Here is a 57087-nt window from a genome sequence, read left to right as displayed (position 1 = left end):
GGCACTCGGCGCGGTTGAGGTTCACCCAGTCGCGGTAGCGGGCCGGCTGCTCGTCGGCGAGCGTGCGCACGGTGACCGTGAACACCCGGTCCTCCCGGCGCAGCGTCAGCTCGACCTCCTCGCCGGCCTGGTTGACCAGGCGCTCGTTGGGGGTGGCGGCCGTTCCGATGGGCGCGCCGTTGATGGCGAGGACCGCGTCGCCCGTACGTACGTCGAGACCGAGCCGGTTCAGCGGCGAGGTCGCCTGGGGATCCCACGGGTCACCGGTCACGATGGAGCGGATGTGGTAGACGCCGTCGCGGTAGTCCCAGTCAACGCCCAGCTTGCCCTGGCTGTAGTCGGGGCCTGGGCGGTATTCGCCGCCGCTCTCGAAGGCGTGGCTCGTGGCGAGCTCTCCGTGCAGCTCCCACAGCAGGTCGGAGAACTCGCCGCGGGTCGTGACCCGCTCCACCAGGGGCCGGTAGCGGTCGTAGACGGCCGGCCAGTCGACGCCCGCCATGTCCTCGGTCCAGAAGTTCTCCAGCTGCAGCCGCCACGCCTCGCGGAACATCTGCCGCCACTCCGCCTCCGGGCAGACCGACACCTTGATCCGTGACAGGTCGATCCAGCCGCTCTCGCGCCCCGGCGCCTCCTCGTCGCCGGGCGCCTCGCCCGCCTTGACCACGCGCAGCCTGGAGTCCGCGCGGTAGAGCAGCGTCTTGTGGTCGCGGCCCAGCTCGAAGTCGGTGACGCCGTCGGCGAAATGCTCGTTCTTGCCCGTGGTGAAGTCGTACAGGTGCAGGGAGTTCTCGCCCTCGAGCGGGCTGGTCAGGATCAGCACCTTGCCCTTGAGCCCGGCCACCCGCTCGTAGCGCCCCTCGGGCAGCGGGAACGCGGTGACGCGCCGGGACAGCCCGTCCAGGTCCACGCGCAGCGGCTCCTCCTCCTCGTCGGAGTCGTCCTCGTCCTTCTCCCCCAGAGGCCGCTGGACCGGCACGAACGGGTCAGGCACGTCCGCGCGCAGCGCCACCGCGTACGGGCGGGTGCCGAGCGGGAAGCCCAGGTCGAACTGGAGCTGGTCGTAGACGGGCGAGAAGGTCCGCTGGCCGATGAAGTAGAGGTAGCGGCCCTCCGGGTCGAACGCCGGCATCGAGTCCTTCAGCACCGGCTCGGTGGCCTGCACCGTCCGCCCCGACTCGGGGTGGTACAGCTTGATCGCGCTGGAGCGCGGGCTGAGCGGGCTTGTGTAGGCCAGCCACCGCCCGTCGTGCGACCAGGCCGGGTCCTCCGGCGCGCCGTGCGGGTTGGCCTCGACCAGGTCCGACCGGCCGGTGGCCAGGTCGAGCAGGTGCAGCTCGTGGCGGTGGTTGACGACGGCCACCCGGTCGTGCGCCGGGTCGGGGACGAGGGCGTTGACCCGGCCCAGCCTGGCCACCTCCGTGCCGCCCCCGCCCTCGTGGCCCTCGAGGATGACCAGGCGCTCCTCGTCGCCGTCGTCGCTGGCCGCCGCGATGAGCCGGGCGCCGTCGTTGAGCCAGGTCAGGAACCGGTAGCGGACGCCGTCGGGCGAGCCGTACTGCTGCACGGGCCCCTCCCAGTCGGCCATCGCGTACGCCTTGCCGCGCGCGGTGACGGCCAGCGCGCTGCCGTCGGGGCTGAGCGTGGCGCTGTCGAGGTAATCGGCGGGATCGACGAACCTGCGGTTGCGCTGGGTCCTGGAGCTGGCCAGCGACACGTCGAGCCGGCGCGCCGGCTCACCGGGCTCGAGCAGGTAGAGGTCGGCGCCCGCGTGGTAGACCAGCCGGTGCCCGTCGCCGGACAGGTTGCGCGCGTAGTAGTCGTCGTGGTGGGTGTGCTTGCGCAGGTCCTGGCCGTCGGGGGTGCAGGAGTAGACGTTGCCGACGCCTTCGTGGTCGGAGATGAAGCACACCCGGCCGCCGCTCCAGCAGGGCGAGGCCAGGTTTCCCGGCAGCCTGATCAGCCGGCGGAACTCGCCGTCGCCGCGCGGGTCGATCCACAGGTCGCCGACCGTGCCGCCGCGGTAGCGCTTCCACCGCGCGGGGTCGGCGGTGTTGCGGCCGAGCACGATCATGCCTTCTGGGCCGTACGCGATCGAGTTGGCCGGTCCGTACGGGAGCCGCTCCGGGACGCCGCCCGGCGCGACGCGGTGCAGCCATTTGCGGCCCTCGAACGGCTGGGCGGCGTCGCTGGCGTAGAGGATGCGCCCTTCGGGGTCCCAGCCGGTGACCGTGCAGCGGGCGCCGTGGAAGGTGACCCGGCGGGCCGCGCCGCCGCCGGACGGCATGACGTACACCTCTTCCGGGCCCTCCTCGCGCCCGACGAACGCGAGCCGGTCGCCGCGCGGCGAGATGCGTGGATAGCCCGCCTCGGCGAGCCCGGCGGTCAGCCGGAAGGCCCGTCCGCCCTGGGCGGACACCATCCACAGGTCGTCCTCGGCGGCGAAGACGACCACGTCCTGGAAGACAGCGGGGAAGCGCAGGTAGGCCGACATGAGGGCAGCTCCACGATCGAATCGACAGCCGGGAGCGCGAGGCCCCCGGCTGTCAGATCATGTCACTCGGGTCAGACGAGTCACCGCTGCCGCCCAGCCGTCCGGCCGGGCAGGCGGGAGGGGTCATTCCTCGTCCGTGGACGTCTTCCGTGGCGTCTCCCTCTTGGTCTCCTTGGCCTGCCTGCTGGTCTTGATGGCCTGCTTCTTGGACTTGCCGGACTTCGCGGCGGGTTTCTTCTTCGTGTCTGCCATGGGAATCCCCCCTGTACGGACGTGTGCCCCCGAATGGTGCACTGTGCCTCTTAATACCCATCTATCGCTGAAACCCGACATACCGCCTATCGGGTGCTCCGGTCTCCGGCGGGCGTGGACCACCACACCCCTTCGCCGTGCGACAGCCCCGGCAGCCGCCGCTCGAACTCGTGCACCGAGGCCGCCGGGATCTCGCCCTCCAGCATCCAGGTGTCGTCGCGGTGCCGGGCGTCGCGTACCTCGCCGCCCAGCGCCGCGAGCCCGGCGGTGACCGCGCTGAACGCCTCCAGCGGCACCTCCAGCTCGAAGCGGTGGCACGGCTCGTACACGGTCGTGCCCGCCAGGCGCAGCGCGCGCATGAGCACGATCGGCGTGCGGCCGCGGAAGTCGGCCGCGACCGTGACGGGAGAGTCGTATCCGGTCCTGGTCAGCGTGACCACGACATCGGTGACCGGCCAGCCGTGCGGGCCCTCGCGCAGCGCCAGGCGCACGCTCTCCTCGATCGCCCGGTGGAACGCCAGCGGCAGCGACCCGAGATCGACCTCCAGCCGGTAGCCGACGCCGGAGCCTTTCGAGCCCGGTTCGACGCGCAGGCCGACAGTGGCCACGAACTCGTTGCGGCCGTGGCGCTGGATCTCCTGGACGGCCTCCGCGGCGCCCGACGGGCGTTCGAAGTAGACGGGACGGCTCGGCTCGAAGACCGCCTCGACGCCGAAGTCCCTGGCCAGGGTCTCGCCGATGACCTCCTTCTGCACCTCACCGTAGAGCAGGACCGAGGTCTCGCCGCCGGCCAGCGTGCGGGTGCCGATGAGCGGATCCTGCTCGGCCAGCGCGAGCAGGGCGGCGTGCAGGCGAGGCTCCTGGCCGGGCACCCGGGGCCGTACGACGGTCTCCAGGCTGGGCGGGGTGAAATGGGCCTGATGAACACCCGGCGGCTCGCCCACATGGTCGCCGACGCGGATCTCGGGTACGCCCCAGACCTTCACGATGTCCCCCGCCAGCGCGTGGCGCCGTTCGGGCGCGCCCGCGACGGCCAGGGCGGTCAGCCGCCCGTCGTAGGTCTCTGTCCCCCGGTGGAAGGTCAGGTGCTCGCGCGCGCGGAGCGCTCCCCCGCGTACCCGCAGGTAGGCGACCTTCTCGCCGGACGGCGCCCGCTCGATCGCGAACACCGACGCCCGCGCCGCCTCCCCCGGGTCCGCGTCGGGCCGGCGCACGGCCGGCAGCAGGTGGATGCCGTCGAGCAGCTCGGCGACGCCCTGCCCGGTCAGCGCCGAGCCGAACAGCACCGGATACGCCTCCCCGGCGGCGCACTGCCGCGCCAGCGCCGCGCGCACCTCGCCGAAGTCGGGCGCCTTGCCCTCGACGAGCAGCTCCAGCAGCCCGTCATCCCGCTCGGCGAGCACCTCGGCCGCCTCCTGCGGGGAGGCGATCTCGGCGGTGGTGGCCGCCTTGGAGCCGATGCGCCGCACGGTGTTCAGGGCGACGCTGTACGGCGAGAGCCGCCGCCGGATGTCGGCCAGCAGCTCCCGCTCCCTTGCGCCGGCCCGGTCGATCTTGTTCACGAAGATCAGCGTGGGCAGGCGCAGCTTGCGCAGGGTCTTCATCAGGACCCGGGTGTGCGGCTGAACGCCCTCGACGGCCGACAGCACCAGCACGGCGCCGTCGAGCACGCCGAGCGCGCGCTCCACTTCGGCCACGAAGTCGCTGTGGCCGGGTGTGTCGACCAGGTTGACCCGCAGGTCGCCGATACGGAATGAGGCGACGGCCGCGCGGATGGTGATGCCGCGACGGCGCTCGATCTCGCCGCTGTCGGTCTGTGTGCTGCCCTCGTCGACGCTGCCGAGCCGGTCGATGACGCCGGTCTCGAACAGCAGTCGCTCAGTGAGGCTGGTCTTGCCCGCGTCTACGTGCGCGAGGATGCCGATGTTGAGGATGTGCATGAGTGGTGGAGCCCTCGGGAACTCTCGTGCCAATGGGGCGCTGGGAGATTCCGAGGCACCGCATCTCATGCTCCTGTCGTCGGCGGGCGGATGCGCCGCCCATGGTGCCACCGCTCACCGGGCGGGGGCCAACGATTTTCACAGGGCCTGGGCCAGGGCCGCGCCGCAGTAGGCCGCGCCGAGCCCGGCCACCACGCTGGCGGCGGCGTTGGCCACCGCGTGGAAGCGCGCGCCCTCCTCCATCAGCCGCACCGTCTCGTACCCGAACGTCGAGTACGTCGTCAGCGCCCCGCAGAACCCGGTGCCCGCCAGCGCCATGAACCCGCCTCCCGCGGGCAGCGCGGCCAGGAAGCCGAGCAGCGCCGACCCGCACACGTTCACCGCCAGCGTCCCCCACGGGAACACCGTGTCGTGCCGCGCCTGCACCGCCCGGTCCGCCAGATAGCGCAGCGGCGCCCCGGCCGCCGCGCCCAGAACGATCAGCAGCACCGTCATCGCACGCCCCCCGCGACGGCCGGCAGCGCCCTCATCGCACCCCCGCGGGTATCCCGGCGATCCGCCTGGTCAGCCACATGCCCGCGGCCACGGCCACGAGCGCCGCGGCCATCGTGGCCGCCAGGTAGACCAGGCCCGTCAGCGGCGCGCCCGCCGCGACCGCCCGCTGGACGTCCACCGCGTACGTCGAGAAGGTCGTGTACCCGCCCAGCACCCCCACGCCCAGGAACGGCCGCACGAGCCGGTGTGCCTGCCGCACCTCCGTGATCATCACCATCAGCACCCCGATCAGCAGGCAGCCCGACACGTTGACCAGGAAGGTCGCCCACGGGAAGTCCGCCGGCCCGGCGGGCAGCGCCGACTGCAGGCCGTAGCGCGCCAGGGCGCCCAGCGCGCCACCCGCCGCGATCGCCGCGAGCACGGGCCAGTGCAGCTCGGTACGCTGCGCCGGGATATGGAGATCGACGTCCGGATCGATCGGACGATCAGTCACACAACCCTCCCCGTGTCAAAACATTCGATGCCGGGAATTTCTCTAGACAACCTTGGATGCGCGGAGGCCTGCTTGAGCACGAAGGACGCCATTGCCCTTCTAGCGGGAGCCATCATCGTCGTTTCCCTCGTCGGCACTACCAAGACCCATCCGGCCACCGCGGCGAGCCCGCTCGGCAACGCCAGCGGCACGCTGCCCGGCCTGGCACCCATCATCTCCGACGCCGACAAGGCCAGAGCACGCGCCCTCATCAAGCGTCTGCGCGTGAAGGGCTTAGGCCCCAACACCGGATACGAACGCACCCGGTACGGCGAGAACTGGGCCGACAGCGCGATCGGCGTGCCGTACGCGCGCAACGGCTGCCGCACCCGCGACGACCTGCTGGCCCGCGACGGCCAGAACGTGAAGTACCGGGCCGGCTCCAGCTGCGAGGTCGTCTCCATGGAGCTGACCGACCCCTACACCGGCAGGACCATCTACTGGCGCAAGGCCGATGCCGACGAGGTGCAGGTCGATCATGTGGTGCCGCTGAACTACGCCTGGCGCATGGGCGCGCCGCGCTGGCCGATGTCCAAGCGGCTGGACTTCGCCAACGACCCGCTGAACCTGCTGCCCGTGGACGGGGAGGCGAACGAGCAGAAGGACGCCTCGGGGCCGGCGAGCTGGCTGCCGCCGCAGCGGCTCATCCGCTGCGCGTACGTCACCCGCTTCGCGCAGGTCGCGCTCAAGTACGACGTGCCCGTCCGGACGGCCGACAAGAAGATGATGATCGACCAGTGTCGTTAGCGGGGGTCGATCCAGGTGAAGCCGTGCTCGAACGTGAGCTTCGCCATGATCTGCTGCCCGGCCGTGTTCGGGTGGAAGTAGTCCCATTTGCTGACGTGGTCGAGCGTGAAGGGGAACGAGAACACGGCCCCGCCGTCGGTGTGGCAGGCGGCGCCGAAGGCGGCGCACGCCTCGGCCGCCTCGTGGTTGTAGGCCATCACCCGCGCCCGCACCCGGTCACGGCGCTGGACGTCGGCCTGCTTGGCCGAGTCGGGCCTGGCGAGCATGGTCTGGCAGATGTGGCCCACCGTCCAGAACGTCCGCGCGAGCGCGCTGGCCTTGCCGACCTTCCACAGCCGCCGCAGGTCGGGGATGCTGGCGATGAACACCCTGACCGCGGGAAGCCCGGCGCGCAGCTCGGCCAGCGCCGTGTCCAGCCGCTGCCGGTAGGTCGCGACGGGCGTCATGGCCTGCTCGGTGCGGGTGCACGCGTCCTGGGCGCCCACGAGGATCGTCACGTAGTCGGCCTTGGCCTCGACCGCCTTGCGGACCTGACCCAGCAGGTCGGCGCTGGTCGATCCGGGGGCGGCGAAGTTGAGGTTGTGCTTCTGGAGCGTTCCAGACATCTTGGACAGGCGCAGGTAGTGGCTGGCCACCTGCTGGTAGTCGCCGGTCGACCAGGAGCGCGCGGTGCAGGAGATGTAGAGGCCGCAGGCGTTGAAGCCGGTGGAGATCGAGTCGCCGAGCGCAGCCATGACCGCGGGCACGGCTTCACCCGTCGCGGCCTGCGCCGGACCGGTGGACGAGACGAGAATCACTGCGGTGAGCGCGGAGCCCAGGCGACGGATCATGGACCCAAGGTAGGAAGTGGATCAACGACCGGCTATGGCGTTCCGGCAAGGTCTGTGATTTCAGGACCGACTTCATATCGCCGCTTGACAGGCCGGACGCGATCAGGTCGGGGCGAATTCGGGTCTAGCCCCCACGTTTTTTCGGGTTGTTGTCCGTAACCTCGCATTCACGGGGGTCCGAGTCGAACGTGTTCAGTTCCCGCATAGAGTGTCTTGGGTGAGTGTCGCGCTCGGAACAACCCGCCCGCTGCCGGTTCGCACCACCCCCGTAGGTGACCCGGGCGACCTGCTGGCATCTCTGCCCAGGACGGCGCCCTACGCCTGGGTCAGGAACGGTGAGGGCCTCGTCGGCTGGGGACAGGCCGCACGGGTGGCCGTGCCCCCTGGTCCCGGCAGGTTCGCCTGGGCCCGCCAGTGGCTGGCCACGGTGTTCGGCGACGCCCACGTGGACGACGCCGTGCGCACGCCCGGCTCCGGCCCGGTCGCCTTCGGCAGCTTCACCTTCGACGAGGACGCCCACGGCTCCGTCCTGGTCGTCCCGCGCGCCGTGCTGGCCCGACGCGGCGGCCACGCCTGGCTCACCACGATCGGCGACGCGCCGCTGGAGACGTTCTCCCCCGTCCGCGACCCCGGCCGCATCCGCTACGGCGACGGCAGCCTGACCGCGCCGGAGTGGGAGGAGGTCGTGGCCAGGGCCGCCAAGCGCATCCGTGAAGGCGAGCTGGAGAAGGTCGTGCTGGCCCGCGACCTGGTCGCCACCGCCGAGCGGCCCATCGACGTGCGGCTGCTGCTCACGCGGCTGGCCCGGCGCTATCCCGAGTGCTACACGTTCTCCGTCGCCGGGCTCGTCGGGGCGACGCCCGAGCTGCTGATCCGGCGTACGGGCCAGGAGATCGAGTCGCTCGTGCTGGCCGGCACCACCGCCCGCGGCACCGGCCCGGCCGACGACTTCGCGCGCGGGGCCGCGCTGCTCGCCTCGGCCAAGGACCGCCACGAGCACGAGTGCGCGATCGCCTCGGTCCGCCAGACCCTCGCCCCGCTCTGCTCCCTGCTGGAGACGCCCGACGAGCCGGAGCTGCTGGTGCTGCCCAACGTGCAGCACCTGGCCAGCCATGTCAGCGGGCGGCTGGCCGACGGGGCTTCCGTCCTGGACGTGGTCGCGGCCATGCACCCCACGGCCGCCGTCGGCGGCACCCCGACCCGCACCGCGATCGAGGTCATCCGGGAGCTGGAGGGCATGGACCGGGCCGGGTACGCCGGACCCGTCGGGTGGATCGACGCCCACGGCGACGGCGAGTGGGGCATCGCGCTGCGCTCGGGGCTCATCCAGGGCCGCCGCGCCCGCCTGTTCGCGGGCGGCGGCATCATGGGCGACTCCGACCCGGCCGCCGAGCTGGCCGAGGCCCAGGCCAAGTTCCGCGTCATGCAGTACGCCCTGGAGGGATGATCAGGCGGGAACGTGGATGTCGTCACCCACGTCCACGCGGGCCCGGCCGGCCGTCAGCGTGGCCACCCAGTCGGCGAACGGCGCCACCTCGTCCTCGCCCACCGCGACGGCGAAGGTGACCTCGCCCGCGTACGTCACCTCGCGCACCGGGTGGCGGGAGGCCCGCAGGTCGTTCTCCACCCGCCCGGCCTGGTCGTGCGCCACCGCGACGCGTACGAGCTTGGCCGGCACCATCCGCACCGGCTCGGCCCGGTCGAGGGTCTCGGTCACGGCGGAGCCGTACGCGCGCACCAGGCCGCCCGCCCCCAGCAGGGTGCCGCCGAAGTAGCGGGTCACCACGGCGACCACGTCGCTGAACCCCCTGCCCACCAGGGCCTGCACCATCGGCGTGCCCGCGGTGCCGCCGGGCTCGCCGTCGTCGTCGCCCTTCTGGATCCGCTGCCCGATGACGTAGGCGGTGCAGTTGTGGGTCGCGCCGGGATGCTTCTGCCGCCGCTCGCCGATGAACGCGACCGCCTCCTCGACGCTGCGCGCGGGCGCCAGGGCGCAGATGAAGCGCGAGCGCTTGGCCTCCGTCTCGTGCTCGACGACGGTGGCGAGGGTGAGGTACGGCGCGGGCACATTCGACAGCGTATTCGGCTGCGGCGGCGGCGAGGGCACCGCCCGCATCCTGTGAGGCCCGCCTGCGGCGTGGCATGCTCGTAGTCACGCGCGAAGGAGGTACGCCCGTTGCCCAGACAAGGCGAGAGCAGGTTGCTGGCCATCAGCGACCTGCACGTCGGCTATGCCGAGAACCGGGCCATCGTGCAGGAGCTGAAACCGGTCACCCCCGGCGACTGGCTGCTGGTCGCGGGCGACGTCGGCGAGCGGCTGGCCGACATCGCCTGGGCGCTGGGGCTGCTGGCGGGCCGGTTCGAACGGGTCGTGTGGGTGCCGGGCAACCACGAGCTGTGGACCCCGCCGGACGACTCGCCGGACCTGCGCGGCGCCGCCCGCTACGAGCACCTGGTCGGCATGTGCAGGGACCTCGGCGTGCTCACCCCGGAGGACGACTACCCCGTGTGGGAGGGGGCGGGCGGGCCGGTCCGGATCGTGCCGCTCTTCCTGCTCTACGACTACACGTTCCGGCCGCCCGGCCACCACACCAAGGAGAGCGCGCTCGCGTACGCCCACAGCACCGGGATCGTCTGCACCGACGAGTACCTCCTGCACCCCGACCCGTACCCGAGCCGTGAGGCGTGGTGCCGGGCCAGGCTGGAGGCGACCGAGCGGCGGCTGGCCGGGCTCGACGACGTGCCGCTGGTCTTCGTGAACCACTATCCCCTGGTACGCGAGCCGACCGACATCCTGCGCTATCCGGAGTTCGCCCAGTGGTGCGGCACGACGGCCACCGGAGACTGGCACATCCGCCACCGGACCGCCGCCGTGATCTACGGCCACCTCCACATCCCGCGCGTCACCTGGTACGACGGCGTGCGTTTCGAGGAGGTGTCGCTCGGCTACCCCAGGGAGTGGCGTCCCCGGCCGGGCGGCCCCAAGCTGCTGCGCGAGGTCCTTCAGTAGCCCCTGGTGACCTTCACGCCCCGGCCGATCTTGCGCGGCACCCCGATGCCGTCGATCAGGTTGCCGCTGGAGGCGACGGACATCGACTCGCCTTCCCCGTCGCCCTTGGTGAGCAGGATGCCCGTCTCACGCTTGGTGCCGTGCCCGAGGATGGTGTTGCCGGTGATCGCCGCGTGGCCGATGCCGTAGTTGACCGCGTCCAGCGCGAGGTAGACGAAGTTCACGTCAGGCGGCAGCGGCCCGGCCGTGGTCAACGTGCGCTCCGGCGGCGCCGAGCCCTCCCGCCGGGCCTTGCCCAGCTCCTTGCGTAGCGCCACCAGCGCGTCCGGCGGCGGCAGGAACTTGTGGATCCGGTTGGCGGTGATCGTCGTGTTCGCCTCGCCCTGGAGGTCGCAGCGGATGCCGTAGTACGTCTGGTTCGCCGTGCTCTCGGCGCCGAAGTCCTCGATGTAGTTGTTCTGGATCGAGGTGCCGAAGCAGCGGTGGGCGTCGATGGCGTTCTTCGGCGTCGCGTACAGGTGCAGGTCGCTGAGCGTCCAGCCGGCCGCGTTGTCGCTCTGGATGGCGTGCGTGCCGCTGAAGCCGATCCAGGAGCGCTGCAGCGTCCAGTCGGTGACCGAGTTGCCGGGGTCGACGACCCGCAGCCCCGCCTCGGCGGCGCCCTCGATGTAGACGTCGCTGATGACGCTGTTGACCATGGTGTTCTTCAGCAGCGTGCCGTTCTGCGACGGGTTGCTGATGCGGATGCCGTCGGAGGGCGTGCCGTAGATGTCCACGTCGTACACGCGGGTGTTCCACGAGCGCAGCAGCAGCCCCACGGTGCCGCTGTTGTGGTCCCGGTTGCCGTCGATCGTGAGCTTCTCGACGCGGATCGTGTCGCCGCTGTACTCGGTGTTCTTCACCCACCCCTCGGAGGCGAGCACCGCGGGCAGGTTGGCGCCGTCGGCCTGCCTGAGCACCGCCCCGGCCTTGGCGTCGCCCCGGTACGTACGCCGGTCCGGCAGGCTGATCGTGGCGTTGATCAGGCACGGGCCCTTGATGACGACCTCGTCGCCCTCCTTGGAGGAGTCGATCGCGGCCTGCAGCGTCTGGGCGTCGGCGGCGGTGTCGGCGCAGACCGCCTCGACCCTCGCGGCCGCGGCGGGCGCCGTCGGCATGAGGATGGCGGCCCCCGTCACGGCCATGGCGAGAGCGGCCCCGCCGGCGAGCAGGCGGGTCGGTGAATGACGCACTGTCGGTCCTTCCGTCAGAACGATGTCACCGGAGACGCGGCACCCCCGAGCGTCCCCGTGATGATCATTCTCGCCGGGTGGAGGGCGGTTGTTGATCTCTTTTCGGGCGCGAAAACCGCAAACACTTCTTCGCGAAGAACTCTTTGCGAAGAAGTGTTTGCGGTTTAGGCTTCCCGTCATGACGCCATCCCCTGAGAACGTGGTCGTCCTCGACGCCAAGGGCCTGCGGGCACTCGCCCATCCCGTACGGGTGCAGCTCGTGGACCTGCTGCGCAAGCACGGCCCGTCCACCGCCACCCGCCTGGCCGAACGCCTGGGGGTGAACTCGGGGACGGCCAGCTATCACCTGCGCAGGCTCGCCGCCGCCGGGTTCGTCGAGGAGGACGCCGAGCGCGGCAACGCGCGGGAGCGCTGGTGGCGCTCGATCCACCGGACGACGCGCCTCATCGACGAGGGCGGGCTGTCGGAGCGCGAGCCCGAGGCGGTGCTGGCGTACATGCAGTCCATCGCCGCCCTGTACAACCTGCGCACCCAGCAGGCGCTCAACGAGATGCAGACCATGCCCGAGCCGTGGCGGCGCGTCCTCGACCTCAGCTCCTACGCGTTCCGCCTCACCCTGGAGGAGGCGGGGCAGCTGCGCGAGGACCTCAGCGAGCTCGTCGCACGCTACCGGCGTGACGGCGAGGAGGCGCCGCCGGACGCGGTCCGGGTCTACCTGATGCCGCAGGTGCTGCCCGAGCTCGACGACCCGGAGGAGCCGTGATGGAGCCGCGCCGGTCCTTACGGCCGATGGCCGGGGTGCTCGCGGCCATGACCGTCTCGACGACCGCGACTCGCGTGTCGGCCATCGCGCTGCCCTGGTTCGTGCTGACGAGCACCGGGAGCGCCGCGTTGACGGGGGTGGTGGCGTTCGCGGAGATGGCCCCGTATGTGCTGGTCAAGGCGCTGACCGGGCCGCTCGTCGACCGGGCTGGGCCACGCCGGATCTCGTGGGTCGCCGACGTCGTGAGCGCCTCTGCGGCCGCCGCGGTGGTCCTGCTGCACGCGGCCCACCTGCTGCCGCTGGGCGTCCTCATCGCGCTGGTCGCGGTGATCGGCGCGGCCCGCGGGCCCGGGGACCTGGCCAAGGAGATCATGGTCCCGGAGGCCGCCGAGCGTGGGCGGGTGCCGCTGGAGCGGGCCACCGGGCTGATGGGCGTGATGGACCGGCTGGCCTCGACGGTGGGTCCCGGGCTGGGCGGCGCGATGGTGGCGCTGCTCGGCCCGCTGGCCAGCCTGGTCATCAGCGCGGTCTGTTTCGCGCTCGGCTCGGCGGTCGTGGCCGCGGCGCTGCCGCGCGGCATGGGGCACCGCTCCCCCGCGCCGGAAGAGCGGCAGGAGGGGTACTGGCGACGGTTCGGCCAGGGCTCCGCGTTCCTGCGCGGCGAGCCGCTGCTGCTCGCGATCGTCGTCATGGTGGGCGTCACGAACCTGCTGGACGCGGCCTTCAGCCAGGTGCTCGCGCCCGTGTGGGCGAAGGAGTCCGGCCACGGACCCGCCGTCCTCGGGCTGAACAGCAGCGTGATGGGGCTGACCGCGATCGGGGGCAGCCTGGTGGCCGCCATGGTGGCGCACCGGATGCGGCGCAGGCCGGTGTTCTTCGTGGCGTTCCTGATCGCCGGACTGCCGCGCTTCCTCATCCTGGCCACGGACGCGCCGGTGTGGGCGTTGGTGTCCGTGTTCGCGGTGTGCGGGTTCGCCGGCGGTTTTCTCAACCCGATCCTGGGCGCGATCTCGTACGAGCGGGTGCCCCGCCACCTGCTGGGCCGGGTGAACGCCCTGAAGGACTCGCTGGCCTGGGCCGGCATCCCGCTGGGCGGGCTGCTGGGCGGGGCCGCCGTGACGGCGGTGGGCCTGGCGCCCGTCCTGCTGGTGTCCGGTGTCGCCTACGCGCTCACCACGAGTCTGACCGGGCTGCGTCGCGAATGGCGGGAGATGGACCGGCTGCGCGGGCAGGGTCCCCCGGCCGTACCGGCGCCGGAGCAGAGCACCGGTACGGTGGGTGACCGGCTCAGCGGTTGATCATGCCCTGGGCCAGGTCGGCGGCCGTGGCCGTGTGGGAGCGGTGCCCGGCGGGGCCGTAGCCGCCGCCCCCGCCCGTCTCGCAGCGCAGCACGTCCCCGGCCGTGACCGGCAGGGCGTTCACCTTGAGCAGCTCGCGGGCGTCCGGGGTGCCCGGGTTGAGGGTGACGCGCGGCGGCGCGCCCGGCTCGCCGCCGGCCAGGCCCCAGGCCGGGGTGACCGAGCGCTCGAACCACAGCGACAGCGAGGTGTCCCCGCAGAACTCGTACTCGCGCACCGCCCCGTTACCGCCCCGCCACTGCCCCGCGCCGCCGGTGCCCGGGCGGACCTCGTAGCGGCGCACGCGCACCGGGAACAGGGTCTCCAGCACCTCGATGGGCATGTCCCGCAGAGCGCCGTTGACGTTGTTGATCAGGCAGTCCTCGCCGTCGCCGCCCTCCCAGGCGCCCCAGCCGCCGACCGTGGCCTCCTGGGAGACGTACAGCTTGCCGGTACGCGGGTCCGTGCCGGTGAACTGCACGATCATCGAGTCCCCGTACGAGGCCGCGGCCGCCTTGTCCGGCAGCACGGGCGCCAGCGCCTTGACCACCAGGTCGATGAGGAGCCCCAGGTGCGAGTAGTAGTACTGGCAGGCGGCGGGCGACTCGGCGGCCAGCATCGAGCCGGGCCGCGTCTCCACCGACAGCGGCCGGAACGAGCCCCCGTTGAGCGGCACGTCACCCGAGACCAGCAGCTTGTAGCCGACGCGGACGGCGGCCACGGCCTGGGCCGCGCCGCAATTGACCGGGCCGGTCGCCTGGTCGGCGCAGTCGGTCAGGTCGACGTGCATCGACTCGCCCGACACCGCGACCGTGACGTTGACGGGAAGGGGGGTGTCCAGGTCGATGCCGTCGTTGTCGAGGTAGCCGGACGCCTCGTAGACGCCGTCGGGGATGGCCGCGATGGCCGCGCGCTCCAGGCGCTCGGTCTGGGCGAAGATCTCGTCGCGGGCCGCCAGCACCGTCTCCAGGCCCCACCGGGAGACGATCTCCTTCAGCCGCCGCTGGCCGGTCATGGCGCAGCTCACCTGGGCGCGCAGGTCGCCGAGCGTGGCGTGCGGGAAGCGTACGTTGCGGGCGATCAGCTCGTGCAGGTCGCGGCAGGGCTCGCCGCCCGCGTACGCCTTCACCGGGCCCATCCGCAGGCCCTCCTGGAAGATCGACGTCGAGTCCATGGAGCCGCCGGGGTCCTTGGAGCCGACGTCCAGCCAGTGGGCCCGCGACGCCGCGAACCCCGCCAGCTCCCCCTCCACGAAGATCGGCCCGTAGACGGTGACGTCGTTGAGGTGGGTGCCGCCGATGTAGGAGTCGTTGAGCACCCACACGTCGCCCTCCTGCCAGACCTCCCGCCCGTACAGGCGTTCGGTCTCGCGGGTGCACACCTCAAGGTTGCCGAGGAAGATCGGCAGGCCGGACGACTGGCCCAGCACGTTGTGGTCACGGTCGAGCAGCGCGACCGCGCAGTCCTTGGCCTCGTAGATGACGGGGGTGTAGGAGCTGCGGATGAGGGTGGTGTTCATGTCCTCCGCCGCCTGGAGCAGGGCGCAGCGGATGATCTCGGTGGTGACGGGGTCGATCACTGGGGGCCCACCTTCACGATGAGGAAGCCGTTGGGGTCCACGGTGGCCACGCAGCCGGGCGGGATGACCGTGGTCGCGGTCTCCTCGACCACGATCGCGGGGCCGGTCAGCTCGCCGTCGAGGGCAGCGCGCCGCAGTACGGGCGTGCGGTGCACGGCCCCGTCGAAGATCACGTCCCGTACGTGCCCGGCCTGCTCCTCGGGGACCTCCGGCACGGCGGCGGCGGTACGCGGGAACGAGCCGAACCCGGTGCTGCGCAGCATGACGAACTCCACCGGCGCCTCCGGGGTGGCGTGCCCGTAGCGGCTGGTGTGCGCCTCGGCGTAGCGGGCCGCGATCGTCTCGAGGAAGCCGGGGCCGGCGGGCTCGGCCGCGTCGCGAAGGGGGATGGTGAGCGTGTAGTCCTGTCCCTCGTAGCGCATGTCCACGGCGTGCTCGACCCGGCGCCGCTCCTCCGGCACGCCCTGGGCGGAGAGCGCCGCGAGGGCCTCATCCCCCAAAGTCGCGAAATTTCGAGCCATGTCGGGGCCGTCGAGCACGTCCTGCGGCCGGAAGTACGGATGCGTCAGATCCCGGCGCACGTCGGCCTCCAGCATCCCCCACGCCGAGAACGCCCCGGGGAAGCGCGGCACCACCACCTCGGAGATCCCCAGCTCCCGCGCGATGAACGCGGCGTGCATCGGCCCCGCGCCCCCGAACGCCACCAGCGCGAACTCCCGGGGCTCGATCCCGTGCTCCACGGTCAGCGTGCGGATCGCCTGCGCCATCTTGGCGTTGGCCACGTCGCAGATCCCCTCGGCGAGCAGCAGCGGATCGAGGTCGAGCTCGCCGGCCAGCGTGGCGATCGCCGTACCCGCCGCCTCCACGTCCAGCGTCATCAGCCCGCCCGCGAACCACGCCGGGTCCACCCGCCCGAGCACCACGTTCGCGTCGGTCACCGTGGCCCGCGTGCCGCCCCTGCCGTAACAGGCCGGTCCTGGCACGGCGCCTGCGGACTCGGGCCCCACGCGCAGCGCGCCCGCCTCGGCGTAGGCGAGCGAACCGCCGCCCGCGCCGATGGTGTGCAGGTTCACGATCGGCATGAGCACCGGGTAGCCCTCGATGCGGGCCTCGGCGCTGACGTCGGGCCGCCCGTTCACCACGAGCGACACGTCGAACGACGTGCCGCCCATGTCGACGCAGATGGCATTGCCTCTGTCGAGCATCCTGCCCGCCGCGACCCCGCCCATCGTGCCGCCCACCGGTCCGGACAGCAGCGTCTGCAACGGTCTGCGCATCGCGTACGAGGCGTTGACCAGCCCGCCCGACGACTGCATCACGTGCACCGGCACCGCCAGGCCCCGCTCGGCGAAGCGCCGCTCGATCCTGGCCAGGTAGCGCCGCACGACAGGCCCGGTGTACGCCTCCAGCACCGCCGACGAGGTCCGCTCGTACTCCCGCCACTCCCGCGCCACCTCGTGCGAGAGCACGACCAGCACGTCCTCGCCCAGCTCCGCGCGCAGGATCTCGCCCGCCCGCAGCTCGTGCGCCGGGTTCGCGTAGGAGAACAGCAGGCACACGGCCACCGCGTCGAACCCCTCCGCACGCGCCCGCCGCGCCGCCGCCCGCACCGCCTCCTCGTCAAGGGGAACGAGCTCCTGCCCCCGGTAGTCCAGCCGGCCGCCCGCCTCCATCACGTCCTGGCGCGGCACGAGCGGCACGGGTTTGCGGTAACGGAGGTCGAACATGCGGTCGCGGTTGCCCCTGGCGATCTGGTAGACGTCCCTGCCGCCCTGGCTCGCCAGCAGCAGCACCCGGGCGCCCTTGCGCTCGAGCAGCGCGTTGAGCCCCTGCGTGGTGCCGTGCACGAAGAACGAGATCTCCGCGGGGTCGTCCACGACCCGGCCGAGCGCGGCGAACACGCCTTCGGCCAGGTCTCCCGGAGTGGTGGGCGCCTTCGAGGCGGTGACGGCCCCGCTCCGCTCGTCGTAGCACACGACGTCGGTGAAGGTGCCGCCGATGTCCATGGCGACGCGATAACTCATGCGCTGCACCGTACGCGGTCCCGGGACCTTCCCGCATGTGCGGCCCGCACAGGGAGAGGCTCCCTCCAGTGCATCCTGCAACCCCCGGGGCCCGTCGTCTGCGGGCTCAGCGGAGGAGGACGCGGCAGGCGAGCTGGAGGGCCAGGCGGGTGGCGGCATGCCGCACGGGCGGGCCGCACGATCTGTGCGGCCCGCCCTGCGGCTCGCCTCAATGGCGTAATAACGGTCCCGGCGGCACCGCCGCGGGCGCGTACATCAAGGCCGCGCCATGATTCGGCCCGATCTGCCGCACGGTGACCCCCCAGTGCAGATACACGTAGAGGGATTTGTGCCTTTTTGCGCCCCCAGCCCACCGCCAGAAATCGTCAAATTCTGGCCAAGAAGTTCACTCCCGCCGCAGTTCGTGCGCCAGCTCCTCCAGCTCCGCCCCGCCCGCCATGAGGGAGGTCAGCTCCTGCGGGGTGATGTCGGCCCTGCCGTACTCGCCCAGGCTGGCGCCCCGGTTGAGCAGCAGGAACCGGTCCCCCACCGGGTAGGCGTGGTGGGGGTTGTGGGTGATGAAGACGACGCCGAGCCCGCGGTCGCGGGCCCTGGCGATGTAGCGCAGCACGACGCCGGCCTGCTTGACGCCGAGCGCGGAGGTGGGCTCGTCGAGGATGAGGACGCGGGCGCCGAAGTGGACGGCCCTGGCGATGGCCACCGACTGCCGTTCGCCGCCGGACAGCGTGCCGACCGGCTGGTCCACGTCGCGGATGTCGATGCCCATGGCCCGCAGCTCCTCGCGCGCCACGCGGCGCGCCTGGGCCACGTCGAAGGCGAGGCCCTTCCGGGGTTCGGAGCCGAGGAAGAAGTTACGCCAGACCGACATGAGCGGGATCATCGCCAGGTCCTGGTAGACGGTGGCGATGCCGCGGTCGAGCGCGTCGCGGGGGCTGGCGAAGCGCACCTCCTGCCCGTCCACCAGGAACGTGCCCGCGTCGTGCTGGTGCACCCCGGCGAGGATCTTGATGAGCGTGGACTTGCCCGCGCCGTTGTCGCCGAGCACGCACGTCACCTCGCCGGCGCGCACGCCCATCGACACGTCGCGCAGCGCCAGCACCGAGCCGAACGTCTTGCCGATGCCCCTGGTCTCGAGGATCAATGCCTCACCTCCTCGGCGTACCGCCTGACCAGGCGGTTGGCCAGCGTCGCCAGCAGCAGCATCGCGCCCAGGAAGAACTTGAACCAGTCGGCGTTCCAGCCCAGGAAGACGATGCCCTTGTCGGCCATGCCGAAGATGACCGCGCCGATGGCCGCCCCGACGGCGGAGCCGTACCCGCCGGTGAGCAGGCAGCCGCCGATGACGGCGGCGATGATGTAGATGAACTCCTGCCCGATGCCGATGTTGGCCTGGACGGACGTGTAGCGCAGCGCCAGGATCGAGCCGACCAGCCAGGCGGCGAACGCCGTGGTCATGAAGAGCGCGATCTTCGTACGGGCGGCGGGCACGCCGACCGCGCGGGCGGCCTGCTCGTTGCCGCCCACCGCGAAGATCCAGTTGCCGGCCTTGGAGCGCATGAGCACCCAGGTGGCCGCGGCGGTCGCCAGGACCCACCACAGGATCGCCACCCGGAACGAGGTCCCGCCGATCTCGACGGTCCCCGCGAAGACCGCGTTCGCGCCCTCGAACCCGGCGGCCCGGCGCAGGCCGCTGACCTGCACCGTCCCGGTGATGGCCTTGGTGACGCCGAGGTTGATTCCCTGGAGCATGAGGAACGTGCCCAGCGTGACGATGAAGCTGGGCAGCCTGGTCCTGGTGACGACCAGGCCGTTGGCGAACCCGATGCCCAGCGCCACCACCAGCCCGACCAGCATGGCCGTCCACACGTCGAACCCGAAGCGGGTGGCCAGCGTGACGAGGATCAGCCCGCTCGTGCCGGTCAGCACGCCCGCCGACAGGTCGAACTCGCCGCCGATCATCAGCAGCGCGACCGCCACGGCCATGATGCCGAGCGTGGCGGCCGGGTCGAGCCAGTTCGCGATGCCGGCCGGCGACCGGAACACCGGCGACTGGGAGGCGAAGAACACGAACACCACGACCAGGCCGACCACCGCGCCCAGCTCGGGCCTGATCAGCAGGCGGCGGGCCAGGCCGACGTCGGCGACCCGCTCGTCGGCCGCGATCGTCATCGCGTGCCCGCCTCGGCCAGCTTGGCCACCTGGTCGGCGTTGTCCTTGGTCACGAAGCCCGGGCCGGTGTTGACGGGCAGCCCGCCGCCGACGGTGTTGAGGTTGTTCTTGTACAGGTTGAGGAACGTGATCGGCAGGTAGCCCTGCAGGTACTGCTGCTGGTCCACGGCGAACAGGATCTCCCCGTCCTTGATCGCGGACACCACGTCGGCCGACAGGTCGAACGTGGCCAGCTTGGCCTGCGAGCCCGCGTCCTTGACGGCGTCCCTGGCGGCGACCGCGACGGCCGGGTTGAGCGCGAGCACGCCGTTGACCTGCTTGTCCGACTGGAGCTTGGCGGTGACCTTGGAGGTGACGTCGGCCAGGTTGCTCACGTCCACCTGCAGCCGCTCGACCGTGCCGCCCAGCGTCTGCTCGGCGCCCTTGCAGCGCTGGTCGAGGCCGACGTTGCCGGCCTCATGGATGACGCACAGCAGCTTGGTGACGCCGGCGGCCTTGAGTTGCTCGCCCGCGCCGCGCCCGGCCACCTCCTCCGACTGGCCGACGTGGGTGATGGCGCCGAACGCCTTGGAGGAGTCGGCGCCCGAGTTGATGGTGATGACCGGGATCTTGGCGGTGACGGCCTTGCCGATGGCCTCCTTCAGCGCGTCGGGGTTGGCCATGGAGACCACGATGCCGTCCACCTTCTCGGAGACGGCCTGGTCGATGAGCTGCGACTGTTTGGCGGGGTCGCCGTCGCCCTGGTAGGTGACCTTCACGCCGTACTGCTTGCCCGCGGCCTCGGCGCCGTTCTTGACCACGTCCCAGAAGGAGTCGCCCGGGGAGGCATGGGTGATGACGGCGTAGGTGGCGCTCGCGGGCGCCGCCGCGGCTGCGGAGCTCGCCGGGGCGCTCTGCGCCGCCTGTCCTCCCGAGGAGGAGCAGCCGGCGACGGTGAGCGCGCCCAGCAGGGCCAGCACGATCGGGGTACGTCTCATAGGACACCTCCAAGACCAACGGGCTCGCCCCGGTTGTACCCCAATATCATCTCTATGTATAGACATGCTGACTATTGCCCGTAGAACGGAACCATACGTTCCGATAGTATGGGGGCATGACGAGCGCACCCATGAGTGGCCGCAAGGCGCAGGCGGCCCGCAACGACGAATTGATCCTGCAGGCGGCGCGGGCGGTCTTCACCGCCGATCCCGGCGCGCCCATCGCCGCCGTGGCCGAGAAGGCGGGCGTCGGGATCAGCGCACTCTACCGCCGCTACCCCAGCAAGGAGGCGCTGCTGCAGAAGCTGTGCGGCGACGGACTCAAGCTCTACATCGAGGTCGCCGAGCGGGCTCTGGCCGACGACGGCGACCCCTGGGAGGCGTTCGCCGGCTACATGTGCGGCATCGTCGATGCCGACACCAATTCACTGACGATCAAGCTGGCGGGCACCTTCACGCCGACCGAGGAGCTGGGCCGCGACGCGGTCAGGGCCTCGGAGCTGGCCACCGAGGTCCACCACCGCGCCGTGGCGGCCGGCGTGCTGCGGCCGGACGTGACGGTGGCGGACATCGCGCTGCTGTTCGAGCAGATGGCCTCGATCAAGCTGGGCGGCGAGGAGCGCACCTCCCAGCTGCGCCACCGTTACCTGGCGCTGGTGATGGACTCGCTGCGGGTCCCACCGGTCCACCGGGACCTGCCGGGGCCCGCTCCGGTGGACGAGGAGTTGTCGGTCCGCTGGTACCCGTCCTAGTCCTCGCCGGCCTTCCAGTGGAACAGGTACGACATCGCGAAGCCGAGCAGCCCGGTCACCCCGGCCGACACGGTCATCGCCATGCCGAGCGCGGACACGACGCCGGAGACCAGACCGGGGCTGCCGGCGACCAGTCCGGCCGCCTGGACCAGCACGACGACGACGCCGAGGACGAGGAAGACCACGAGACCGATCTTGAACAGGATCATGGTGAGACTCTTCATGGCGTGAGCTCCTCTCAGATCGGCAGCGCGCCGGTCGCCACCAGCACGCCGATGACCAGGGTCGGGATGACGAACCAGATGATCAGCCGCCCGAACGTCCTGGCCGGGTCCACCTGGGCGATGCCGCTGGCGATGTAGATCGGGGCGGCCCCGGGCGGGGACGCGCCCTCGGTGGAGGCGAAGATCATGATGGCGGTGGCCGCGGCGGCGGGGGCGATCCCGGCCGCGGTCAGCGCGCTGAAGGCGACCCCGCCGACGGCGGCGATGGTGGCGCTGCCGGTCAGGGGCGCGGCGATGACGACGATCAGCAGGCCCACCAGGGTCGCGATGACGGCGGCCGGGGCGTCCAGGCCCTTCATGATGGCGGTCAGCTGGTCGACGAGGCCCAGCTCGCCCAGGCTGGCGGCGGCCGCGAAGGCGAAGAAGAGCGTCGCGCCGATGACCGCGTACCTGGGGGCCATGTCGCCGAGCAGCTCGCTCCAGGCGCGCCCGGTGCGCGGCAGCCGCTTCCACGCCACGGCGAAGGTGGCCAGCACGGTCAGCACGGGGATCCACACGACGATGCTGACGTCGTCGGCCGCCTCGCCGACGCGCGACTCCATCAGCTTGACGCCGAAGTCGAGCGTCATCAGCACGGGGATCAGGATGCCCGCGTACACCAGGAGCGAGGTCCACCCGGCCCGGAGGGCCGCGTGCAGGGGGACGAGGTCGGAGGCGTCGGTGGCGGCGATGCGGTGCCGCCGCACCCACACGAACACCACGACGAACCGGTACGCCACCGTCCACAGGCCGCCGACGAGGGCGGGCACGAAGAGCTGGTCGGCGGTCAGCACTGGGGCGACGGCGGCCGAGCCGAGCAGCAGGAACATCGACGAGCTCGGCGGGATGGAGATGCCGAGCCCGGCGTTGCCCGCCACCAGTGAGGCGGCCAGGTCGGGACGCCAGTTCGACCTGGTCATCCAGGGGATGGTGACCGACCCGACGGAGGCGGCGATGCCCGAGCCGGAGCCGGCCGGGCCGCCGAGGAGGGCGGCGGCGGAGGTGGAGACGTACCCGGCGCCGCCGCGCAGCCGCCCGAAGACGGAGTTCAGCACGGTGACCTGCTCCTGGATGAGGCCGAGCTTGGTAAGCAGGTAGCCCATGAAGACGAAGGCCAGGGCGGCGAAGACGACCTCCTCCGCCAGCGCGTCGGAGATCCCGGTCCAGGCCAGGTCGAAGAAGCCGGTGCCGCCGAAGAGGCACACGCCGGCGAAGCCGATGAGCATCGCCTCACCGATGTTCCGTTTCAGCACGCCGTTCCAGACAACGATGATCGCGATGTAGGCGATGAGCGCCCATACGGCGATTCCCATGGCGAAATGACCTCCGATGGGGAAAGGGGGTGGGGTGGTTCGGCGTGCGCGTTCCCGCAGGCTACGGGCCGCTTGGGGGCGGGTCGGTCAGCCGGTGGGCCAGGGCGAGCGTGTGGCGGGCCCTGGCGACGATGGGGGCGTCCACGAAGCGTCCGTCGGGCAGGGCGACCGCGCCGGCGCCCGACCGCTCGGCCCGTTCGGCCGCCTCGACGATCTCGGCCGCCCTGGCCGCCTCCTCCTCGGAGGGACGGAACGCGCGCCTGATGACGGGGATCTGGCGCGGGTGGATCGCGGTCCTGCCGAACAGGCCGAGGGCGCGGCCCGCCAGGCAGGAGGCGAGGAGCCCGGCCTCGTCCTTGACGTTCGGGAAGACGGACATGGGCACCGGCGGCAGTCCCGCCGCGGCGGCGGCGAGTACCACCTGGAGCCTGAGGTGGTCCATGGCCCGCTCGTCGGTGACGGCCAGCTCGGCGGCGAGGTCCTGCTCACCGAGCGCGACGCCGGCCACCTTGGGATGCGCCGCGATCTCCCGGGCCGCGAGGATCCCGGCCGCCGACTCCAGCAGCGCGTACGCGGGGGCGCCGGTGATCGCGTCGAGCGCGGCGGCCGACTCGACCTTGGGCAGCCGTACGCCGTCGGCGAGGTGCCCGACGGCCTCGAGGTCGGCCCGCCCGCGCTCGGAGCCCAGGTCGTTGACGCGCACGTGCACGGCGACGCGTTCGTCCGGGCGGGCGCGCAGGTAGGCGACGGCGTTGGCGCGGGCCTCGTCCTTGCGGGCGGGCGCGACCGCGTCCTCCAGGTCGATGATGACCACGTCCGCCCCCGAGTCAACGGCCTTGCCGAACCGCTCGGGCCGGTCACCGGGCACATAAAGCCAGGTCACGGGGGTGTTCACGCGATCACCCCGGCCTCGCGCAGTGCGGCGATCCGCTCGTCCGGGTAGTCGAGCTCGCCGAGCACCTCGTCGGTGTCGCGCCCGAGCCGCCGCCCCGGCCAGCGGATCTCGCCGGGCGTGTCCGACAGGCGGAAGAAGACGTTCTGCATGGTGAGCGAACCGAGCTCCTCGTCGGGCACCTCCTGGAACGTCCCGAGCGCCGCGTACTGCGGGTCCTCGGCGATGTCGCTGACGTCGTAGATGGGCGCGACGGCGGCCTGCACCTCCTCGAAACGGGCGATGACCTCCTCGGCGTCCCGCTCGGCGATCCAGGAGGCGACCGCCTCGTCCAGTTCGTCCACGTGCTGCACGCGCCCGTGCCCGCTCGCGAACCACGGCTGCTCGACCAGGTCCGGCCGTCCCACCAGGGTGACCACCCGCTCGGCGATGGGCTGGGCGCTGGTGGAGATGGCCAGCCACCGCCCGTCGCGGGTCCGGTACGTGTTGCGCGGCGCGTTGCTGCTGGACCGGTTGCCGGTCCGCCGCGGCACGACCCCGAGCGCCTTGTACGCGGTCATCTGCGGCCCGAGCAGGCCCATGATGGGCTCGATGATCGCCAGGTCGATGACCTGCCCGCGTCCGGTCCGCTCACGGGCGCGCAGGGCCACCATGATCGCGTACGACATGGCGAGGCCCGCGATGCCGTCGGCCAGGGCCAGCGGCGGCAGCGTGGGCGGCCCGTCGGGCTCCCCGGTCATGGCCGCGAACCCGCTCATGGCCTCGGCCAGCGTCCCGAACCCCGGCTGCTTGGCCATCGGCCCGGACTGCCCGAACCCGGTCATCCTCGCCACGATCAACCGCGGGTTGAGCGTGAGGAGGTCTTCCGGGGCCAGGTTCCACCGCTCCAGGGTGCCGGGGCGGAAGTTCTCGATCAGCACGTCGGACCGCTCGGCCAGGCGGCGCAGGATCTCCTGCCCTTCGGACTGTGACAGGTCCACGGCCGCGGTGCGCTTGTTGCGCGAGAGCGTCTTCCACCACAGCCCCACCCCGTTCAGGGAGGCGCCGTGCCCGCGCGAGGGGTCGCCGCGCCGGGGGTGCTCGATTTTGATCACGTCGGCGCCGAAGTCACCCAGCATCATCGCGGCGGAGGGACCGGCGAACAGCGTCGCCGCGTCGATGACCCGCAGGTCGGCGAGGCTCGTCATGGGCATGTAACTTATAAGAAATATGTCATAGGTCAACCGGCTGACCAATCTGCGAGACACTTGTCGACATGTCGTCCACGGAGCCGCGGCCTCCCATGAGCAAGGCCGATTACGTCTACAGCGTGCTGCTCGACGAGATCCGTACCGGGCGGATCCCGGGCGGCACGGCGCTGCGGGCCGGGGAGGTGGCCCGCCGGCTGGGCGTCTCGGTCACGCCCGTGCGCGAGGCGCTGCGCAGGCTGGAGACCGACCGCCTGATCAGCTACGAGGCGCATCACGGCGCGACCGTCGTGGACCTCGGCGACGAGGCGCTGGCCGAGTACTACGGCCTGCGCGCGGTGGTCGAGGGTCTGGGGGCGCGCCTGGCGGCGGAGAAGATCACTCCCGAGGAGCTGGCCGGGCTGCGCGAGCTGCACGCCTCGATGGCCGACGACGCCGCGCACGGCAGGCACGACCGGCTCGGGGACCAGAGCAGGCGCTTCCACCTGCGCATCGTGGACATCGGCGGCCCCGCCTTCCTGGGCGCGCACGCCAGGTCGGTGCGCAACAGCTTCCCCGTGCCCGCCGAGGCGTCGCTGTGGCTGGACGACACCCAGGTCAAGGCGCAACTCGAGGCGCACGAGGGCATCCTGGCCGCCCTGGAGTCCGGCGACGCCGAGACCGCCGAACGCATCATGATCGACCACGTGCGCCGGGCCGGGGACTTCCGCAAGGAGCGCTGACCCCCGGGCGTGGGGCCGTTTCCTCCTAAGATGAACAGCATGTCCCTTCCCCACCGGAGCCTCGCCGACGGCCGCCGCCGTGGGAGGGCCGCCGTGATCTCGTCCGTCCCCACCGATGGAGGCCCGCGGTGACCGCGGCACTGCCGGGCATCAAGGGCGTGCTGTTCGACCTGGACGACACGCTGCTCGACCACCGGGGCGCCGCCGACGCCGCGATCGTCGCCTGGGTGTCGGCGCACTCGCCCGCCCACCCGCGCCTGGACGAGGTGGCCGTGCTCTGGGCCGGGCTGGAGGGGCCGTACCTGGCGATGTGGCACACGGGCGCGTGCTCGCTGCAGGAGCAGCGGCGGCTCCGCCTGCGCGCGCTCTGCCAGGAGCTGGCCGTGCCGGCGCCCGCCGATCTGGACGCGGCCTACGCGGACTTCTCCGAACGCTACCGGCAGAACTGGACGGCCCACCACGACGTGACGCAGGCGCTGGCGGAGCTGGACGGGCTCACCCTCGGGGTGCTGACGAACGGGACGCAGCGGTTGCAGGAGGCGAAGGTCCGCGCGATCGGGCTGGCCGGGCTGGTCGGGCCGGTGCTGACGGGCGAGGTGCTGGGCGGACACTTCAAACCGTCGCCCGCCGCGTACACGGGCGCGGCGGCGGCGCTCGGGCTGGCGCCTGAAGAGGTGCTGCTGGTGGGCGACGACGTGGACAAGGACGTGACGGGGCCGGCGCCGACCGGCATGCGGTCGGTCTGGCTCGACCGGCTCGGTGCCGAGCCCCCGCCCGCCGGCTTCCCGCGCATCACCACGCTGGCCGAGCTGGCCCCGCTCATCCGCTGACCCCGGCGCCTCGTCACCCCAGAGGCCACCTCATCCGGGCGCCACCTCGGCCAGCACCGAGCCGTCCAGGTCGAACCCGCCCACATGGGCCAGATAGTCGCCCTGGACCAGCGGATCGCCGAGGTACACGCCGCCGGCCTGGCGCACCAGCAGCGCGCCCGCCGCCACGTCCCAGGGATGGGCCCGGGTGCCGTACGCGGCGTCCGACCAGCCGGCGGCCACGTGCGCGAGAGTGAGCGCGGCGCTGCCCGGCCGGCGCACGGCGGAGAACGACGCCAGGAACCGCCCGTAGCGCCGCAGCGCCTCCTCCGCGTCCACCTCCACGTCGCGGGGCGTCGGGTAGCTCGTCAGGAGCATCGCCTCCCGGTCGCTCGAGGCTCCCCCACTGCGCAGCGGCGTGCCGTTGCACCAGGCGCCCTCGGTGGTGGCGCTGAACTCGTCCTCGCGTACGGGGTCGTACACCACGCCGGCCACCAGCTCGCCGCGCACGGCGGCGGCGATGGACACGCAGAAGAACGGCAGCCCGGTGGCGAAGTTCGCGGTGCCGTCAATGGGGTCGACGTACCAGACGAGGTCGCCGGAGCCGGTGGAGCCGCCCTCCTCCCCGACGATCGCACTCTCGGGCAGGCGGGCGGTGATGACCGCGCGGATGGTCTCCTCCGCGGCCCGGTCGTGCTCGGTCACGGGGTCGTGGAAGTCGCTCTTGGTGGCCACGTCGGGCCGGGATCTGAACGCCTTGCGCAGCCGCGGGCCGACGGCTCTGGCCGCCTCGGTGGCGATGTCGAGCAGGTGTGTCGCGTCCATGTCTTCTCCAGCACGGGGTCCAGCAGGTCGTGAAGTCATCAGGAACCACTATGCCCACTCCGCATCCACGCACCGGCCGCCACCCGTCCCGGGCTCAGCGGTGCAGGGCGGTCTCCCGTTCCATGTGCGACAGCTTCTCGGGGTTGCGTACGGCGTAGAGCCCGGTGATGAGGCCGTCCTCGATGCGCATCGCCAGCACGCCGTCGATCTCGCCGTCGATCCGGACGATCAGCGCCGGGTAGCCGTTGACCTGTGCCGGCAGCAGCGACGCCACCGTGGCGATCCTGCCCATCACCTGGGCCACCTGGTCGGCTCCCACGACGGGCTCCAGCGCGGCCCGCTTGATCCCACCGCCGTCGGCCAGCAGGACGACTTCCGGCGCGAGGACGTCGAGCAGGCGCTGCAGGTCGCCCGTCTCGATCGCCCGCTGGAACGCCGTGAGCGCGTCCCGGGTCTCGGCCGGGGAGATGACCCCGCGCGGCCGGCGCGCGGCGACGTGTGCCCGCGCCCGGTGGGCGATCTGGCGTACCGCGGCCGGGGTCTTGTCGACGGATTCGGCGATCTCGTCGTAGTCCAGGTCGAACACCTCGCGCAGCACGAACACCGCCCGCTCGGTCGGCTGAAGCGTCTCCATCACCAGCAGCATCGCCATCGAGACGCTGTCGGCCAGCTCGACGTCCTCGGCCACATCGGGCGCGGTCAGCAGCGGCTCGGGCAGCCAGGGGCCGACGTAGGACTCCTTGCGCCGGCCCAGCGTACGCAGCCGGCCCAGCGCCTGCCGGGTGACGATCCGGACCAGGTACGCACGCTGATCCCGCACCGCGTCGAGGTCGACGCCCGACCACCGCAGCCACGTCTCCTGCAGCACGTCCTCGGCGTCGGCGGCCGAGCCCAGCATCTCGTAGGCCACGGTGAACAGCAGGTTGCGGTGGGCGACGAACGCCTCCGTGGCGGAGTCGACGCGGTCCTCGCCTTCCATGCCTCCGCCGTGATCTTCGGGCGTGGTCTGCGACGTACCGGCCATGGGCGGCTCCACTTCACTCTCGACTGTGTCATCCACCAGACGCCGGATCCCGCCGTTCTGTGACACATCGTGCATGTGGCTCACGTCACAGAGCCGTTCTGTCACAAGCATCGGGCCGTCGGCATCTTGTGGTCATGAGTTCAACGCTTGAAACCCTTCGCCGCGACTTCGGCGGCGACATCATCGAGCCCGGCGCGGCGGACTACGAATCGGCCAGCCGCTCGGTACTGGCCTCGGGCAGTCCGGCCTATGTCCTGCGGCCCAAGAGCGCCGGGGACGTGCGGGCAAGTGTCAGATTCGCCGCGAACGCAGGGCTTGCGCTGTCCGTGCGCGGCGGCGGCCACGCCTTCGCGGGCTTCGGCACCAACGACGGCGGCGTCGTGATCGACCTCAGCCTGCTCGCGAACGTGGAGATCATCGACAGGGAACGCCATCTCGTTCGGATCGGCGGCGGCGCCACCTGGGGTCAGGTCGCGGCCGCCCTGGCCCCGCACGGCCTGGCGATCTCCTCGGGCGACACCAAGAGCGTGGGTGTCGGTGGGCTGACGTTGAGCGGCGGCATCGGCTGGAAGGTCAGGAAGTACGGCCTGGCCCTGGACAACGTGGTCGCCGCGGACGTGGTCACCGCCGGCGGAGAGGTCGTGCGGGCGAGCGCGGAGGAGAACCCGGAGCTGTTCTGGGCGATCCGCGGCGGCGGCGGCAATGTCGGGATCGTGATCGCCTTCGAGTTCGCGGCCCATCCGACGACGGACGTCTTCTACGGCAAGATCGTCTTCCCGGCCTCGGAGGCGGCCACCGTGCTCCAGGGGTGGGCGGACCACCTGCGCACCGCCCCGGAAGAGCTCACCTCCATCGTGAGCTTCGCCAACCCCTTCGCCGGCGGACCCGAGGCGCCGGTCGAGATCCAGGTCGCCTTCGACGGCGACGACCCGGAGCTCGCGGCCGCGGCGATCGACCCGATCCGCCGGCTCGGCACGGTGGTCGACGACGACGTCGCGCTGACGCCCTATGCGGACACGCTCGTGGACGGGGCGGTCCCGCCGCCCGGCATCCGGCTGCTCACCCGGAGCGCCTTCGTCGACAAGGAGTCGGTGCCGGCCGCCCTTCGGGTCCTGGCCGAGGTCGGGGCGTCGCAGGGGTCGCCGTTCATCGCCGTCCGCAGCGTCGGCGGTGCGGTGTCCCGCGTCCCCGACGACGCCACCGCCTACGCGCATCGCCGGGCGGAGCTGATGATCGTGACGACCACCCTGGGCCCGCAGCCGGTCGTCGAGGCCGCCCGCCCCGCCCTGGCGGCGATCTGGGAGAGACTCGCGCCGCACGTCAACGGCGCGTACGCCAACTTCCTCGCCTCCGCCACCGACGAGGATGTCGCCGCGGTCTATCCGGCGCAGACCTATGAGCGGCTCGCGGCGGTCAAGCGTCAGTACGACCCCGGCAACCTGTTCGCCGGCAACCACAACGTCCGGCCTCGGTAGGGCGCACGGCCCCCACCCCCGGGAGCATCCCGGAGTGGGGGCCATGGGCGCGTCCTCGCCTTGAGGGATATCCGCTGCTCGGATCATTTGTCAGGACATTCTGACCTGGGTTAAGCTGATCGGCATGACCGCGAACCTGGCCATCGACCTGGATCGATCCAGCCCCGTGCCGCTCTATTTCCAGGTGGCCGAGCAGATCGGCGAGGCGATCCGGCGAGGGGACCTGGCGCCCGGCTCCCGGCTGGACAACGAGATCCTGCTGGCCGACAAGCTGGGCCTGTCGCGGCCGACGATCCGCCAGGCCATCCAGTATCTCGTGGACAAGGGCCTGCTGGTGCGCAAGCGCGGCGTGGGCACGCAGGTCGTGCACGGGCAGGTCAAGCGCTCGGTCGAGCTGACGAGCCTCTACGACGACCTGCGCAGGGCGGGCCAGGAGCCGGCCACGCAGGTGCTGGCGCTGGAGCCGCGCCCGGTCGCGGAGGAGATCGCCCCCATTCTGGGCGTGGAGCCGGGCAGCGAGGTCCTCTACCTCGAGCGGCTGCGGTTCGCGGCCGGGGAGCCGCTGGCGGTGCTGCACAACTGGCTGCCGCTCGGCCTGGCCCAGCTGAGCGCCGCCGATCTGGAGGGCCGCGGCCTGTACGAGCTGCTGCGCGCCGCGGGCGTGCGGATGCGGGTGGCCAACCAGCGCATCGGCGCGCGGGCCGCGACCCAGGCCGAGGCCAGGCTCCTGGAGGAGCGCCGCGGCGCGCCGCTGCTCACCATGGTCCGCACCACGTACGACGACCAGGGCAGGGCCGTCGAGCACGGCTCACACGTCTACCGGGCCTCGCACTACTCCCTCGAGGTCACCCTCATCGAGCGCTGACGCGGCCCGCCGCTTGAGGTAGAGCGTGGTGCAGATCCCGAACACCACGGCCACCGCGAGCCCCACCCAGGAGAAGCCCTTCAACCACTTCTCGGCGACGAGCCCGAGATAGAAGATCACCGTGGTGGTGCCGCCCGCCCACACGATCCCGCCGAGCACGTTGGCGACGGCGAACTTCCAGTACGGCATGCGCAGCGCCCCCGCCAGCGGTCCGGCCAGGATGCGCAGCAGCGCGATGAACCGGCCGACGAAGACCGCCCACACGCCGAACCGCTGGAAGTACTGCTCGGCCTTGGCCACGTGCCGCGGCCCGAAGTGCTTGGGGAAGCGCCGCCCGAGCCGCGCGAACAGCGGCGCGCCCCCCTTGCGCCCGATCGCGTACCCGGCCGAGTCGCCCACGATCGCCCCGGCGCTCGCGCACACGCCCACCCAGAGCGGGTGCACCACGCCCTTGGAGGCCAGGATCGCGGCGCTGACCAGCACGATCTCGCCCGGCAGCGGGATGCCGAGGCTCTCGAGGCCGATCACGAGCGCGACCATGGCGTAGATCCATCCGGCCGGGACCGCCTCCAACCACACGTCGATATGCACGCGCGCAACCCTAGCGCCGCCACATCACCACAAGGACCGCCTTTGAGACCTTCCGCACCGGATGGTCAGCGTTCACTGTCGAGCATGGCCAGCTGCGCCTCGCCGTAGCGCTCGCCCGCGGCCGCCCCGGCGGGCACGGCGGCCTCGATCGCCGCCAGCTCCTCCGCCGTCAACGCGATGTTCAGGGCCCCGAGCGCCTCGGCCAGCCGCTCGCGCCGCCGTGCCCCGACGAGCGGGACGATGTCGTCGCCCTGGGCCAGCACCCAGGCGATGGCCAGCTGCGCGACCGTGATCTCCTTGGCCTCGGCCACCGCGCGGAGCGCGTCCACCAGTGCCAGGTTGTGCGCGAGGTTGTCGCCGGAGAAACGCGGGCTGACGGCGCGGAAGTCACCCTCGCCCAGCTCGCGCTCCTTGGACCAGTGCCCGCTGAGCAGCCCCCTGGACAGCACCCCGTACGCGGTGACCGCGATGCCGAGCTCGCGGCAGGCGGGCAGGATGTCCCGCTCGATCCCCCTGGACAGCAGGGAGTATTCGAGCTGCACGTCGGCGATCGGGTGGACGGCGTTGGCCCGCCGGATGGTCTCGGCCCCGGCCTCGGACAGCCCGATGTGGCGGACGTGCCCCTTCCGGACCTCCTCGGCGATGGCCCCGACGGTCTCCTCGATGGGCACGTCCGGGTCCACCCGGGCGATCCGGTAGACGTCCACGTGGTCGGTGTCGAGGCGGCGCAGGGTGTAGGCGAGCGAGGTCTTGACGGCCGCCGGCCGGCCGTCCTGGCCGAGCCAGTTGCCGTCGTAGTCGCGCTGCGCGCCGAACTTCACGCTGATCGTCACGTCGTCGCGCGAGCGGCTCTTGAGCGCCTCGCGGATGAGCAGCTCGTTGTGGCCCATCCCGTAGAAGTCGCCGGTGTCGAGCAGCGTGATGCCGGCGTCGAGAGCGGCGTGGATGGTGGAGATGGACTCGGACGCGTCGGCCGGGCCGTACAGGTCCGACATTCCCATGCAACCCAGCCCGAGGTCGGAGACGACCGGGCCGCCGGTTCCCAAAGTTCTCATGGGGACAGCATGCCACATTGGATTGACAGATTTCAATTTCTGTCAGTCGTCGCCACTCTCTGCGATCGACCGCATTCACTCCGTCACAGCGGCTTCAGGGTGTTGTCCCAGAAGTTGTCCCGCACGACCGCGGCCTTACGGCAGTCGGTCCACGCCCCATAAGCCCCGCTCTTGAGAGAGAAATTGCGCCCGAACCGATTTCCGATGACGCGGTAGTCGCGGCTGTGGCCACGCGGGCAATACAGCGTGTACGCGCCCCCGGCGAGCAGGTTGTTCTCGACGAGGACGTTGGCATTGTTCGTGGGATGACTGATGATCGCCGAGGTGCCGCCCGGCGCGTAAATCGTGTTGTGCATGATCCGGATATTGGAGCCGCCGGCGAGCTGAATGCCGTCGGCGTGCCCGGTGGCGCCTTCGTACAGGTCGTGGATGTAGGAATCGACGACACTGGTGGTGTCGTCGATGTCGAAGCCGTTCTCGCATCCGTGGATGTTCAGCCGCCTGGCGGTCATCCCGTAGGAGCCGACGCCGGTGGTGTTGCGGTTGCGGCAGTCCACCTCGACGTCCTCGAGCAGCAGCCCGCCGCCCTGGTACGACTCGATGAAGCTGCCGATGGCGTAGTAGCCGGTGCACGTGACCTTGGAGCGGCGGATGGTCACGTTCGGCGCTTTGACCTCGACGCAGCCCCTGATGTCCTTGCCGTCGACGACCGCGCCCGCCTTGGTGATGGAGAGATCGCCCTTCACCACCGTCAATTTCGTACCGGCCGGAACTCCGGTGTTCGTCACGTCGGGATATCCGCACCTGCTGGGCGAAATCGCGCAGCCGGCCTGCCGTGGATTCGTATTCGGCGGGGCTGCCTGCGCATTCGCGGTGGTGACGGGATTGGCGGCGGCGATGATCAGCACAATGGCGGCGGCGGGTCGTAAGTCGAGCGGCATGATCGGCTCCGGTGAAGGCGAACAGCGGGGATGTCGCACACCATAGAACGCATCCATCTCAATGGGCTCGAAAACGCGGCTTTTCATCTGATAGGCGGGGTCACCACCCACCCCCACCAGCACCCTTAGATGGTTTCGGTCCTGTTACGTTCCCGCGAAGCCCCGTCCGCAACCCTTGGCAACAGGGCTCCCCGGCACCTAAGGTGCAGTGCAATGCCACACATTACTGGGATGGTTCATGACGTCTAAGCAGGTCAAGCCCCTGGCCGGCGCCGTACGCGCCGTGTCCGGGGCCGTGCGGCCGGTGTCCGGGGTGCGCATCACCGGCGGTCTGCTCCACCACTGGCAGCGTCGCAACAGCACGGCCACGATCCCGCACACCATCGAGCAGCTCCGCGCCGCGGGCAACGTGGCCAACCTGAGCCGCCTGCTGGAGGACGACCCTGCCCCTTACCGGGGCCGGTACCCCTTCCTGGACACCGACCTGTACAAGACCCTGGAGGGCCTGGCGTACGAGCTGGGCGACGGCGACCCCGCCACCAGGGAGTTCTTCGACGAGGTCGTCGGCCTCCTCGAACGGGTCCAGGCCGAGGACGGCTACCTCAACTCCTTCTTCCAGGACCCGGCCTCCGCCAAGAAGCCGTGGGAGGACCTGACCTGGGGGCACGAGCTGTACAACCTGGGCCACCTCATCCAGGCCGCCGTCGCCGCCAACCGGCGGATGGGAGACGACCGGCTGCTGCGCGTGGCGGTGCGCTTCGCCGACCTGGTGCTGGACAGGTTCCGCGAAAGGGGCATCTGCGGGCATCCCGAGGTGGAGATGGCCCTGGTCGAGCTGTTCAGGGAGACGGGCGAGCGCGGCTACCTGGCCATGGCGGCAGCGTTCGTCGACCGCAGGGGCACGGGGCAGCTCGAGCACCGCACCTTCTCCGGCGAATACTTCCAGGACCACGTGCCCTTCCGCGAGCTGCCGTCGGTGACCGGCCACGCCGTGCGCATGGCGTACCTGGCGGCGGGCGCGACGGACGTCCTCCTGGAGACCGGTGACCGGTCGCTGCTGGAGGCGCTGGAGCGGCTCTGGGACGACATGGTGGCGACCAAGCTGTACCTCACGGGCGGCCTGGGCAGCCGGCACTCCGACGAGGCGATCGGCGACAGGTACGAGCTGCCCTCCGAGCGCGCCTACAGCGAGACCTGCGCGGCCATCGCCGTCATGCAGTGGTCCTGGCGGATGTTCCTGGCCACCGGCGGCGCGAAATACCTCGACGTGTTCGAGCGCGTGCTCTACAACGCCTACGCCGTGGGCCTGTCGGCGGACGGCAGGGCGTTCTTCTACGACAACCCGCTCCAGCGCCGCCCCGACCACGAGCAGCGCAGCGGCGCGGAGCCGGACGGCGAGCCGCTGCGGCGCGCCTGGTTCGGCTGCCCGTGCTGCCCGCCGAACATCGTGCGCTGGATGGCCCAGCTCGCCGACTACGTGGCGGCCGAGCGGGACGGCGCCGTGCTGATCGCCGCCTACACCGAGGCCACGATCCGGACCGATGAGCTGGACCTGGCGATGGAGAGCGCCTACCCGTGGGACGGCGACGTGCGCATCGCCGTCGAGCGGGCCCCCGACCGCCCGTACGGGCTGGTGCTGCGCATCCCCGGCTGGGCCAGGGACGTGACGATCACCGTCAACGGCGAGCCCTGCGACGCGCGGGAGTCCGGCGGCTGGGTCACCCTTCACCGCGACTGGTCGGCGGGCGACGAGGTACGCCTCACCCTGCCCATGCCGGTCAGGGCGCACGGCTCCCACCCCTACCTCGACGCCACCAGAGGCGCGGCCGGCCTGGCCCGCGGGCCGCTGGTGTACTGCGTCGAGCAGCACGACAGCCCCGAGGCCCCGGTCGACGACCTGGTGGTCCGGGCCCATGACGCTGTTAGCGCGAACATCGAGCGGCGGGACGAGACCGTCGTGCTGCGCGTGGACGCGGGCGCGGCTCCCCCGCACTCCCCCGAGCTCTACCCCGAGCTCCCCCTGGACGATGCGCTCCCGGAGACGAGGGTCTCGGCGACCTTCGTCCCCTACTTCCTGTGGGGCAACCGCGGACCCCAAGCCATGCGGGTCTGGGTCAGGACCCCCTGAACCAACGAAAGAAGGCAACATGAGGAGATCTGCGGCGCTCGCGAGCGTCACCATGACCGCCGTGCTGGCGCTCACCGCATGCGGCGGGGGCGGCGGCGCGGGGGGCACCGGCACGGGAGCGGGCACGGGCACCGGCACGTCGGGTGGACCGGGCGCGCCCGCCGCCATGGGCGGCACCGTGCACAGCCTGGCCAAGGCGGACTTCTCCCACCTGGACCCGGTGCGCGGCTGGGACGGCGGCGTCAACAACTTCTACCGGCTCATCTACCGGGGGTTGACGATGTTCGGCGCGGGTCCGGGGGCCGAGGGCACGAAGGTCGTGCCCGACCTGGCCACCGACACGGGCACCCCGTCCGACGGCGGCAAGACCTGGACGTTCAAACTCAAGGACAACCTGTTCTTCGAGGACGGCACCCCGATCAACAGCGAGGCCGTGAAGTTCGGCTTCTCACGCACGTTCGACCCCGAGGCCGGGATCGGCTCGCCGTACGGCAAACTGCTGCTGGACGCGCCGAAGGACTACAAGGGCCCGTATCTGGACGGCGACCTGAAGACCATCGAGACGCCCGACGACAAGACGATCGTCTTCCACCTGAAGAAGCCCTTCGCCGACTTCCCGAGCGCGCTGGCGATGGCCAACTTCACCCCCTTCCCCAAGGGCACGGGGGCGGGCGCGGCGTTCGACACCAAGCCGATCGCGAGCGGGCCGTACAAGGTGGCGAGCTACCAGCGGGGCGTCTCGCTGAAGCTGGAGCGCAACCCGCAGTGGAAGCGTGAGACCGACAGCGTGCGGGCGGCCAAGCCGGACGCGTTCGAGTGGACCTTCGGCCTGGACCCGGCCACGATCGACGAGCGCATGCTGGCCGGGCAGGGCGCCGACGCCGACGCCCTCGGCCCGTCGATCCAGGCGGCGACCGTGGCGCGGGTGCAGCAGCCGCAGATCAAGCAGCGCACGCTGTCCGGGCTCAACGGCTGCACCACGTACATGGGCCTGAACACCACCAAGAAGCCCCTGAACGACGTGCGCGTGCGCCAGGCGATCAACTACGCGATCAACAAGGACACCGTGGTCGCGGGGATGGGCGGCGGCGCCCTGGCCGCCAAGGGCACCTCGATCCAGCCGCCCACGATCGCGGGCCGGGTCGACTACGACCTGTACCCGTACAACCCCGAGGAGGCCAAGAAGCTGCTGGCCGAGGCCGGCCTCGCGGACGGGTTCTCCCTGACGCTGGACACCCGCCCGGACCCGAAGATGGCCGCGGTGGCGGTGGCGATCCAGGACGCGCTCAAGCAGGTGAAGATCGAAGTCAAGATCAACAACATCGACACCTCGACGTACTACGAGGTCATCGGCACGCCGGCGCAGCAGCACGACGCCGCCGTCACCGGCTGGTGCCCCGACTGGGCCTCCGGCGCGACGTTCCTGCCGCCGCTCTTCGACGGCCGCAACATCACGCCCAAGGGCAACTCGAACCTCGCTCAGATCAACGACAAGGGGATCAACGAGCGGATCGACGAGATCGCCGCGATGACGGACGTCAACCAGGCCAACGCGGCCTACGGCGAGCTGGACAAGGAGATCATGAAGCTGGCGCCGGTCGTGCCGCTGGCGTACGAGAAGCTCATCCTCCTCGTCGGCTCGAACATCGCGGGCGCCTACCAGTCCAACTCCTTCTCCGGCGGCATCGACCTGATCTCCGTCGGACTGGCGAAGCCGACGAAGTAGATGACCGTCGCAGCTCTTTCCCCTGCCACGTCGGGCCGGCGGGTCGCGGGCGCGCTGCTGCGTGATCGGGGCGCGGTGCTGAGCACCGCGTTCCTCACGCTGATCGTGCTGATGGCGATCTGCGCGCCGCTGATCAGCGCGATCACCGGTCACGGGCCGAACGACTTCGACACCGCCGCCGTCAACACCGACCTGGGCGGCGTGCCGCACGGGTCGCTCGGCGGCATCAGCGCCGACCACCTGCTGGGCGTCGAGCCGCAGAACGGCCGCGACATCCTGGCGCGCATCGCCTACGGCGCGCGCGTCTCGCTGCTGATCGCGGTCTCCGCCACGGCGCTGACGACCCTGCTGGGCGTGGTGCTGGGCATGCTGGCCGGGTTCTACCAGGGCTGGGTGGACCAGGCGATCTGCCGGGTCATGGACTTCCTCATGGCCTTCCCCGCGCTCATCTTCATGATCGCGATCCTGTCCTCGCTGCCTCAGGGGAACCGGTCGGTGCTGCTGGTGGTGGTGATCAGCCTGTTCGGCTGGCCGTACCTGGCGCGGGTGGTGCGCGGGCAGACGCTGACACTCGTGAACAGGGAGTTCGTGGAGGCGGCCCGCGCGTCGGGCGCCTCCACGAGCGCGCTGGTGTTCAAGGAGATCCTGCCGAACCTGCGCAGCTCGCTGATCGTCATGACCACCCTCGCCGTGCCCGGCTACGTCGGCACCGAGGCGGGGCTGTCCTTCCTGGGCGTCGGTGTGACGCCGCCGACGCCGTCGTGGGGGCAGATGATCTCCGGTTCGGTCGGGTGGTACGCCGTCGATCCGATGTACTTCGCGATCCCCGGCGGGTTCCTGTTCCTCACCGTGCTGTCGCTGACGGTCCTCGGCGACCGCCTGCGGGCCACGCTCGACGCCGGGGAGGCCTCCTGATGGCGCGTTACTTGGCCGGACGGCTCGCCTGGGTGGTGCTGATCCTCTTCATGGTGTGCCTGTTCACGTTCATCATCTTCTTCACGCTCCAGCCGGACCCGGCCGTGATGATCTGCGGGAAGACGTGCACGCAGGAGCGCATCGACCAGATCCATGTCGTGCTGGGGCTGGACAAGCCGTTGCTGACGCAGTTCTTCGGCTTCCTCTTCGGGATCTTCGCCGGGCGCGACTACGGCGAGGGCGCGAACCTCGTGCACTGCGCCGCCCCGTGCCTCGGCTACAGCTTCCAGACCGGCCAGTCCGTGTGGGACATGGTGGTCGACCGGCTGCCGGTCAGCGCCACGGTCGCGATCGGGGCCGCGGTGCTGTGGCTGCTCATCGGGGTCGTCGCGGGCCTGGTCAGCGCGGTCAAGGAGGGCACCTGGTGGGACCGCGCGGCCATGGGCCTGGCACTGGGCGGCTCCAGCATCCCCAACTACGTGCTGGCGCTGGCGCTGCAGTACGTGCTGGTGGTGCAGCTGCAGGTGCTGCCGTTCCCGCAGGCGGTGGCGTTCGGCGACGATCCGGTGCTGTGGTTCGAGTCGTACCTCATGCCGTGGGTCGTGCTGGCCACCGTCTACGCCTGTCTGTATGCCCGGCTGACCAGGGCGAACGTGATCGACACCCTCGCCGAGAACTTCATGCGCACGGCCAGGTCCAAGGGGCTGAGCCCGGCGCTGACCCTGCGCAGGCACGCGCTGCGCCCGGCGCTGACGCCGATCGCCACGATCTTCGGGATGGACTTCGCCGCGCTGCTGGGCGGCGCGCTGATCACCGAGACGGTGTTCGGGCTGAACGGGGTCGGCAAGATGGCCGCCGACTCGATCGCCAAGAACGACCAGCCGGTGATCATGGCGGTGACCCTGCTGGCGGCGTTCTTCGTGGTGATCGGGAACCTGGTGGTGGACCTCGTCTACGCGAGGTTGGACCCGAGAGTGAGGATCGCGGCGAAATGAGCGAACTTCTTGTCGTGGAGGACCTCACCGTCACCTTCCCCACCACGCGCGGCCTGGTGGACGTGGTCAAGGGCGTGTCCTTCACGGTCGGACAGGACGAGACGGTCGGGATCGTCGGCGAGTCGGGCTCCGGCAAGTCGATGACGAGCCTGGCGGTCATGGGACTGCTGCCCAAGGGCGCCAGGACCAGCGGGAGCATCCGGCTGGACGGCATGGAGCTGCTCGGCCGCTCCGACCGCGAGCTGCGGCGGCTGCACGGCGAACGGATGTCGATGATCTTCCAGGACCCGCTGTCGTCCCTCAACCCGTACTACACCGTCGGCCTGCAGATCGAGGAGATGTACCGCGCGCACCGCGGCGGCTCGCGCGGCGCGGCCAGGGCGGTCGCGATCGACGCGCTCGATCAGGTGGGCCTGCCGGACGCGGAGCGGCGGGTGGACTACTACCCGCACCAGTTCTCCGGCGGCCAGCGGCAGCGCATCATGATCGCCATGGCCCTGGTGTGCTCCCCCGAGCTGCTGATCGCCGACGAACCGACCACGGCGCTGGACGTGACCGTGCAGGCGCAGATCCTGAAGCTGCTGGCCCGCCTGCGCGAGGAGGCCGGCATGGGCATGGTGTTCATCACGCACGACCTGGCCGTGATCAGCTCGATCGCCACGCGCGTGCTGGTGATGCGCCAGGGCGAGCAGGTCGAGTACGGCACGGCCGAGCAGGTGTTCGCCGAGCCGGCCCACGACTACACCCGGATGCTGCTGGAGAGCATCCCGCGCATCGACGATGAGGTGAAGGCATGACGCTGCTGCGCGCCCGTGACCTGACCAAGCGGTTCCTCTCGCGCGGGCCGCTGGGCGCGAAGGCCGAGTTCACGGCGGTCGACCAGGTCAGCTTCGACGTACAGCTCGGCGAGACGCTGGCGGTGGTCGGCGAGTCCGGCAGCGGCAAATCGACGACCGCCCGCATGATCGCCAAGCTGATGGACCCGAGCGAGGGCACGCTGGAGTTCGACGGCGAGGACGTCACCCACGCCAAGGGGGCCGACCTGGCCCGCTTCCGCGCCAACGTCCAGGTCGTCTTCCAGGACCCGTTCTCCTCGCTCAACCCCCGTCACACGGTGGAGCGGATCCTGATGGCGCCCCTGGTCTACCAGGGCATCGCGCCCAACGGCAGCCGCCGGGCGCACGCCAAGGAGCTGATGGAGCGCGTCGGCCTGAACCCCGACCACTCCCTGCGCTACCCCGCGCAGTTCTCCGGCGGGCAGGCCCAGCGCATCGGCATCGCCCGCGCGCTGGCCGTCAACCCCAAGCTGGTGATCTGCGACGAGGCCGTCTCGGCGCTCGACGTGTCGGTGCAGGCCCAGGTGCTCGAGCTGCTGCGGCGGCTGCAGCGCGAGAGCGGCTTCAGCTATGTGTTCATCGCCCACGACCTGGCCGTCGTCCGGCAGATCGCCCAGCGGGTCGCGGTGATGAGCAAGGGGAAGATCGTCGAACTGGGGGACACCGAGCAGGTCTTCGGCGACCCGCAGGACGAGTACACGCGGACGCTGCTGGCGGCCATCCCACGCATCAACCCGGAGTGGGACCGCCGCAGGAGGGAGAAGGTGTGATCACCGCGACCTACACGATCCCCGGGATGCGGGTACGCGACCATGTCGTCGAGGTACCGCTCGACTGGTCCGATCCCGAGGCCACGATCAGGGTGTTCGCCAGGGAACTGGTGGATCCCGTGCGGGACGGCGACGACCTGCCGTGCCTGCTCTACCTGCAGGGCGGGCCCGGCGGCAAGGGCCCGCGGCCTGTCGGCACGTCGGGCTGGCTCGGCAAGGCGCTGGAGACGTACCGGGTGATCCTGCTCGACCAGCGCGGCACGGGCCGCAGCTCGCGGATCGACGGGCGGGTGATGAGCGCGCTCGACCCGCAGGAGGGCGCCGACTACCTGGCCCGCTTCCGCGCGGACTCGATCGTGGCCGACGCCGAGCACCTGCGCAAGACCGTCTTCGGCGGCCGGCGCTGGTCGACGCTCGGGCAGAGCTACGGCGGCTTCCTGACGCTGACGTACCTGTCGAACGCGCCCGAGGGCCTGAGCGCCTGCTACGTGGCGGGCGGCCTGCCTTCCGTGGACCCCGACGCCGCGGAGGTCTACCGGCGCACCTATCCGCGGGTCGCGGCCAAGAACGCCGAGTTCTACCGCCGCTACCCGCACCACGTGGAGACCGTGGCCCGCCTGGCCGACCGGCTGTCCCACGGCGACGTCCTGCTGCCCGACGGCGACGTGCTGACCGTGCGGCGGCTGCAGTCGCTGGGGATCGACTTCGGCATGAAGCCGGGCTACGAGCGCATGCACTGGCTCCTCGACGAATCCGCCGAGCTGCCCGAGACGTTCCTGCACCAGGTGCTGGCCCGCTCCTCCTACGCCGACAACCCGCTCTTCGCCGCGCTGCAGGAGAGCATCTACGGGTCCGGGCCCGGCGCGACGGCCTGGGCGGCGCAGCGCGAGCGCGCCCGCCACCCCGCCTTCGCCGAGGACGCCAGGCCGCTGCTGTTCACCGGCGAGATGATCTACCCCTGGATGTTCGAGGAGATCCGCGCGCTGCGTCCCTTCCGCGCCGCCGTCGAGCTCCTCGCCGAGCGTGCCGACTGGCCCGTGCTGTACGACCTGGACCGCCTGGCGGCCAACGAGGTGCCGGTGGCGGCGGCCGTCTACTTCGACGACATGTACGTCGACTCCGGCCTGCAGCTGGACACCGCGTCCAGGGTCGGCAACACGCAGGCCTGGGTCACCAACGAGTACGAGCACGACGGCATCGGCGAGGAACGGGTCTTCGCCCGGCTGACCGGGCTCGTACGCGACATAGGAGGAGGCATTACGGGTGAGTGACGGCAAACCCCCCAAGCTGACCGAGATCCCCGCATTCTTGGACTACATCGCCCAGGGCTGGGACTCCCCCGCCCGCACCCCCACGTTGGTGCCCGGCGCGGCCGAGGCGGCCGCCGCGCACCGGCAGCGCCTGGCCGCCGCCCTCCCCGGCAGGACCGTGGTCGTGAAGGCCGGGCGGGCTCCGGTGCGCAACAACGACACGTACTACGACTTCCGCGTGGACAGCGACTTCTACTGGCTCACCGGCTGCGCGGTGGAGAACGCCGTGGCCGTGATCGCGGACGGCGCCGCCACCTTGTACCTTCCCCCGCCCGCCCGCCCCGGCGAGATCGGCTTCTTCGCCGACGCGGCCTATGGCGAGCTGTGGGTGGGCCCGTCCCCGTCAGTCGCGGAGTGGTCGGCGGCGCTCGGCGTGGAGGTGCGGCCGCTGAGCGACTTCACCGACCCGATGCAGCCGCAGGATGACCTCCCGCGCGTGCTGTCCGAGCTGCGCATGATCAAGGACGAGTGGGAGATCGGCCAGCTCCGCGAGGCCGTGGACCGTACCGTCGAGGGCTTCGCGGCGGTGCTGGCCGAGCTCCCCGCGGCCATCGAGGGTGCGGGCGAGCGGTGGCTGCAGGGCACGTTCGACCGGTACGCCAGGGCGTACGGCAACGGCCCCGGCTACCCCACCATCGTGGGCAGCGGCCCGCACGCCCCCACCCTGCACTGGGTCCGCTGCGACGGCCCCGTCCTGCCCGACGAGCTGCTCCTGCTCGACATGGGCCTCGAGGTACGCAGTGGCTACACCGCCGACGTCACCCGCACCTTCCCCGCCTCGGGCACCTTCTCCCCCGCCCAGCGGCAGGTGCACGACCTGGTGGAGAAGGCGCACCGGGCGGGCATGGCGCAGGTCGGCCCCGGCCACCGCTTCACCGACTTCCACCACGCGGCCATGGAGGTCATCGCGCGCGGGCTGGACGACTGGGGGCTGCTGCCGGTCTCGGTGGACGAGGCCCTGTCGGACCAGGGCCAGCACCATCGCCGCTACCTGATCTGCGGCATCGGCCACCACCTGGGCCTCGACGTGCACGACTGCGCCCAGTCCCGCCCGGAGGCGTACCAGGGGGCGGTCATGGAGGCCGGGATGGTGCTCACCGTCGAGCCCGGGCTCTACTTCCACGCCCACGACCGCACGCTCCCGCCGGAGCTGCGCGGGATCGGCGTACGGCTCGAGGACGACCTGCTGGTCACCGCGTCCGGCGCCGAGATCCTTTCTGACGCCCTACCCATCGACGCGAGCGGCCTGGAACGCTGGACCAAGGAGGCTTCCAGGTAAACCCCCGCACAAACCCACCGGCCGCCGCACACGATCAACCGGAGGCGCTGTAGCGGGCCTCGCGGGCCGTGGCCGTCAGGGCTGCGGCACGGGCGGCCTCGGTGGGGGTGAACGGCAACGCGGGACGCCGGATCAGCAGGGCGCGGTCCGGGTTGACGGAGATCACCATGGTGGTGTTGAGCTCGGCCCCGTCGTCCACGGTGTCGCCCGGCCGCCGCCACTCGACGTGCGGGACCCGCAGCAGCTCCGCCATGGCCTCGGGCAGCCGGTCAGGGTCCGCGCTCACCCGCTGCGCCAGGACAAGAGCCTGCACGCCGGGGTCGGTGAGATCCTTGACCTGGGCCGGCACGATGACCACGTCCAGCCCGCCCGCCTCGCTCAGCGCCCCGGCCAGCACATCACGGGCCAGCCCCCGCGGCGCCTCGATGACGAACTCGTCCAGCGCGTCACACCCGGCGGGCGTGATGGCACTGCTGCCCGTCGGCGCGATGTGCAGCGCCAGGATGTTGCAGCCCAGCCGCCCGAACGCCCCCGCCACGGTGGCGAGCCGGCCCGGCCGCTCCACCACCCGCATGCGAATGCGCCACAACATCATGGGCGAGCCCGCGCCGCCCTCCACGGGCAGCGGGGCCGCCTTCCGTACGCTCCGGCGGCCCAGCCGCTTGTGCAGCGCCGCCCCGGCGATCAACGCCGCTCCCAACCCCACCAGCACGGCTGGACCGGGCTCCTGGCGGCCGAGCAGGGTCGCGAGCAGGTGCGCCAGGCCGACCGCGAGGAACAGCGCGGCCAGCTCGACGATCTCCCGCCGCCAGGAGCTCCGGTTTCCGTTCGACACCTTGGGTGCATCGCTCATGCCGCCCAGTGTGTCCGCGGCGTGTTACCTGATCATGAACGGCGCGATTGCGGCGCCATTAAACCGCCTTCACCGCATGACTTGTACGTGACCTGGCTCTAGACCTTCTCGACCTCGATGACGAGCGCGGTGGTGGGCCGCAGCACAGGGGCGGGCAGCCCGAGCTCGCCCAGGACCGCCCCGCTCAGCCGCACCGGACCGGCCGTCCACTCCGGCAGCCCCGACCGTGGGGGCTTGGGCCCGGCGACGCGCACCTCGTACGTGCTCGAGGGGTCGAGCCCGGGCAGGCGCAGCGGCGCGGGGCCGATGGGGACCCTCGAGGTGAGCTGGGCGAACGCGAACACGCCGCGCTCGGGCAGCACCACCCCGTGCAGCAGCGCCGTCGGGTCGGGATGGTCGGCCCGCACCACCCGGCCCGCGTGCAGCACCGGCCGCAGCCGCTTGTGCAGCGCGATCCATTCGGCCAGCTCCTCCAGCTCGGCCTCGCTCACCGAGGTCAGGTCCCACTCCACGCCCATGTGCCCGAACAGCGCGGTCGCGGCGCGGAAGGCCAGCGGCAGCGAGCGCCCCGTGATGTGGTCCTGCGCGGCGCCGACGTGGCTGCCCATCCGCTCCGGCGGCACGAGCAGCCCGGTCCAGCGCTGGATCGCCTGCCGGTCGAGCGCGTCGTTGCTGTCGGAGGTCCACACCCGGTCGGTACGCGCCAGGACGCCGTAGTCGATGCGCGCGCCGCCCGACGAGCACGACTCGATCTCCAGCCCGGGGTGGCGGGCACGCAGCTCGTCCAGCAGCCGGTACGTGGCCAGGGTCTGCGCGTGCACCCCGGGCACACCGTCGTGGACGGGCTCGGCGATGTCGCGGTTGTGGTCCCACTTGATGTAGTCGAGCTCGTACTCGCTGACCAGGCTGTCCAGGCGCTCCAGCAGGTAGTCGTACGCCTCGGGCCTGGCCAGGTCGAGCACCTGCTGGTGGCGGTACGCCGGCGGCATGCGGTCGGCCTGGCCGAGGACCCAGTCGGGGTGCGCGCGCAGCAGGTCGGAGTCCGGGTTGACCATCTCCGGCTCGAACCAGAGCCCGAACTGCATGCCGAGCTTGCGCACGTGCTTGACCAGCGGGTGCAGGCCGTTCGGCCACACGCCCTCGTCGACGTACCAGTCGCCGAGGCCGGCCTGGTCATCGCGGCGGTGGCGGAACCAGCCGTCGTCGAGCACGAACCGCTCGATGCCGGCCGCCGCCGCCTTGTCGGCCAGCTCCAGCAGCCGGTCCAGCCCGTGGTCGAAGTAGGTGGCCTCCCAGTTGTTCAGCGTGACGGGCCGGACCGGCAGCGGCCGGGCGGCGCGCAGGTGGTCGTGGAGCCGGGCGCTCGCCTCGTCCAGACCGCTGCCCGACCAGGTGAAGTACACCAGCGGCGTGCGGTAGCTCTCCCCCTCGGCCAGGACGATCTCGCCGGGCTCGAGCAGTTCGCCCGCCGCCAGCACCGCCGGCCCCTCGGCCAGCCGCTCCGCGTAGTGGACGTGGTTGCCGCTCCAGCCCGCGTGCACCGCCCATACCTCGCCGCCTCTGAACCCGAACCCCTCGGTCCCGGCCACCAGCAGCCCTGTGCCGTCGTGCCCGGTCCGGCCGCGCCGGTTCTCCCTGGACCACACGCCCTGGGCGAACGCCGTGCGCTGCGGCACCTTCTCCAGCGCCCAGCGCCCGGTGAAGTCCAGCAGCTCGCCGGCGCGCGCCGGCACCGGCAGGGCGCAGGTCAACCCCTCCAGCCGGTACGGCGAGGCGGCGGTGTTCGTGACCGTGTGCCGCATCGTCACCAGGCCGCCGGCGTCCATGGCCAGCTCGCTCACCAGCTCCAGACCCGCCCGGGCGTCGGAGGCCACGACGGTCACCGTGCCTCCCTGCCCGGGGGTGGCGTCCACGTCGAGCCGGTCCAGCGTCCAGCGCACCGGCCAGTGCTCGCCCGCCCGGCCGCCCGACAGGCCCGGCCGGCCGTACCAGCTGTCCGCCTGGGCGGGCAGCAGCGGCTGCGCGGGGGTCAAGGACGCCAGTGCGGGCAGCAGGTCGGACCCGGCGGCGGGTCCGAGGTCGGCGCCGAAGTGGCGCACCCGCGGCAGCCCGGGTCCGTCGAGGACGAGGGCAGTACCTGCGGCGGACAAGATGAGGGGTGTCAAGTCGGGCTCCTCAGTCAGCAGACGCTGGTCGATACCACGCGAACCTACAGGAATGAGGCACTCGGCCTGATCACGGGGATGCCCCTCCGGTGGAGACGCCCGTTTCCCGCCTCACCGAGGCTGGAGCACGATGTTCAGGTCGTCCTGAGTGGGCGGCGTGGTCCAGGTGAGGCCGGGACCGCCGGCTTCGATCAGGCGCTGTGTCACCTCGCGCAGCAACTCCTGAGCGCCGGCCTCCGGCTGCTTCTCGCGGGCCTCTCCGTAGAGCTCCACCAGCCTGGCCAGGTCCAGCATCATCGTGTTGGAGTCGCGCGGGGCCACCATCAACGATCCGAGGGCCACGTCGGTGCAGGAGGAGCACGCGCCGACCACGATCTTCCCCACCGCCTCGGCGAAGGCCTGCCGGTCCATGCCGTCCGCCTCGCCCTCCAGCCAGTCCGCGCGCAGGTGCAGCACGCCGGGCCGCTCCACCGCCGAGAGCTGCGAGACCAGCGTGGCGACCGCGCTCTGCGGATCATGCAGCGCCCCGTCTCCCCTGGCCATGAAGGCGTCGGCGAGCAGGGGCAGCGAGATCAGCCGGGGCGGCTCGTACGTCGCGAGCACCCCGCACCACACGTGCGCCCGCTGTGGATAGGCCCGCAGACCCTCCATGAACGCGGGCTCGGTCTCGGCCGGGAGCCCGAGGTCCATGTCCCCATGGATCTCGAACGTGTCGTCGGCGCCCCCGCCGACCGCGTCACGCCGGAGCCACCAGACCACCCCGCCCACCACGACGGCCGCCAGCACTGCGACTGCGATCCACACGATGTTGTTGCTTTCCCCTCGTACCTGATAGCGGTAGCAGCGTAGTGTCACCGACCACGATTCAGTGCCATTTATCCGCATCCGGACCGCCGCATCACACACAGCCAAGGGGCTGACAGAATTGGAAATATGACAGACGGCATCCTGACGGCGGATCAGATCCTCACGGCGGCCCAAGACGTCCTGCGCCGCTACGGTCCCGCCAAGGCGACGGTCGTCGACGTCGCGCGGGCGCTCGGCGTCAGCCATGGCAGCGTCTACCGGCACTTCTCCAGCAAGGCGGCCCTGCGCGAGGCCGTCACCCAGCGCTGGCTGGACGAGTCGCACGCGGAGCTGGGCATCGTCCTGGCCTCCGACGCGCCGGCCCCCGTGCGGCTGCGCGAATGGCTGAGCACCCTGTTCCGCGCCAAGCGCAAGAAGGCGCTCGGCGACCCCGAGCTGTTCGCCACGTACACGGTGCTGGTGGGCGAGTCCAGCAAGGTCATCGAGCGGCACATCGCCGACCTGGTCGGCCAGGTCCGGCAGATCGTCGAGGCCGGTGTCGCCCGGGGCGAGTTCGCGGCTCCCGACCCGGCCGCTGCGGCCCGTGCCGTGTTCGACGCCTTCGTCCGCTTCCACAACCCGGCGCACGCCGCCGACTGGAGCCTGCCGGACATCGAGGACGACTTCGCCGCATTGTGCGATCTCATCCTTCGCGGGCTGGAGCCCCGCTGATTGGTGTGATGTTTTTACGTCTGGGTAATCGGAATTGATCCTCGCGGATCCGTCCTGTCCCCCGGAATCACGGTTCACGCCTGACCAGGCATGTACACTTAGCGTCAAACACCGTCGCACTACGTGACGCGTCATGACTCTGGTGCCCACGGCAAGGGCTGGCCCGCGCAACCGGCAGGAGGTTCCGGCCCTGACAGAGCGCGGAGCCGACATGCAGCCACTGCACCTGACCACCAGCCGCCGCAACGACACCCTGACCGTCAGTGTGTCCGGAGATCTCGACATCGCCACCACCGAGCAGCTTCGCGGTTACCTGTTCGGGCTGCTGAGGGAGGCGGGGGGCGCCCCGCGCAGACAGGCCACGCTCCTCATCGAGGTGAGCGGGCTCACCTTCATCGACGCGGCCGGGCTCGGCATCCTCGTCTCGGTCCGCAACCACGCTGTGCGCCGGCACACCGCGATGCGCCTCACCGGCATCCCGCCCACGATGCGGCGGCTGCTGCGGATCACCGGCCTGGAGGGCCACCTCACCTGATCGGCCGCCCTGTAGGTTGGCAGGGTGATTCAGGTTCCCGATCAGATACCCCTGAAGCTGGAGGACGGGTTCGAGCGCGTCGGGCGGGAGCTCGGCCTCCCGGGCGACTTCCCCAGCGCCGTGCTCGACGAGGCCGCATGGGTGGCGCGAGTGCCCCGGCTCGACGCCGAGGACCTGTCCGAGGTGCCGTTCGTCACCATCGACCCGCCCGGCTCGATGGACCTCGACCAGGCCGTCCACCTGGAGCGGGTGCGCGGCGGCTACCGCGTCTGGTACGCGATCGCGGACGTCGGCGCGTTCGTGCGTCCCGGCGGCGTCATCGACACCGAGGCCCGCACCAGGGGCGAGACCGTCTACCTGCCCGCGGACAAGGTGCCGCTGCACCCCAGAGTCCTGTCGGAGGACGCGGCCAGCCTGCTGCCCGGCGCGCTGCGCCCGGCCGCGGTGTGGCGGATCGACCTCGACGCCGACGGCCGCACGGTCGGCGCCGACGTGCAGCGCGCGCTTGTGCGCAGCCGCGAGCGCCTGGACTACGCCTACGTGCAGGCGGCGGTCGACACGGGCACGGCCGACGGCGTGCTGGGGCTGCTGGCCGAGATCGGCCGCCTCCGGCTGGCGCTCGAGCGTGAGCGCGGCGGCGTCACCCTGCCCACGCCCGAGCAGGAGGTCGTCCCCGGGGACGACGGCTCCTACCGGCTCGAGTTCCGGCTGCCGCTGCCCGCCGAGGCGTGGAACGCGCAGATCTCGTTGCTGACCGGCATGGCCGCGGCCGCGATGATGCTGGACGCCGAGATCGGCATCCTTCGCGTGCTGCCCCGGCCGCACGCCGACGACCTGGCGAAGGTCCGCAGGGTGGCTCAGGCGCTGGACGTTCCGTGGCCCGACGGGGCCTCCTACGGCGACGTGGTGCACGACCTGGACCCGAAGAACGCGCAGCAGGCAGCGTTCCTGCACGAGTCGAAGGTGCTGCTGCGCGGCGCGGGCTACGTGGCCTTCGACGGCGCCCCGCCCAAGCTGGCCGAGCACGCGGCGGTGGCGGCGCCGTACACGCACGTCACGGCGCCGCTGCGGCGCCTGGCCGACCGCTACGCGACGGAGGTGTGCCTGGCCGTGGCGGCCGGCGAGCCGGTGCCGTCCGACATCAGGGCGGCGCTTCCGAGCCTGCCCGGCATCATGACCACGACCGGGCGGCGGGCCGGGGCGGTGGAGCGCGCGTGCGTGGACCTGGTGGAGGCGTTCCTGCTGCGGGAGCGGATCGGGCAGGCGTTCGAGGCGGTGGTGATCGACGTGGACGACCGGCGCGGCGGCGGGCAGGTGCAACTCGCCGACCCGGCCGTGATCGCCCGCTGCGAGGGCCCGCTCCCCCTGGGCGAGCAGGTCACGGTACGCCTGACGCAGGCGGACCCGGCGACCCGCGAGGTCCGCTTCACGCTGGCGACCTGACCCATGGACAGGCCGCGCACGGACGCTCCGCGCGCGGCCCTCGACCCGGTATCACTTCTTCAGCGGGGTCCATCCCGCGCCCACGCCCATCAGGTGGAGCGCGACGCAGAGCAGCCCGGCGGTGCCGAGCGTGGCGACTGTGATCACGCTGCCGACGGCGAGGCCGGCGATCTCGAAGATGAGCGCGAGCACGAACAGTACGGCGGCGACTAGGGCGAACATGGCTACCTCCAACGGGGCCGGCCCGGACACCGCGCATCCGAGGTGACTGGCCTCGGCGGGTGCGTCCGAGGATGTCTCTGACATGGAGATTTCCAGCGCCATCGCCCGAAAAACTGCCCCGAAGGTGACGATGTGTGAGCGTCTGACAACACCACCTTGACCGGCCGGTCAGTGCTCCGGGCGCGGCGGGCCGCCGTCGCGGTAAAGACTCGCCGGCGTCTCCGGTCACGCCCGCCACTGCAGGAAGGCGCCATGGTCTACCCTCGCATCACTTGACGGGGCTGCCTGGAGACCTGAACGGCGCGGACTGTTCGCCGCCGCCTTTTCCACCGGCATTCGCGGCGCACGGCGGAACGGCGCGGCACTTTACCCGCGCCCCGTCTCCGGCCGACAAGCCCCGCCGCGGGCGGGCGGACGGCAAAAAGCTGGGCCGCCGCACTGGAAGTCCCTTTAGCAAAAATAACGGCGCATGTCAGTGATGTAGCGCACCGTAGCGGAGCGCCATCCGTCCATTCTTGTAACGCGCTCCAGAGCAATTTCTGACTGCCGGGAGTTTTGCCTTCGCCGGATGACTTCGCCCGCCTCGGCGACCTAGCTTGAAAGGTGATCCGCAGCCCATATCAATGTCTTTCGGGACGGATATGGAGCTCCGCAGAGAGATCCGGGCACCGCCCGGAGTTCCCAACCCTCAAGAGGAGATCTCTCATGATCAAGACTCGCAACCTTCTCGCCGCCGCCGCGATGGCGGCCACGGCCCTTGCTGCCCCTGTGGCGGCATCGGCTCAGTCCACCGTCACCGAGCCCACGGTCCAGAAGAGCACCACGCAGCTCACCAAGCAGCAGCCGTGCCGGAACGCCAGGAACCGCGCTAGGTGCATCCGCCGCTTCGGCGGTGGCGGCGGAGGCGGTGGCGGCGGAGGCGGCGGCGGAGGCGGCGGCGGTGGTGGTGGAGGCGGCGGCGGTGGAGGCGGCGGCGGTGAGCACCGTCGTCACCACGGCGGCGGCGGTGGCGGCGGCGGTGGCGGTGGTGGCGGCGGAGGCGGCGGCGGTGGTGGTGGCGGCGGCGTCGAGCGCGGCGGCGGAGGCGGCGGCGGCGGAGGCGGCGGCGGCGGAGGCGGCGGCGGCGTCGAGCGCGGCGGCGGCGGCGGCGGCGGAGGTGGCGGCGGCGACTTCGGCGGCGGCGGCGGTGGCGGAGGTGGAGGCGGCTGATCCATCATCCGCACCGGTCCGAGCACTGCGCCTCATCGACACCTGAGCCGTCGAGCCTAGGTGTTCCAGGCCAACCGCCCACACCGGAATGACAACGGAAAATGAGGGCCGCACCGGGTTCCGGTGCGGCCCTCCTCACGTGCCGGCGCTGAACGCGCCTGAAGCCACCAGCCGAACGCGCGGCGAACCGGCCCGATACCAGCGCCCCCACCCCATGGGCAGCGGCGGACCGGCGGCGAAGCAGCGCACCCACGTGGGCAGCGGCGAACCCGCCCGAAGCTGCACACCCCGTGGGCAGCGGCGGACCGGCCCCGGAAACCAGCGCACCCGCCCCGTAGGGCGGGTGGCGGCTCGGGATGCGGGCCGGATCCGGGGAGGTTTGGGCCCGGCGGTGGTCAGGTGGCGCGGGACAGCGAGTGCGGGCGGTGGGCGACGCGCTTCAGGCGGATGCGGTCCGGCGGCCGGGGCACGGGCGACAGCTCCACCACCCGCGCCCCCTCCGGCAGGTGCCGCAGGTCGTGCGTGATCAGGAGCGTCGTCCGGCCGGCCATGAGCCGCAGCAGCGGCCGCATGACCTGCGTGGCCGTGGCCTCGTCCAGGCCGGTCATGGGCTCGTCGAGCACCAGCACCGGTGTGTCGCGCAGGATGGCCCTGGCGATCGCGATCCGCTGCCGCTGCCCGCCGGACAGGAGCCGGCCGCGCTGCCCCACCGGTGTGTCGTACCCCTGGGGCAGTGCCTTGACGAAGTCGTGCACGCCCGCCGCCCGCGCCGCCTCGATGACCTCGTCGAGCGAGGCGTCGGGCCGCCCGTAGGCGATGTTGTCACGTACCGAACCCGAGAACAGCAGCGTCTCCTGGTGCAGGACCGTGATGTTCTCGCGCAGCGACTGCCGCGTCAGGCCCCGGATGTCGGCCCCGTCCAGCAGGATGCGGCCCACGCCCGGGTCGTAGAACCGCAGCAGCAGCTTGACCAGCGTGGACTTGCCGACCCCGCTGGGCCCGGCCACGACGACGACCTCTCCGGGCGAGGCGGTGAACGACAGCTCCCGCAGCACCTGCCGCCCTCTCCTCGGGTAGGCGAACCCGACCCGGTCGAACTCGACCAGGCCACGGCTCCTGCCCGCGGACACGGCTCCGGCGGCGTCGGTGACGACGGGCTCCACCCGCAGGATCTCGATGACCCGGTCGGCCCCGGCGGCCGCCTCGGACACCGTCAGCGCCAGCTCGCCCAGCGCCTGCACCGCCGGATACAGCAGTGCCAGGTACGCGGCGAAGGCGAGCAGGCCGCCCAGCGTCAACCGGCCGGCGGCGATCTCCCACGCGCCGAACCCGAGGATGACGATCAGGCAGACGGTCTCGATGATCTGGACGGCGGGGCCGTACAGGCTGGACAGCCAGGCCTGGGCCATGTTGGCGCGCAGCCACGTGCGGCCCTCGCCGTGCAGGCGCCGCGACTCGGTCTGCTGCCGGTTGTAGGCCTGCACGAGTGGCTGGTTGGCCAGCCCCTCCTCCAGGACGCTGTTCATGGCGCCGTTGCTGGCGCGCTCCTGCGCCGCGGCGGTCCTGAACCTGGCCGCGAACGCCCTGGAGACGACCAGGAACAGCGGGATCAGCGCCATCGTGACGAGCGCGAGGTCCCAGCGGATGAAGAAGGCCGCCCCGGCGAAGAACACCACGCTGGCAGCGGTGGTGAGCGCCTTGACCAGCCCGGACCCGACCAGCTCCTCGATGGCCTCGATGTCGTCGGTCAGCCGTGCCATCAGGTCGCCGAGGCGCCGGTTCTCCGAGAAGTCCGGCGCGAGCGTCTGGACGTGCGCGTACACCCGGTCGCGCAGGGCCAGCAGGAACCGTTCCGCGCCCAGCGCGGTGACGTACGTCGCCACGAACGACGTCACCCCGGCGACCGCGGCCAGCCCCAGCCAGGCCAGCGCCGGAACCCAGAACGCGGCCAGCCGCCGGGTGGCGAGCACCTCGTCGGTGATGTGGCCGAACAGGCGGATGGCGGCGACCTCGCAGAGCGCGGCCAGGACGGCGAAGACGACTCCGGCCGCGAACAGCCGCCGCAACCCGCGGGTGTCCGGCCAGAACTCGCGGAAAGTCCGGCGAAGGGAAATCGCCGGTGCGAGTTCGCGGCCGGAGGCAGACATTGAGAGCCGACGGCTGTGCCGCCGGCCCTCAAGGGTGTTGTCAGACACCCTCACCTAGCACCCCCACCACCGTCGGCGGCAGCACCCGTCCCACCACCTACGGCGACAGCAGCGCCTGCGGCGGTGACAGCCCCAACCCTGCTGGAAGTCGATGCGTGCGAACTGAGTGCTAGCCATGATTCCTCCCCCGTTTGGCGACTTGCACAAATCGCACGTTATCACCAGAATTGCGATAAAGCAGTTGAATTCGACAATTCCAAAGAGATTTGACCGGCAGGACCAGCAGACAACGGCCATTCAGCGCGCGCGTTAAATCACTTGTAAAAGAACACAACCACTCAACGGGGTCACGGGACCGCCAAAGATGCTTCTCGGAACTGGTTCCAAGGTGTAGGCCGCCCGATACTTTGGTCCGATGGATCGCAGGGCCGCGGCCGGGATCATGGACGTATGGCATTCATCGGCGTACTTCTCATGATCCAGGGCTTCGGCGGCCTCATCGCCGAGCACGTCTTCGGCCAGAGCTTCGGCCTGCTGCACCGCTGGCTCGACGGCACCGCGCTGACCGTCGTGAGCGCGATGACAGGCATCGCCGGCCTTGCGCTGACGGTCTACGGCGTGCGCAAGGAGGAGTCCTAGCGGCGCCGAGGTCTACGGGGAGGCTGGAGGCCGCCCGCCGGGCGAGCGGCGCCTCCAGCCGTGTGCTCAGGTGAGCGAGGAGTAGGCCACCACGCCGCGCCGCATCCCGTCGATCGCCTTGCCCGCCGTCTGCTTGATCTTGCTGCCTGCCGGCGCCGCGTCGCCGAGCTGGCTGAGCAGGTCCATGAGCTGCTTGATCCACCGTACGAAGTCGCCGGCCGCCAGCTCGTTGCCGTTGACGCCGTCCCTGAGCACCGCGTCGAGGGTGTGCCCCTTCGTCCACCGGAAGGCCGCCCAGGCGAACGCCATGTCGGGCTCCCTGATCGTGGAGAGCCCGTGGTCGGACTCGATGCCCTCCAGCTCCCCCCACAGCCGGACCATCGCCGACAGCGCCTCCTGGGTGTGCCCGGCGGGGACCTTGGGACGGCGCGCGTCGTCGGACGCCCGCGACTCGAACACCAGCGCCGACACGCACGCGGCGAGCTCGGCCGGGTCGAGCTCCTCCCACAGGCCCTTGCGCAGGCACTCGGCGGTCAGCAGGTCCAGCTCGGTGTAGATGCGGCCCAGGCGGCGGCCCTCGTCGGTGACGGCCTCGCCCTCGAGGTAGCCCAGCTGCTCCAGCACCGAGCAGATGCGGTCGAACGTACGCGAGATGACATGCGAGCGGCCCTCGACGCGGCGGCGCAGCCCTTCGGTCTCACGCAGCAGCTTGTAGTAGCGCTCGGCCCAGCGGGCGTGGTCCTCGCGCTCGTCGCAGCCGTGGCACGGGTGCTGGCGGATGCGCCGGCGCAGCTCGTTGACCTCCTCGTCCTCCACCGTGTGGTCGCGCGCCCTGACCGGCTTGCCCAGGTCGCGGTCGCCGATCTTGGCGAGCAGCGTGGAGACGAGGTTGGCGCGCTCCTTGGGCGAGCGGCCGTTGAAGTTCTTCGGGATGCGCAGCTTCTCGAGGGGCTCGACCGGGACGGGGAAGTCGGAGGGGTCGAGCTTCTTCACCTGCTTGCCGATGGTCAGCACGAGCGGGCTCGGCCCGGTGTCGGCCCCACGGCCGCGCGGGTTGCGGCCGGGGTCGAGCACGATCGCCAGCCCCGCCCTGCGCCCGCCGGGCACCCGGATGACGTCGCCCGGCTCCAGCGCCTCCAGCGACCGCACGGCGGCGGCCCGGCGCGCCGCGCCGCGCTGCTTGGCCAGCTCGGCCTCCCTGTCGGTGAGCCTGCGGCGCAGCGCCGCGTACTCGGGGAAGTCGCCCAGGTGGCAGGTCATCGCCTCCTGGTAGCCCTCCAGGGCCTCCTCGTGCTTGCGCAGCTGCTTGGCCAGCCCCACGACCGCCCGGTCGGCCTGGAACTGCGCGAACGACTCCTCCAGCAGCGTCCTGGCGCGCTCCCTGCCGAACTGGCCGACGAGGTTGACCGCCATGTTGTAGGAGGGCTGGAAGCTGGAGCGCAGTGGGTACGTACGCGTGCCGGCCAGGCCCGCCACCGACAGCGGATCCATGCCCGGCTGCCACAGCACCACCGCGTGGCCCTCGACGTCGATGCCCCGCCGCCCGGCCCGCCCGGTGAGCTGGGTGTACTCGCCGGGCGTCAGGTCGGCGTGGGTCTCGCCGTTCCACTTGTCGAGCTTCTCGATCACCACGCTGCGGGCCGGCATGTTGATGCCCAGGGCGAGCGTCTCGGTGGCGAACACGGCCTTGACCAGCCCGCGCGTGAACAGCTCCTCCACGACCTCCTTGAACGCCGGCAGCATCCCCGCGTGGTGCGCGGCCAGCCCGCGCTCGAGGCAGTCGCGCCACTCCAGGTAGCCCAGGACGGCCAGGTCCTCGTCGGGCAGGTGCGCGGTGCGCTCGTCCACGAGCTGCCTGATCTCGTGCTGCTCGCGGTCGGTGGTGAGCCGGATCCCGGCGTACAGGCACTGCTGGACGGCGGCCTGGCACCCGGCGCGGGAGAAGATGAACGTGATCGCGGGCAGCAGCCCCTCGGCGTCGAGCTTCTCGATCACCTGCACCCGGTCCGGCGGCCGCGAGCGCTGCGGCCGGCCGTAGCCGCGCCTGCCCCGGCCCGCCATCAGCCGCTCGGCGTCGCGCGTCACCCGCATCAGCGTGGGGTTGATGCGCAGCGTCAGGTCGTCGTTCATGAACATGTCGTAGAGGCGGTTGCCGACCATCATGTGCTGCCACAGCGGCACAGGACGGTGCTCGTCGACGATCACCGTGGTGTCGCCGCGCACCTCGCCCATCCACTCGCCGAACTCCTCGGCGTTGCTCACGGTCGCCGACAGCGCCACCAGCCGCACCGACTCCGGCAGGTGGATGATCACCTCTTCCCAGACGGCGCCGCGGAACCGGTCGGCCAGGTAGTGGACCTCGTCCATCACCACGAACCCGAGCCCGGCCAGCGTCGCCGACCCGGCGTAGAGCATGTTGCGCAGCACCTCCGTGGTCATGACCACGATGGGGGCCTCGCCGTTGACGCTGTTGTCGCCGGTGAGCAGGCCGACCTTGGCGGTGCCGTAGCGCTTGACCAGGTCGTTGTACTTCTGGTTGGACAGCGCCTTGATGGGGGTGGTGTAGAAGCATTTGCGGCCCTGCTCCAGGGCCAGGTGAACGGCGAACTCGCCGACGACCGTCTTGCCCGACCCCGTGGGCGCCGCGACCAGGACTCCGTCGTCGGCCTCCAGGGCCCGGCAGGCGTCCAGCTGGAAGTCGTCCAGCTCGAAGTCGTAGAGACCTCGGAACGATCTCAGCGCGGCCCCGTCGTCCCCATGTCTCTGACGGAAGGCCGCATAGCGTTCCGCTGGCGTTGTCATACCCGCCAGCCTACCGAAATCGCCATTCCGGTCGGTCCCACCGTACTCCGCAAGGTCATTCGGCTTCCGCCGGGCGCCTTTACAATGTAGATCTCAAACGAGCACCCGCAGCGCCCCAGGGCGCACCTCGCAGTGCACCGGCGCAGGTCCCACGCGCTCACCGTCGGCGTAGGCGACCACGTCGGGAGCCTCCAGCCGCACGCTGCGCACCCGCCGCACCGACACCGCCGGATGCCCCACGTGCGTCCCCCGGTACACGCTCGGGAACACCCGCAGGAACTCGGCCTTCGACACGGCGTCCAGCATCATCACGTCCAGCAGCCCGTCGTCGGGGCGCGCGTCCGGGCACACCCGCATGCCCGCCCCGTAGGAGCGCGTGTTGCCCACGGCGACCAGCATGACCTCCCGCTCGACGACCTCGTCCTCGTCGAGGGTCACCCGGAACGGGATCGGCCGGAAGGAGCGCAGCTCCTGCGCCGTCGCCCGCACGTACCGGCCCATGC

General features: G+C 71.4%; 51 protein-coding genes and 1 pseudogene (1 of these 52 only partly in view). 23 read left to right on the top strand and 29 right to left on the bottom strand.

What is annotated here, in order from left to right; translation table 11 throughout:
- The 5 genes from AB0J64_RS24855 to crcB (AB0J64_RS24835) all read right to left on the bottom strand — a co-directional run.
- On the bottom strand, positions 1–2491 hold the 5' portion of the coding sequence (locus AB0J64_RS24855) for a PDZ domain-containing protein (protein ID WP_364031045.1). Its footprint begins 620 nt before the window's first position; 2491 of the gene's 3111 nt are visible here — the first part of the coding sequence; it begins with the start codon at positions 2489–2491; its stop codon lies off the left edge, out of view.
- 123 nt (positions 2492–2614) lie between these two features.
- Positions 2615–2743 (bottom strand): hypothetical protein, encoded by a 129-nt coding sequence (locus AB0J64_RS24850; protein WP_357613222.1) that lies wholly within the window; start codon positions 2741–2743, stop codon positions 2615–2617.
- A gap of 86 nt (positions 2744–2829) precedes the next feature.
- Complete coding sequence (locus AB0J64_RS24845) at positions 2830–4683, bottom strand: translation factor GTPase family protein (RefSeq protein WP_364031042.1); 1854 nt, start codon at positions 4681–4683, stop codon at positions 2830–2832.
- 138 nt (positions 4684–4821) lie between these two features.
- Positions 4822–5178, bottom strand: a complete 357-nt coding sequence (gene crcB / locus AB0J64_RS24840; RefSeq protein WP_364031039.1) for a fluoride efflux transporter CrcB — start codon at positions 5176–5178, stop codon at positions 4822–4824.
- A gap of 31 nt (positions 5179–5209) precedes the next feature.
- Positions 5210–5671 (bottom strand): fluoride efflux transporter CrcB, encoded by a 462-nt coding sequence (gene crcB, locus AB0J64_RS24835; protein WP_364031036.1) that lies wholly within the window; start codon positions 5669–5671, stop codon positions 5210–5212.
- A 72-nt stretch (positions 5672–5743) separates the two neighbouring features.
- Between crcB (AB0J64_RS24835) and AB0J64_RS24830 the strand changes: the two genes are divergently transcribed.
- Positions 5744–6457 carry an HNH endonuclease family protein gene (locus AB0J64_RS24830; protein WP_364031033.1) on the top strand — a complete coding sequence of 238 codons (714 nt, stop codon included), beginning with the start codon at positions 5744–5746 and terminating at the stop codon, positions 6455–6457.
- On the opposite strand, the gene AB0J64_RS24825 is transcribed toward AB0J64_RS24830, so the two are convergent.
- Positions 6454–7287 (bottom strand): SGNH/GDSL hydrolase family protein, encoded by an 834-nt coding sequence (locus AB0J64_RS24825; protein WP_364031030.1) that lies wholly within the window; start codon positions 7285–7287, stop codon positions 6454–6456. The genes AB0J64_RS24830 and AB0J64_RS24825 overlap by 4 nt on opposite strands.
- A gap of 217 nt (positions 7288–7504) precedes the next feature.
- Between AB0J64_RS24825 and AB0J64_RS24820 the strand changes: the two genes are divergently transcribed.
- Positions 7505–8734 carry an isochorismate synthase gene (locus tag AB0J64_RS24820; RefSeq protein ID WP_364031027.1) on the top strand — a complete coding sequence of 410 codons (1230 nt, stop codon included), beginning with the start codon at positions 7505–7507 and terminating at the stop codon, positions 8732–8734.
- Here AB0J64_RS24820 and AB0J64_RS24815 read toward each other — a convergent pair whose 3' ends face one another.
- Positions 8735–9355 carry a YigZ family protein gene (locus tag AB0J64_RS24815; protein ID WP_364031024.1) on the bottom strand — a complete coding sequence of 207 codons (621 nt, stop codon included), beginning with the start codon at positions 9353–9355 and terminating at the stop codon, positions 8735–8737. It lies immediately after the preceding gene.
- A 108-nt stretch (positions 9356–9463) separates the two neighbouring features.
- On the opposite strand from AB0J64_RS24815, the gene AB0J64_RS24810 reads away from it, so the two are divergent.
- Complete coding sequence (locus tag AB0J64_RS24810; protein WP_364031021.1) at positions 9464–10297, top strand: metallophosphoesterase; 834 nt, start codon at positions 9464–9466, stop codon at positions 10295–10297.
- Here AB0J64_RS24810 and AB0J64_RS24805 read toward each other — a convergent pair.
- On the bottom strand, positions 10291–11529 hold the full coding sequence (locus AB0J64_RS24805) for a hypothetical protein (protein ID WP_364031018.1): 1239 nt from the start codon (positions 11527–11529) through the stop codon (positions 10291–10293). The genes AB0J64_RS24810 and AB0J64_RS24805 overlap by 7 nt on opposite strands.
- Positions 11530–11707: 178 nt before the next feature.
- Between AB0J64_RS24805 and AB0J64_RS24800 the strand changes: the two genes are divergently transcribed.
- Both AB0J64_RS24800 and AB0J64_RS24795 read left to right on the top strand, forming a co-directional pair.
- The gene (locus AB0J64_RS24800; RefSeq protein WP_364031015.1) at positions 11708–12292 is read left to right on the top strand and encodes a helix-turn-helix domain-containing protein; all 585 of its coding nucleotides are present in this window, start codon (positions 11708–11710) and stop codon (positions 12290–12292) included.
- The gene (locus tag AB0J64_RS24795) at positions 12292–13590 is read left to right on the top strand and encodes an MFS transporter (RefSeq protein ID WP_364031012.1); all 1299 of its coding nucleotides are present in this window, start codon (positions 12292–12294) and stop codon (positions 13588–13590) included. The genes AB0J64_RS24800 and AB0J64_RS24795 overlap by 1 nt, the downstream gene beginning before the upstream one ends.
- Here AB0J64_RS24795 and AB0J64_RS24790 read toward each other — a convergent pair.
- The 5 genes from AB0J64_RS24790 to AB0J64_RS24770 all read right to left on the bottom strand — a co-directional run bounded on the left by AB0J64_RS24790 (position 13580) and on the right by AB0J64_RS24770 (position 20378).
- A complete protein-coding gene (locus AB0J64_RS24790) occupies positions 13580–15208 on the bottom strand; it encodes a hydantoinase B/oxoprolinase family protein (RefSeq protein ID WP_364031009.1) in 1629 nt (542 codons plus the stop codon). The two genes, AB0J64_RS24795 and AB0J64_RS24790, sit on opposite strands and share 11 nt — an antisense overlap.
- Positions 15205–17232, bottom strand: a complete 2028-nt coding sequence (locus AB0J64_RS24785; protein WP_364031006.1) for a hydantoinase/oxoprolinase family protein — start codon at positions 17230–17232, stop codon at positions 15205–15207. Before AB0J64_RS24785 ends, AB0J64_RS24790 begins: the two co-directional genes overlap by 4 nt.
- 385 nt (positions 17233–17617) lie before the next feature.
- The gene (locus AB0J64_RS24780; protein ID WP_364031003.1) at positions 17618–18373 is read right to left on the bottom strand and encodes an ATP-binding cassette domain-containing protein; all 756 of its coding nucleotides are present in this window, start codon (positions 18371–18373) and stop codon (positions 17618–17620) included.
- Positions 18370–19401, bottom strand: coding sequence for an ABC transporter permease (locus tag AB0J64_RS24775; RefSeq protein WP_364031000.1), 1032 nt, complete (start codon positions 19399–19401; stop codon positions 18370–18372). Before AB0J64_RS24775 ends, AB0J64_RS24780 begins: the two co-directional genes overlap by 4 nt.
- On the bottom strand, positions 19398–20378 hold the full coding sequence (locus tag AB0J64_RS24770; RefSeq protein WP_364030997.1) for a sugar ABC transporter substrate-binding protein: 981 nt from the start codon (positions 20376–20378) through the stop codon (positions 19398–19400). The genes AB0J64_RS24775 and AB0J64_RS24770 overlap by 4 nt, the downstream gene beginning before the upstream one ends.
- A 116-nt stretch (positions 20379–20494) precedes the next feature.
- On the opposite strand from AB0J64_RS24770, the gene AB0J64_RS24765 reads away from it, so the two are divergent.
- Entirely contained in the window at positions 20495–21130 is a 636-nt protein-coding gene (locus AB0J64_RS24765; RefSeq protein ID WP_364030994.1) for a TetR/AcrR family transcriptional regulator, read from the top strand.
- On the opposite strand, the gene AB0J64_RS24760 is transcribed toward AB0J64_RS24765, so the two are convergent.
- From AB0J64_RS24760 to AB0J64_RS24745, 4 genes are all read right to left on the bottom strand, one after another.
- Positions 21127–21354, bottom strand: a complete 228-nt coding sequence (locus AB0J64_RS24760) for a hypothetical protein (RefSeq protein ID WP_364030991.1) — start codon at positions 21352–21354, stop codon at positions 21127–21129. The two genes, AB0J64_RS24765 and AB0J64_RS24760, sit on opposite strands and share 4 nt — an antisense overlap.
- A gap of 14 nt (positions 21355–21368) precedes the next feature.
- Entirely contained in the window at positions 21369–22706 is a 1338-nt protein-coding gene (locus tag AB0J64_RS24755; protein WP_364030988.1) for a TRAP transporter large permease subunit, read from the bottom strand.
- Positions 22707–22767: 61 nt separating this feature from the next.
- A complete protein-coding gene (locus AB0J64_RS24750) occupies positions 22768–23601 on the bottom strand; it encodes a CoA ester lyase (RefSeq protein WP_364030985.1) in 834 nt (277 codons plus the stop codon).
- Positions 23598–24785: a CoA transferase gene (locus tag AB0J64_RS24745; RefSeq protein ID WP_364031171.1), complete on the bottom strand. Its 1188-nt coding sequence runs from the start codon at positions 24783–24785 to the stop codon at positions 23598–23600. Before AB0J64_RS24745 ends, AB0J64_RS24750 begins: the two co-directional genes overlap by 4 nt.
- Before the next feature lie 95 nt (positions 24786–24880).
- On the opposite strand from AB0J64_RS24745, the gene AB0J64_RS24740 reads away from it, so the two are divergent.
- Together AB0J64_RS24740 and AB0J64_RS24735 are read left to right on the top strand one after the other, a co-directional pair.
- A complete protein-coding gene (locus tag AB0J64_RS24740) occupies positions 24881–25507 on the top strand; it encodes a GntR family transcriptional regulator (RefSeq protein WP_364030982.1) in 627 nt (208 codons plus the stop codon).
- 128 nt (positions 25508–25635) lie between these two features.
- Positions 25636–26337, top strand: a complete 702-nt coding sequence (locus AB0J64_RS24735; protein WP_364030980.1) for an HAD family hydrolase — start codon at positions 25636–25638, stop codon at positions 26335–26337.
- Between the two features lie 30 nt (positions 26338–26367).
- Here AB0J64_RS24735 and AB0J64_RS24730 read toward each other — a convergent pair whose 3' ends face one another.
- Positions 26368–27141: an inositol monophosphatase family protein gene (locus AB0J64_RS24730; RefSeq protein WP_364030977.1), complete on the bottom strand. Its 774-nt coding sequence runs from the start codon at positions 27139–27141 to the stop codon at positions 26368–26370.
- Positions 27142–27235: 94 nt separating this feature from the next.
- A complete protein-coding gene (locus tag AB0J64_RS24725) occupies positions 27236–28120 on the bottom strand; it encodes an RNA polymerase sigma-70 factor (protein ID WP_364031168.1) in 885 nt (294 codons plus the stop codon).
- 179 nt (positions 28121–28299) lie between these two features.
- Here AB0J64_RS24725 and AB0J64_RS24720 point away from each other — a divergent pair, with 179 nt between their 5' ends.
- Together AB0J64_RS24720 and AB0J64_RS24715 are read left to right on the top strand one after the other, a co-directional pair.
- Positions 28300–29640: an FAD-dependent oxidoreductase gene (locus AB0J64_RS24720; protein WP_364030974.1), complete on the top strand. Its 1341-nt coding sequence runs from the start codon at positions 28300–28302 to the stop codon at positions 29638–29640.
- Positions 29641–29764: 124 nt separating this feature from the next.
- Positions 29765–30505, top strand: coding sequence for a GntR family transcriptional regulator (locus tag AB0J64_RS24715; RefSeq protein WP_364030971.1), 741 nt, complete (start codon positions 29765–29767; stop codon positions 30503–30505).
- Here the strand turns inward: AB0J64_RS24715 and AB0J64_RS24710 are convergent.
- From AB0J64_RS24710 to AB0J64_RS24700, 3 genes are all read right to left on the bottom strand, one after another.
- Positions 30449–31096: a DedA family protein gene (locus AB0J64_RS24710; RefSeq protein WP_364030968.1), complete on the bottom strand. Its 648-nt coding sequence runs from the start codon at positions 31094–31096 to the stop codon at positions 30449–30451. The two genes, AB0J64_RS24715 and AB0J64_RS24710, sit on opposite strands and share 57 nt — an antisense overlap.
- Positions 31097–31161: 65 nt before the next feature.
- Positions 31162–32151 (bottom strand): aldo/keto reductase, encoded by a 990-nt coding sequence (locus tag AB0J64_RS24705; RefSeq protein WP_364030965.1) that lies wholly within the window; start codon positions 32149–32151, stop codon positions 31162–31164.
- Between the two features lie 83 nt (positions 32152–32234).
- Positions 32235–33215: a right-handed parallel beta-helix repeat-containing protein gene (locus AB0J64_RS24700; protein ID WP_364030962.1), complete on the bottom strand. Its 981-nt coding sequence runs from the start codon at positions 33213–33215 to the stop codon at positions 32235–32237.
- A gap of 115 nt (positions 33216–33330) precedes the next feature.
- Between AB0J64_RS24700 and AB0J64_RS24695 the strand changes: the two genes are divergently transcribed.
- The 8 genes from AB0J64_RS24695 to AB0J64_RS24660 are packed head-to-tail and all read left to right on the top strand — an operon-like array spanning position 33331 to position 43051.
- A complete protein-coding gene (locus AB0J64_RS24695) occupies positions 33331–35220 on the top strand; it encodes a beta-L-arabinofuranosidase domain-containing protein (RefSeq protein ID WP_364030959.1) in 1890 nt (629 codons plus the stop codon).
- 19 nt (positions 35221–35239) lie between these two features.
- Entirely contained in the window at positions 35240–36946 is a 1707-nt protein-coding gene (locus AB0J64_RS24690) for an ABC transporter substrate-binding protein (RefSeq protein ID WP_364030956.1), read from the top strand.
- Entirely contained in the window at positions 36947–37861 is a 915-nt protein-coding gene (locus AB0J64_RS24685; protein ID WP_364030953.1) for an ABC transporter permease, read from the top strand.
- Positions 37861–38856, top strand: coding sequence for an ABC transporter permease (locus AB0J64_RS24680; RefSeq protein ID WP_364030950.1), 996 nt, complete (start codon positions 37861–37863; stop codon positions 38854–38856). Before AB0J64_RS24685 ends, AB0J64_RS24680 begins: the two co-directional genes overlap by 1 nt.
- Positions 38853–39653 carry an ABC transporter ATP-binding protein gene (locus AB0J64_RS24675; RefSeq protein ID WP_364030947.1) on the top strand — a complete coding sequence of 267 codons (801 nt, stop codon included), beginning with the start codon at positions 38853–38855 and terminating at the stop codon, positions 39651–39653. The genes AB0J64_RS24680 and AB0J64_RS24675 overlap by 4 nt, the downstream gene beginning before the upstream one ends.
- Positions 39650–40462, top strand: coding sequence for an ATP-binding cassette domain-containing protein (locus AB0J64_RS24670; protein ID WP_364030944.1), 813 nt, complete (start codon positions 39650–39652; stop codon positions 40460–40462). Before AB0J64_RS24675 ends, AB0J64_RS24670 begins: the two co-directional genes overlap by 4 nt.
- Positions 40459–41733, top strand: coding sequence for an alpha/beta fold hydrolase (locus tag AB0J64_RS24665; protein WP_364030941.1), 1275 nt, complete (start codon positions 40459–40461; stop codon positions 41731–41733). The genes AB0J64_RS24670 and AB0J64_RS24665 overlap by 4 nt, the downstream gene beginning before the upstream one ends.
- On the top strand, positions 41726–43051 hold the full coding sequence (locus AB0J64_RS24660) for an aminopeptidase P family protein (protein WP_364030938.1): 1326 nt from the start codon (positions 41726–41728) through the stop codon (positions 43049–43051). The genes AB0J64_RS24665 and AB0J64_RS24660 overlap by 8 nt, the downstream gene beginning before the upstream one ends.
- 34 nt (positions 43052–43085) lie before the next feature.
- On the opposite strand, the gene AB0J64_RS24655 is transcribed toward AB0J64_RS24660, so the two are convergent.
- From AB0J64_RS24655 to AB0J64_RS24645, 3 genes are all read right to left on the bottom strand, one after another.
- Complete coding sequence (locus AB0J64_RS24655; protein WP_364030935.1) at positions 43086–43904, bottom strand: ACT domain-containing protein; 819 nt, start codon at positions 43902–43904, stop codon at positions 43086–43088.
- 98 nt (positions 43905–44002) lie between these two features.
- The gene (locus AB0J64_RS24650) at positions 44003–46069 is read right to left on the bottom strand and encodes an alpha-galactosidase (RefSeq protein WP_364030932.1); all 2067 of its coding nucleotides are present in this window, start codon (positions 46067–46069) and stop codon (positions 44003–44005) included.
- A 111-nt stretch (positions 46070–46180) separates the two neighbouring features.
- The gene (locus AB0J64_RS24645) at positions 46181–46873 is read right to left on the bottom strand and encodes a hypothetical protein (RefSeq protein ID WP_364030929.1); all 693 of its coding nucleotides are present in this window, start codon (positions 46871–46873) and stop codon (positions 46181–46183) included.
- 129 nt (positions 46874–47002) lie between these two features.
- Here AB0J64_RS24645 and AB0J64_RS24640 point away from each other — a divergent pair, with 129 nt between their 5' ends.
- The 3 genes from AB0J64_RS24640 (at position 47003) to AB0J64_RS24630 (ending at position 49565) form a co-directional block, all read left to right on the top strand.
- Entirely contained in the window at positions 47003–47587 is a 585-nt protein-coding gene (locus AB0J64_RS24640; RefSeq protein ID WP_364030926.1) for a TetR family transcriptional regulator, read from the top strand.
- Between the two features lie 211 nt (positions 47588–47798).
- Positions 47799–48122 carry an STAS domain-containing protein gene (locus AB0J64_RS24635; protein ID WP_364030923.1) on the top strand — a complete coding sequence of 108 codons (324 nt, stop codon included), beginning with the start codon at positions 47799–47801 and terminating at the stop codon, positions 48120–48122.
- Between the two features lie 24 nt (positions 48123–48146).
- The gene (locus AB0J64_RS24630) at positions 48147–49565 is read left to right on the top strand and encodes an RNB domain-containing ribonuclease (protein WP_364030920.1); all 1419 of its coding nucleotides are present in this window, start codon (positions 48147–48149) and stop codon (positions 49563–49565) included.
- Positions 49566–49616: 51 nt separating this feature from the next.
- Here the strand turns inward: AB0J64_RS24630 and AB0J64_RS24625 are convergent, their stop codons facing one another.
- On the bottom strand, positions 49617–49787 hold the full coding sequence (locus AB0J64_RS24625) for a hypothetical protein (protein ID WP_344995683.1): 171 nt from the start codon (positions 49785–49787) through the stop codon (positions 49617–49619).
- Between the two features lie 892 nt (positions 49788–50679).
- Between AB0J64_RS24625 and AB0J64_RS24620 the strand changes: the two genes are divergently transcribed.
- A complete protein-coding gene (locus tag AB0J64_RS24620; protein ID WP_364030917.1) occupies positions 50680–51042 on the top strand; it encodes a hypothetical protein in 363 nt (120 codons plus the stop codon).
- 349 nt (positions 51043–51391) lie between these two features.
- Here the strand turns inward: AB0J64_RS24620 and AB0J64_RS24615 are convergent, their stop codons facing one another.
- Positions 51392–53143 carry an ABC transporter ATP-binding protein gene (locus AB0J64_RS24615; RefSeq protein ID WP_364030914.1) on the bottom strand — a complete coding sequence of 584 codons (1752 nt, stop codon included), beginning with the start codon at positions 53141–53143 and terminating at the stop codon, positions 51392–51394.
- Between the two features lie 450 nt (positions 53144–53593).
- Between AB0J64_RS24615 and AB0J64_RS24610 the strand changes: the two genes are divergently transcribed.
- Positions 53594–53782, top strand: coding sequence for a hypothetical protein (locus AB0J64_RS24610; RefSeq protein ID WP_364030911.1), 189 nt, complete (start codon positions 53594–53596; stop codon positions 53780–53782).
- Between the two features lie 66 nt (positions 53783–53848).
- On the opposite strand, the gene AB0J64_RS24605 is transcribed toward AB0J64_RS24610, so the two are convergent.
- Both AB0J64_RS24605 and AB0J64_RS24600 read right to left on the bottom strand, forming a co-directional pair.
- Positions 53849–56584 (bottom strand): DEAD/DEAH box helicase, encoded by a 2736-nt coding sequence (locus AB0J64_RS24605; protein WP_364030908.1) that lies wholly within the window; start codon positions 56582–56584, stop codon positions 53849–53851.
- Between the two features lie 93 nt (positions 56585–56677).
- A pseudogene (locus tag AB0J64_RS24600) lies at positions 56678–57087 on the bottom strand (sphingosine kinase); the annotation flags it as partial.

Origin of the sequence: Nonomuraea sp. NPDC049695, from assembly GCF_040674955.1 — a bacterium.
GTDB classification, from domain to species: Bacteria; Actinomycetota; Actinomycetes; order Streptosporangiales; family Streptosporangiaceae; genus Nonomuraea; species Nonomuraea helvata.
Note: the sequence above shows the minus strand (reverse complement) of the source record. Positions and strands in the feature narration are given on the sequence as shown.

Coding starts and splice junctions, on each gene's coding strand:
- AB0J64_RS24850 (WP_357613222.1), bottom strand. CDS start 2,743: ATGGCAGACACGAAGAAGAAACCCGCCGCGAAGTCCGGCAAGTCCAAG.
- AB0J64_RS24845 (WP_364031042.1), bottom strand. CDS start 4,683: ATGCACATCCTCAACATCGGCATCCTCGCGCACGTAGACGCGGGCAAG.
- crcB (WP_364031039.1), bottom strand. CDS start 5,178: ATGACGGTGCTGCTGATCGTTCTGGGCGCGGCGGCCGGGGCGCCGCTG.
- AB0J64_RS24825 (WP_364031030.1), bottom strand. CDS start 7,287: ATGATCCGTCGCCTGGGCTCCGCGCTCACCGCAGTGATTCTCGTCTCG.
- AB0J64_RS24800 (WP_364031015.1), top strand. CDS start 11,708: ATGACGCCATCCCCTGAGAACGTGGTCGTCCTCGACGCCAAGGGCCTG.
- AB0J64_RS24795 (WP_364031012.1), top strand. CDS start 12,292: ATGGAGCCGCGCCGGTCCTTACGGCCGATGGCCGGGGTGCTCGCGGCC.
- AB0J64_RS24785 (WP_364031006.1), bottom strand. CDS start 17,232: ATGAGTTATCGCGTCGCCATGGACATCGGCGGCACCTTCACCGACGTC.
- AB0J64_RS24775 (WP_364031000.1), bottom strand. CDS start 19,401: ATGACGATCGCGGCCGACGAGCGGGTCGCCGACGTCGGCCTGGCCCGC.
- AB0J64_RS24770 (WP_364030997.1), bottom strand. CDS start 20,378: ATGAGACGTACCCCGATCGTGCTGGCCCTGCTGGGCGCGCTCACCGTC.
- AB0J64_RS24765 (WP_364030994.1), top strand. CDS start 20,495: ATGACGAGCGCACCCATGAGTGGCCGCAAGGCGCAGGCGGCCCGCAAC.
- AB0J64_RS24760 (WP_364030991.1), bottom strand. CDS start 21,354: ATGAAGAGTCTCACCATGATCCTGTTCAAGATCGGTCTCGTGGTCTTC.
- AB0J64_RS24755 (WP_364030988.1), bottom strand. CDS start 22,706: ATGGGAATCGCCGTATGGGCGCTCATCGCCTACATCGCGATCATCGTT.
- AB0J64_RS24745 (WP_364031171.1), bottom strand. CDS start 24,785: ATGACGAGCCTCGCCGACCTGCGGGTCATCGACGCGGCGACGCTGTTC.
- AB0J64_RS24740 (WP_364030982.1), top strand. CDS start 24,881: ATGAGCAAGGCCGATTACGTCTACAGCGTGCTGCTCGACGAGATCCGT.
- AB0J64_RS24730 (WP_364030977.1), bottom strand. CDS start 27,141: ATGGACGCGACACACCTGCTCGACATCGCCACCGAGGCGGCCAGAGCC.
- AB0J64_RS24725 (WP_364031168.1), bottom strand. CDS start 28,120: ATGGAAGGCGAGGACCGCGTCGACTCCGCCACGGAGGCGTTCGTCGCC.
- AB0J64_RS24720 (WP_364030974.1), top strand. CDS start 28,300: ATGAGTTCAACGCTTGAAACCCTTCGCCGCGACTTCGGCGGCGACATC.
- AB0J64_RS24715 (WP_364030971.1), top strand. CDS start 29,765: ATGACCGCGAACCTGGCCATCGACCTGGATCGATCCAGCCCCGTGCCG.
- AB0J64_RS24705 (WP_364030965.1), bottom strand. CDS start 32,151: ATGAGAACTTTGGGAACCGGCGGCCCGGTCGTCTCCGACCTCGGGCTG.
- AB0J64_RS24695 (WP_364030959.1), top strand. CDS start 33,331: ATGACGTCTAAGCAGGTCAAGCCCCTGGCCGGCGCCGTACGCGCCGTG.
- AB0J64_RS24690 (WP_364030956.1), top strand. CDS start 35,240: ATGAGGAGATCTGCGGCGCTCGCGAGCGTCACCATGACCGCCGTGCTG.
- AB0J64_RS24685 (WP_364030953.1), top strand. CDS start 36,947: ATGACCGTCGCAGCTCTTTCCCCTGCCACGTCGGGCCGGCGGGTCGCG.
- AB0J64_RS24680 (WP_364030950.1), top strand. CDS start 37,861: ATGGCGCGTTACTTGGCCGGACGGCTCGCCTGGGTGGTGCTGATCCTC.
- AB0J64_RS24675 (WP_364030947.1), top strand. CDS start 38,853: ATGAGCGAACTTCTTGTCGTGGAGGACCTCACCGTCACCTTCCCCACC.
- AB0J64_RS24670 (WP_364030944.1), top strand. CDS start 39,650: ATGACGCTGCTGCGCGCCCGTGACCTGACCAAGCGGTTCCTCTCGCGC.
- AB0J64_RS24655 (WP_364030935.1), bottom strand. CDS start 43,904: ATGAGCGATGCACCCAAGGTGTCGAACGGAAACCGGAGCTCCTGGCGG.
- AB0J64_RS24640 (WP_364030926.1), top strand. CDS start 47,003: ATGACAGACGGCATCCTGACGGCGGATCAGATCCTCACGGCGGCCCAA.
- AB0J64_RS24635 (WP_364030923.1), top strand. CDS start 47,799: ATGCAGCCACTGCACCTGACCACCAGCCGCCGCAACGACACCCTGACC.
- AB0J64_RS24625 (WP_344995683.1), bottom strand. CDS start 49,787: ATGTTCGCCCTAGTCGCCGCCGTACTGTTCGTGCTCGCGCTCATCTTC.
- AB0J64_RS24615 (WP_364030914.1), bottom strand. CDS start 53,143: ATGTCTGCCTCCGGCCGCGAACTCGCACCGGCGATTTCCCTTCGCCGG.
- AB0J64_RS24610 (WP_364030911.1), top strand. CDS start 53,594: ATGGCATTCATCGGCGTACTTCTCATGATCCAGGGCTTCGGCGGCCTC.
- AB0J64_RS24605 (WP_364030908.1), bottom strand. CDS start 56,584: ATGACAACGCCAGCGGAACGCTATGCGGCCTTCCGTCAGAGACATGGG.